Here is a 57671-nt window from a genome sequence, read left to right on the forward strand (position 1 = left end):
AGCCTTACGCGATCGCTGTACCGAAACGGGTACGCTCCTAATTTTCGACGAGATACAAACGGGTTTCGGTCGTACAGGTTCCTTCTGGGCGTTCGAGCAATTTGGTGTTGTACCCGACGTTCTGCTGTCGGCCAAAGGAATGGGCGGCGGTATGCCCATTGGAGCATTCATGGCTCCGCAACCGCTCATGGCCGTCTTCAAGAACAATCCTATTCTGGGGCACATCACCACGTTTGGTGGGCATCCCGTCAGTGCAGCGGCTTCACTGGCTACACTTCGGACCATTCAAGAAGAAAACCTGTGTGCATCCGTAGCGGCTAAAGCCGAACTCTTCAAAAAGTATCTGGTACATCCCCGAATCAAGGAAATCCGGAATCAGGGTTTGATGATGGCCGTAGAGTTTGCGGATTTCGGCGAATTGAAAGCCATTATCGATCACGGCATTGAAAACGGGGTAGTTACCGACTGGTTTTTGTTCTGCGACAACTCCATGCGAATCGCTCCTCCCTTGACGATTACGGAAGACGAAATTCGTCAGGCCTGTGATGTGATTCTGCGGGCAATAGAAGCCGTATAAGCCGATAGACAGGTAGATAAGCGAATGACCCGAAAGCTTGTAAACTTTCGGGTCATTCGCTTATCTACCAACAAAAAAGGTTTGAGCGATTAATTCTCAAACCTTTTTCAAACGAACTCAAACTTTATATTATAATTGAGCAGCCAGTTTCTGAGCCAGTACGGGTTTGGGTACTGCTCCAACTACTTTATCAACGAGTTCTCCGTTTTTGAAAATCATCAGCGTAGGGATGCTACGGATTCCGAATTTAGAGGGCGTCGTGCTGTTAGCATCTACGTCCATTTTCGCTACTACGGCTTTGCCTTCGTACTCGCCAGCTAATTCTTCTACTACGGGTCCGATCATTTTGCAAGGTCCGCACCATTCAGCCCAGAAATCTACTAAAACGGGTTTATCAGAGTTGATAAGTTGCTCAAAATTAGAGTCGGTCGCCTCAATTGTCTTGTGTGCCATTTCCTTAATATATTAAAAATGCTTAGATGATTCGAAGGTTAAAACGGATTCGCTTCGTGAAAGTTCAACCAATGCCTAGAAACTTGCTCCGCTTGTCGCTTTCGTACAGAGATAGAACAAGGGCATTTAAAAATTAATTCACTAGAAGAGAAGATATTCCTCCGGTTTGCTTCCACTCAAAAATCTTTTTTTCGCATTACTTTTCAAACCTTATTCGTCGGTGCTTTCTTCAAAAATAAGGTTGAGAAAGTCCAGATACGGCTTTAAGATCAAACAACTTTCTTCCACCTTCTGGGTAAAATTAGGAGATAGCACTTCCTGATCGGTAAAGGAATGCGAAAAAAATAACTGCGTCCGACGAAGTAGCTCAATTTCAGGGTGATCTTTTGGATAGCCTTTCGGAGCGGTTTTCAGAGAGGTTCCTTCAGGTTCGCCAAAATGAGTTTTAAAAGCGGGAGCTTCAATAATGCCTTTGATTTCCTGGGGATTGTAATCAATTTCCTGACGGAATTTGGCTAACTGCGAAGGCGTTGATTCCCACATGCCTCCACCCAAAAACGATTTGCCGGGGGCTATATGCAGGTAATAATCCATCTTGGACGATTTACGTCCACCTTCACCAAAGCTGGCCGCCAGCCAGGTTTTATAGGGTGATTTGTCGGGTGAAAAGCGGACATCCCGAGCAATGCGATAATTACAGTCCTGGACGCGGATGCCCGCCAGATTTTCGAACTGTCCAATGCGATAAATCAGATCCTGAACCGTTTCTTCAAAATTTGATTTAACTCCCTCCCACTCTTTTTTGTGGATTTGGAACCACTCACGCGTATTGTTTTGAGCTAACTCTTTTAAAAATTTCAGGGTCGAAGCCGGAATTTGGGGCATAATGACTGGATATTTTGAATGGCTTGGTTTGCTTAAAGTTTGATAACGTTTGAAAAGGGTTGGAGGTTCGTGGGGAGAGAAAGGTAAAAAAGGTATTTCAATAGCGATTTTCTCAGAATAAGTATTTGCCAGCTTCGTCCCGCAGACACCACTGATCGCTAGCCTTTGCACATCTCAGTGACTAGTTACTGCGAAAGTTTTGCTCCTTTAGGACTTTGTTGTTCACCTACACTGGGCTTGGTGCTTCAGATAAGGCTATCGGGTAGCCCGTAAGCCTTCCGGGCGGGACCTCTCCACGCCTAACCATTCCATGGGGGCCATCCTATGGTGGCTCCCTCGGTAATGCGGTTACTTTGAGCCAGAGGAAGTGAGTAGTGTTCGCGATAGAGACTAAAAGACCAGCCTTCTCAGCAGCACGACAACCACACCTGCTATCTCCCTAGCATAGTTCCTACCTAACATAAGCTTATCTAAATCCTCAAAAAACAAATCCAATTGACTAGCCCTCTACCCCTGGTCTTTCGAAAAAGAACAAACATCCCGGTACTTATTTTTGATTGCGGATCGTAGATTGCAGTTTTGCAGTAAAATTAGAAAGCTCTTTTTACGGGCAAACGTCACAATCAATCCTTTCATTTCTGATGGCTCGCATCCTTACGGGTATCCAAAGTTCCGGACTTCCTCACCTGGGAAATATTCTGGGTGCTATTCTCCCTTCGATTGAACTCTCGCAGGAACCGGCCAATGAATCTTTCTTTTTCATTGCCGATTTACACTCGCTGACTTCACTAAAAGACGGTGAAGCCCGTCGCCAATATACGTACGCCATCGCTGCCGCCTGGCTGGCCTGTGGCTTTGATACAGAAAAAAATGTCTTTTTCCGGCAATCACGAATCCCGGAACATACGGAACTAGCCTGGTATCTGGAGTGCTTCACGCCCTACCCGATGCTGGCCAATGCCCACTCATTTAAAGACAAATCGGAAAATCTCTCCGACGTAAACTCTGGGCTGTTCGTTTATCCGGTCTTGCAGGCCGCCGACATCGTCCTGTACGATGCCGAGCTGGTACCCGTGGGTAAAGACCAGCGACAACACCTGGAAATGTCGCGGGATATTGCCTCTTCGTTTAACCATCGCTACGGGGATATTCTAGTTTTACCCGAAGCCCGGATCAGCGAAAAAGTCATGACGATTCCGGGTACGGACGGTCGGAAGATGTCGAAGTCGTACAACAACTACATCAATATTTTCCTGCCCGAAAAAGAGCTTCGCAAGTCCGTCATGAGTATCGTAACAGATTCGACGCCGCTGGAAGAACCCAAGAAAACGGAAGGCGATACAACATTCACGTTGTATTCACTCTTGGCGACGCCCGAAGAAACCGAACAGATGCGGCAAAACTACGCCGGCGGCAATTACGGCTACGGTCACGCCAAACAGGCCTTGTACGAACTGATTCTGAAACGCTTTGCTACCGAGCGGGAGCGTTTCTCCTATTACATGCAAAATCCCGAAGAGCTGGAAAAAGCTCTAAGCATGGGAGAAGAAAAAGCCAAGGTTATTGCCCAGCAAACCATCAAGCGGGTTCGGGAAGTACTGGGTTTTTAAACCTTAGTACTTCTAGGCATCCCTTCTTCGTTCACTTCCCGAAGGCAACGCCGCTTTCGGGAAGTTTGTTTATCCGTTTGATCAACGCCCCTTATGCTTAACCAACTCGATACGGAATTATTTCTGGCCCTTAACGGAGCCCATGCCACCTGGCTCGATCACGCCATGTACTGGATTTCCGATCAGGAGTTCTGGTACCCCTTCTACGGGTTGATTTTAGCCTGGCTTTTCTGGCGTTTCAAAAAGAAAGCCATCGGCGTAGTACTCGCCTGCGTAGCGACCATTGCCTTAGGGGATCAGTTTACCAGCAGCGTACTCAAGCCCTGGGTGGCCCGGCTGCGGCCCTGTCACGAACCCTCCATCGAGCGAATGGTTCACGTCGTGTGGGAATGCGGTGGCCAGTACGGCTTTGCCTCCAGTCACGCCGCCAATACGTTTGGTTTTGTAATGGTCCTGACTATCCTGTTTGGCAAAGAACATCCCTGGATTAAATGGCTGTTTGTTTGGGCAGCTCTCGTCTCGTACAGCCGCATTTATGTGGGGGCCCACTACCCGCTCGACGTACTGACCGGAGCCGCCGTAGGCATACTTTTTGCTTTTCTGGTTACGTTGATTTACAAAAAACTCTCCGTTCAACGATGAAAATGCTACTAACAGGCCTTTTGTACTTTTCCGTTTTGCTCTCGGCATGGGCCGCCGATATTGAAGGGGTCTGGTTCAATGAAGAAAAAACCTCAAAAATTCAGATTTACAAGCAGGGTGACCAGTACTTTGGAAAGATCATCTGGATTAAGGAAGTACAGGCTAATCAACCCAAAAAGGATGTCAATAATCCCGACGAGAAACTACGAAATCGAACATTGATGGGCCTGGTTATTCTCTCTAATTTCAAATCTGATGGCGAAAAAGTCTGGTCGGGTGGAAAAATTTATGATCCCCGAAACGGAAAGACCTATTCCTGCAGAATCACTAAAGTTTCGGATCGCGAATTAGCCGTTCGCGGTTACATTGGTACACCCATGTTAGGCCGTACCACAACCTTCACAAAAGCCGAATAATTGGCTTTTCAGCTCCCCGACCGGTTGACTAAAAACAAGCTTTTTTTAAGTCAACCGGTTTTTTCGTTCGTTTTTTTTCTACCTTTGCGGCTCAATTTCCAAGGAGACCGATGGCTTCCAATCCGGTAAAAATTTTCTCAGGCAGTTCCAGTCAATATCTAGCCCAAAAAATTGCCCGTTTCTACGGCAAAGATTTGGGAACCGTCACCGTGCAACGTTTTGCCGACGGTGAAATGTCCCCGAGTTTCGACGAATCCATTCGGGGTTGCGATGTATTTCTCATCCAGAGCACGTTCACACCAGCCGAAAACCTGATGGAACTGTTGCTGATGATCGACGCGGCCCGCCGGGCTTCCGCTCACTACGTAACCGTAGTGATTCCGTACTTCGGCTATTCTCGCCAGGACCGGAAAGACAAGCCACGGGTTTCTATCGGTTCCAAGCTGGTGGCGAACCTGCTGACAGCGGCCGGAGCTGATCGTCTGATTACGATGGATTTACACGCGGGGCAAATTCAGGGATTCTTCGATTTTCCGGTGGATCATCTGGAAGGGGCGTCCATTTTCGTTCCGTACATCCGCTCGAAAAACCTGGATAATCTGGTGTTTGCTTCTCCTGACGTGGGAGGCGTAGCCCGGACCCGGAAGTTCGCCAGTTTCTTCCCCGGCTCGAACCTGGTAATCGTGGATAAGTTCCGGAAGAAAGCCAACGAAATTGCTTCCATGCAATTAATTGGCGACGTGACGGACGCCAACGTTATTTTAGTCGATGATTTAATTGATACGGGAGGTACTATTTGCAAGGCAGCTCAGCTGTTACTCGACAAAGGAGCCAAATCCGTACGGGCCATCTGTTCTCACCCGGTGATGAGCGGAAAAGCTCACGATAATATTTACAACTCCGTACTCGAAGAGCTGATCGTTTCGGATACCATTCCTCAGAAACAGGACAACCCCAAAGTAACGGTATTGTCAGTGGCCGAGCTATTTGCCAAAGCCATTGGACGCATTCGTGATCACGAATCAATTAGTTCCCTTTTTATTCATTACTAACGTAGTTTCGGGTTCGCCCGGAGCTTTTTATTACCAAACACAATGAAAAAACTCGAGATTGTAGGGTTTAAAAGAGCGAATCTCGGCAAGAAAGAATCGAAAGATCTTCGGGCCGAAGGACTTATTCCATCGGTATTGTACGGAGGTGGCGAGCAAATTCACTTCTCTGCTCCTACCATTCTGTTCCGTGATCTTTTGTACACTCCCGATGCGTACGAAGTAACGTTGAACATCGAAGGTGAAATTCGCAAAGCCATTCTTCAGGACACGCAATTCCACCCCGTTAACGATTCACTGCTGCACGCTGACTTCTTGGAAATCACGGACAAGCCTATCAAGGTAAACGTTCCCGTGAAATTCGTAGGTAACTCTCCCGGGGTTATCAAAGGGGGTAAACTGGTTCAGAAACTCCGTAAAATTACGCTGCGTGGTCAGGCAGAAAACATTCCTGATTTCGTAGAAGTAAGCATCGAAGGACTTGACTTGGGTAAATCCGTACGGGTTGCCGAAGTAAACGTTGAAAACGTTGAAATCCTGAACGCGAGAAGTCTTCCTATCGCTACGATCGACATCCCTCGTTCACTGCGTGGAAAATAGTCTTTTCAGACTTTCTGCTGAAAAAGCCCGGCTTCGGTCGGGCTTTTTTTATGGCTAAAATTTCAAAATCGGCATTCGCTCTAATCGTGCCAAATCCGTGTAACTTCACGTTTTCGTTTCTTCTCTTACAAACCTACCTTTTATGAAACACCTTCGTACCTTACTGGTATGGCTGTTACCTCTGTTGGCTCAGGCTCAGAACGCCGATTCTACCTGGTACCGCAACAACTACACCAAACTGGAGCAGTACATTCCAATGCGAGACGGGACTCGCCTCTTCACTTCTATTTACCTGCCGAAAGATCAGTCCGAGAAACATCCCATCCTCATGACCCGGACGCCCTACTCCTGTGCCCCCTACGGTGCGGATGTGTATCGGCCTTTTTACATCAACCACTACAAAGAGTACCTGAAAGAAGGATACATCATGGTCATTCAGGACGTACGGGGTCGCTGGATGAGCGAGGGCGTCTTTGAGGATGTCCGGCCTTTTAATCCCAGCAAAAAAGCTAAAACCGACGTCGACGAAGCCAGTGATACCTACGACACCATCGATTGGCTCGTCAAAAACTTACCCAACAACAACCAGAAAGTAGGCGTATTTGGTATTTCGTATCCCGGCTTTTACTCCACAATGGCCGCCCTCAGCAATCATCCGGCCCTCAAGGCAGCCAGCCCGCAGGCTCCGGTAACGGATTGGTTCTTAGGTGACGATTTTCACCACAACGGAGCCTTTATGCTCATGGATGCCTTCAACTTTTACGTCGCCCGGGGCTTCGGTTATCCGCACCCTAAACCCACTAGCGTCGGACCGAAAGGCATGACCCTACCTACGGCCGATAGCTACGACTTTTTCCTGCGAACGGGAGCCTTGCCGAATTTCACAAAGATGGCTGGCGACAGCGTACGCTTCTGGAATGAAATGATGCAACATCCCAATATGGATGGCTGGTGGAAAGCCCGGAACGTTCGCAATTTCGCGGACAAAGTCCCCGCGGGCATTGCGACACTGGTCGTCGGAGGCTTGTTCGACGCCGAAGATTGCTTTGGTGCCTGGACCACCTATCAGGCCATCGAGAAGAAAGCCAAAAATGATAATAAAATCATCATGGGTCCTTGGTTCCACGGTCAGTGGGCAGGTCGCGGCAGCGATGGTTCTTCCCTGGGGAACGTACAGTTTGGTAGTCCTACCAGTACGTATTACGCCGAAAAAGTGGAAGTACCCTTCTTTAATTACTACCTGAAAGGCAAAGGTTCGGTTGCCTCCTTCAAAGAAGCTACGATTTTCTTTACCGGAGAAAACCAATGGCAAACCTTCGATGTATGGCCTCCCAAGGGGATTACCGAAACACCGCTATACCTGCAGGCGAATGGCAAACTGAGTTTTAAACAGCCGAACGCTCCCGGTACCTTTACTGAATACGTAAGTGATCCGGCGAAACCCGTTCCCTACGCAGAAGGGGTGAAAAGCTCCCGCACGCGGGAATACATGACGGACGATCAGCGATTCGCTGCCATTCGCCCCGATGTTTTGGTATTCAAGACGGATGAACTCACCGAAGATGTTACGCTGGCGGGTACGCTCCTGGCTGACTTACAAGTTGCTCTGAGCAGTACAGATGCTGATTTCGTGGTAAAACTCATCGACGTATTTCCCGACGATTTCCAGTACACCAATAAAGATTCCTACATCATGAATGGCTACCAGATGCTGGTACGCGGTGAAGTGATGCGGGGTCGTTTCCGGAAGAGTTTCGAGAAACCGGAAGCCTTTGTACCCAACGAAGTAACGCAGGTGAAATACACGTTACCCGACGTGGCTCATACCTTCAAAAAGGGCCACCGGATCATGGTACAGATTCAAAGTAGCTGGTTCCCGCTGGTGGATCGCAATCCGCAGAAGTTTGTAGACATTTATCAGGCCAAGGATTCTGACTTTCAAAAGGCAAACATCAAAGTATTTCATAACAGTACGGCTGCCAGTCAAATCCTGCTGCCGATCCTGAAGAAATAGTTTCGCGTTAGCACCAAGAAAAAGCCGATGGTTGTAACAACCATCGGCTTTTTCTTGGTGCTTCTACCAGCCATCGTTCTGTCGCAAATTGGGATTCGCATCCAGTTGCGATTGCGGAATCGGATAAATTTCAAACTTGGTACTGTACGGAGCCAGTACGCTGTTGATGATCTGCCGGGGCGTGATGGCGTCCATTTCTTCCTTCAGCGTTCCCCAACGACGGATGTCGTAGACGGTGGTAAATTCTCCCGTTAGTTCCAGTCGTCGTTCCCGACGAACCGCTTGCCTCAGGGAAGACACATCACTGGCTCGTACTAAGGTCGCTTTGGCCCGGCTTCGTACACGGTTTAAGAGTGGCAAAGCCTGAGCGGGTTTTCCTGTTTCGACGTAGGCTTCCGCCAAACCAAGCAGTACGTCCGAGAACCGCAGTTCAATCAAATCCGAGCTGTAGCCTTGGGCGGGTGATCCTTCCGGGCGAGCGACCCGGGCCAGTTTTCCATACGCCACGCCACATTCAAAATTGCTTTGCAGGAAAATTTCACCCGTACGTTTCACCCGGTAATGCCAGGTTTGCGGGTCATAAATGATGCTGTCGCCCGGTTGAGCACCGCCATTCGCCACACCCCGAAATACGTAGCGATCGACCAGCGTAAAGTCCCGCCGAGTATCGGCTTTTTCGTAAAGTTTGTAGAAATCGTAGGTGTAGCCAAAACCCGTTTGCTCATCGCCATTCACTAATCCTCGCGGAAAAAGATTAAATGGAAAGATGTTCCCGTTCGGATTCGAGGAATTGATGAAATAACCGAAAGACAGAACCAGCTCCTTGTTGCGTTCATTCTCCAGTGAGAACACGTCCCGAAAATCATCCATGAGCCCGAAGTTGTACTTTGCTTCGTTTTCCGCTCCTACAACCTCCTGTAATTTCTCGGCAGCCCGCTGGTAGTATTCCGTTTTGTTCAGGGGTCGGCCCGCCATCTGCAAATAGACTTTACCCAACATGGCCTTGGCCGTACCCGCCGAAACGCGGCCCAGGTTTTCACCCGTCCACTGATCGGGCAGGTTGTTCTCTGCAAACGTCAGGTCCTCAACAATAGCGGCATAAATTTCTTCCGTCGTTGCCTTCGGAGCATAAATCAGGTCCCGGTCGTTGAGCGAAACAATCTGACGCAACAGTAAGGGAACGCTGCCGAAATCCCGTACCAGATTGAAGTACGCATAGCCGCGTAAGAAGCGGGCCTCAGCGATGTAGGGCGTTGCCAGCGTGTCGTTAGTTACCGCCCGACGGGCATTATCGATCACGATGTTAGCCCGATACACTACCTTGTACATACGGCTCCACACAGCATCAAAAGCACCAGCCGAAGGTAAATGTCCGTAGCGATAGTAAGGGTCGCCACCCGGGCCGAGAATACCGCCCGTGGTGTACCGTTGTCCGGCTTCACTCAGAATAAAGCGACTCCAGACGTCTGCATAGTTAGCCGAAGTCCAGATTTGGTACACGCCGAGTGTCGCCTTGCTGAGTCCATCTTCGTCACTAAACACTTGGTCTTCCGACAGGGACGAAAAGGGTTCTTCTTTCAGGTTATCCCGACAGGCCACCAGCCCGAAGGTCAGCAAGCTTAAAACAAAGATTATTGATTTCATAGGTTGGCTCATTAGAAATTACAGGACAATCCAATCGTGAAAGACTTCTGAGCCGGGTAGGCTCCATAATCAATGCCCTGCTGTAAGAGTGATTGGTTGAAGGAACTTACTTCGGGATCGAAACCCGTATACTTCGTCAGCGTGAACAAATTGGTACCCGTTACAAACAGGCGAGGGTTTTTGACCGGTCCGATTTTCGGAAAACCGTACGAAATCGTCAGCATCTTCAGCCGAACAAAACTGCCATCTTCCAGAATCGCCGAATTGATGTCGCTCGAACTGATGCCGCGTTGCGTACTCGGGTACCGGACGTTGTTATGGGGCCTATCGGCAGTCCAGCGATTGAAGTACCAGTCTTCGGTTTGGTTGAAGATGACTCCCTGATAATCCAGTAGACCATTATTCAGGTAAAAACGCGTCAGGTTCAATACATCATTTCCAACCGAACCCGTGAAGAAGGCGGTTACACTCAGGTTCTTCCAGGTGAAATCATTTGTCCAGCCGAAAATAAAATCCGGGTTGGACTTTCCGATTACCTGCCGATCGTTGGCGTCGATCTTACCATCATTATTCAAGTCCTGGTACTTCCACGTTCCCGGAATCTGATCACTGAGAATGGCGTAAGGATACTGGGGAGTACCTTCGTTCGTAAAGTCCGAGGGCTGAGCCAGTCCAATAACTCGTAACCCGTAAAACTGTCCCACCTGCTGTCCCGGTATCAGAATACCCGAAGTACCGCCCAACAGGTTTCCACTGATGTTGACGTAATCGGGCGTCTTGCGTTCCCCTAAATCCAGCAGTGTATTGATGTTTCGGGAGACGTTCAGCCGGGAAGACCATACCAGGTTTTTCTTCTGGATGATATTCGCCTGTACACTGACTTCCACGCCCCGGTTTTCCATCGAACCGTAATTGTCGAGGATAGTACTCACGCCCGACTGCGAGGGCAGCGTACGTGGCTGCAAAAGACCCAGCGTCCGCTTGTTGTAGAAATCAAAGCTAAATACAAAGCGGTCGTTGGCGGAGTTGAAATCTAAACCTGCATTAAGTTGCCGGGTGCGTTCCCAGGAAAGGTTGGGGTTACCGATCGTCGTGGAGTATAAGCTCGTTCCAATGGCTCCTTCCTGCCCATACTGATAGAAACCGCTGTAAAACTGCGTGAGCGAGGAATAAGGCCCGATGGCCTGACTTCCCGTTTCGCCGTAAGAAACCCGGAACTTGGCATTCGACACGAACTTCACGTTTTTCATGAAAGCCTCCTCATTTAGATTCCAGGCCAGAGCTACCGCCGGAAAGAGGCCGTATTTCTTGTTTTCGGCAAAAGGAGAAGCCCCATCCAACCGCAGAGAAGTATTCAGCACGTACTTGCTTTTGAAAGAATAATTGACCCGCACAAAAGCCGATTGCAGCGTTCGGGTTTCTTTGAATGAGCCGATACTCTGGTTCTGGGCACTTCCGATGTTATCCACGCCAAACGCCGGAATCGCGTAACCGCTGGAAATCGTATTGAGTTGTTCAAACGATTGGTTGTTGTACTCACCCCCCAGCGTTGTATTTAGATAGTGTTTCTCGGCGAAGTTTTTCTCATACAGGAAATACGCATTTACGTTATAGCTATAGGTGTTGGCCATACTACTGCTCCCGCTTCCTTTCGAAGCGTATCCTTCAGCGGTAGTCGGTGGCAGAAACACCTGCCGCCGGGTAAGGTTCTGGTTCGTTCCTAAGCTCACGACTAATTGTAAGCCTTTAACAATTTTAAACCAGTTTTCCAGGTTGATGACGGAGTAGTCGTTTTGAGAAACATCCGTCTTGGACGTTAACTCATTATAGGGATTGGCAAAGTAGTAGCCCGAATAGCCTGGAATGCCCGAGCTGTTAAAGCCCAGGTAATTCAGCTCAATGGTTGGGGGGGCTTTCAGACCGTCCAGCAGACCACCGGAATTAGGCCAGGCTCGTGCGGAAGTAATGGCTCGGTTAGACTTTTGCCGCACAAAGGACAACTGGCCCTTGAGCGTATACCAGTCATTAATGTCCGTATTGATGTTCGCCCGTAAGCTTGCCCGGTTATTATCAGAATTGATAATGGTACCACGTTCGAGCAGGTAGTTGCCGGAAATGTAATACGATGATTTAGGACTACCGCCGGAAACGCCTAGTGTAATATCCTGCCGGAAGCTGGGTTGCGTAATAGCTTTCACCCAGTCGGTATTCGTCAGCGGAGCATTCAGATCTTTGAAGGGTGCTTCCCGGTTTGTCAGAGCGTAGGATTCATTCATGATCTCCGCATACTGCCGACTGTTCATCATACGAATGGGATTGGAAATCTGTCCGAATGAGGTGCGATTCACCAACTCCACCCGTCCTTCGCCGCGTTTGCCCGTTTTCGTAGTGATCAGAATAACCCCGTTGGCTCCCCGGGAACCGTAGATGGCCGTAGCTGCAGCATCTTTTAGCACTTCCATGCTTTCGATGTCGTTTGGATTGATACCGTACAGCCCATTCTGGGAATAAGCTCCGGTGAAGTTGGCCGAAGCTTCGCGGTACGGCGGCATCGGAAAGCCGTCAACCACGTACAGCGGTTCGTTATTACCACTCAGCGAGTTATTCCCCCGAATCCGTACGACGGTTGCCGCTCCGGGTTCGCCGGAAGTTTCCGTCACCTGTACGCCCGTAACCCGTCCCTGTAAAGCCTGATCAACGGTATTGACAACGGCCGTTTTGATCTCCGTAGCAGCGACTCGGGAAGTAGCCGTAGCCAGGTCTCTTTTGCTTTGCGTACCATACCCTACGACAACGACTTCATTAAGGGCCTTGACATCCGGTACCAACCGTACGTTGAGTAAGGGACGCCGATTTACGGGTTGTTCCTGAGCTTTGTAGCCGGTAAAGCTAAAGACCAGAATGGCCTGATCGTTGGGCACTTTTAACTGGTACGAACCGTCGGTATTGGTAATCGTTTGGATTTTTGTGTTTTTAACTGTAATCCCTACGCCGGGCAGGCCGCCCGATTTCTCGTCCGTTACGCGACCTTTCACGAAGCGTCCACCAGGCAAGCTATCCGCCGCAACCTGGGCATTTGGCGGGGTTACGGGTAGTGAATCCGCCGCTAAGGGTTTCGCCGTATTGGCTGGCCTGGATGCATTAGCCGGTTTAGGAATTGTGTCTGTAGGTATGACTAAACTATCGGATTGTGCGACGCGGCGGGGTGTCTTGACCGAATCAGGACGGACGGGCCGAGCCCCTGGTTTCGGAAGTGTATCGGATGGAATCACTAAACTATCCTGTTGAATTATCCGGCGGGGTGTAGGCGTTGAGTCGGGTCGAACGCGTGGTTTGGGAATGGTGTCGGCTTTGGGTATGGGAATAACCAGCGTATCCGGCTTAGCCAGCGAATCCGGTTTCGTTTGCTGAGCCTGTACCTTACCAGTTAGACTGATACCAAGTAAAATGCTGGTACAAACGATGAAAGAACCGGCTTTTGACCGGACTTTTTCAAGGGGTTGAAGAGGTTCCATAGAACGAGTATCAGAGCAAATAGATGCACTACCATTTTTCTCAATACGTATCCTAAACACTCAGTAAATGTTCGATAGCGTTGGAAAGATTCGCAGGTAATATGTACTATGAATAGTCTTTTAAAGCTCAGGACTGGCGTGGGATTGAAGCCTGCGTAAAATCGAGTGAACTTGTTAAAAAAAATTATTCCACTTCGACAATAGCTGGATTTACGGGAATACTTACAGGAAAGAATGCTACAAAAAATTACTTATTATCATTTACATAATCTAGCTTAAAGAACGCTTAATCCTGTTATCTAAAATCAAATACTACTCTCTATTACTCAGTTAGTGAATCAGTTACTAGTCGTTAAACAAAAAATCATCTCTCTTTCACAATTCAATTCATTTACTTCATACGTCTTTTTCAACCTATTATCAAGCGGACCATAAGTCACAAAAAAAAGCAGCCTTTCGTGCTGCTTTTTCTTTATACGATTAGCTTAGATACGCCGTAAATTAGTTTAGAGGTTAAGTGTGACACCGTTACATTTATTACTTATTGACTCTAGTTTCTAAAACAGGTTTCGTTCTTTTATGGATTCGATTTAACGTACTTTTTTCAAAGCCATCGCCACGTGCTGCTGAACGCCACTTTGGTGATGAATAACTTTAGCCGCGTTATTACGTTCAAACCGATGTTCGCTAATAAAGTAATGTAAACCCACTAACAAACCCAAAGCTACTCCTACGGCTGCAATCATTCGTCCGGCCTGTGCGGGCTGTACAATGAGTAGATTCGCACGGAGCGTTTTTCGCTCCATCCACCCTAGAGCGATCAAGCTCAACAAAACAAAGGTTAACATAAGCATAGACGTAGGAGTTTTGGTGAAAAGGGTGTTCAACAAATGTAGGATAATCCGTTTACTAACCAAACGCCTACTCGAAATATTTATGATTATTACAACAAAGTTTTAAGTTTTTTTAATGAAACGTACGCTACTAGATTGGTGATGGAGCACATCTGGTTAGACTTTGGTACTTTTAAAGTATTGAATCATGTTCTGCTAACCTTAAATTTCTGATGAGGTCACGGTTTATTCTCTTCGCTCTGTTTTATCTATCGTACACGTTTGGCTTCACTCAAGTACCTAAACCTCTCCCACCCGGCGAGATTCTCCTGAACCTCAAACGCTTGAATGTACTGGGTTCGGCCATGTACATGGCAGCCCACCCCGATGATGAGAATACCGTCATGTTAGCCTGGCTCGCCAAAGAGCGACTGGTGCGTACGGCCTACCTGTCCTTGACCCGGGGCGACGGCGGTCAGAACTTGATTGGTGCGGAGCAAAGCGAACTGATGGGTCTGATTCGTACCTATGAATTATTAGCTGCCCGCTCCATTGACGGTCCCGAGCAGTACTTCACCCGAGCCAACGACTTTGGCTTTTCAAAAAATACAGAGGAGACGTTAGAGGTGTGGGGTAAAGATGCAGTCCTGGCCGACATCGTCTGGCGAATCCGAAATTTCCGTCCCGATGTACTAATCTGCCGTTTTCCACCGGATTCCCGGGCGGGACACGGAAACCACTCGGCCTCGGCGGCCCTGGCCGAAGAAGCTTTTCAGCTAGCGGGAGATGCCAGTAAATTTCCGGAGCAATTGAAGTACGTAAAACCCTGGCAACCCAAACGGATTGTCTGGAATACCTTTGCCTTTGGCGTAAACCCGGCCCAGCGTCCAGCAGAAGGCAGTTGGATTTCGGCCGAAATTGGCGGTTACAATCCTTTACTGGCAACCTCTTATTCTGAACTTGCGGCCGAAAGTCGTTCGCAGCATAAATCGCAGGGGTTTGGTGTAGCCAGAAGCCGGGGCGTAAAGATTGAGTACCTGGTGCACAAAGCAGGTGATAAAGCCACGAAAGACGTATTTGATGGCGTAGAAACCAGCTGGAACCGGGTCAAAGGAGGTGCGGCTGTACAGGCGGTGGTCAATAAAGCCATCGAACAGTTTCGCCCCGATCAACCCGCCGCCATCATTCCTCTGCTCGTACAAGCATATCGACTCGTCGATAAACTGGACGATGCATATTGGAAAGAACAGAAGAAAAAAGAACTCTCCCAGCTACTGGTCGCCTGTGCCGGACTCTGGTACGAAAGTAACCCCTCCGAGTACGCCGTGGCGGGTGGCGAACCCGTACAGCTGACGACTACGTTCATCAAACGCTCCGAGGCTCCGGTCACGCTTCAATCGATTCGCTGGACCAGCTTCAATAAGGATACGACGCTAAATATGTCGATCCCTACTAACGAATTACAACGCCTGGTTTTTCAGACTGCCATTCCGCAAAATCAAACTATTACCCAGCCCTACTGGCTCATGCAGCCGAAAATGGGCAAAGGCATGTATCGCGTGGATGATCAGGCTCTGAACGGTCTGCCCGAGAAGCCTTCCGACTTTCAGGCTCTTTTTTCCGTAACCATCGGTGGACTGCCGCTGACGCTGACAACCCCCGTTCATTATAAATACACGGATGCGGTTCGCGGCGAATTGTACCGTCCCTTTGAAGTACGCCCGAGCGTAACAGCTACGCCAGCTGAAAAAGTATTGGTCTTTGCGGACGGTCAGCCGAAAACGTATACCGTGACGCTGAAAGCGTCGCAGGCGGGTGCATCTGGGAATGTGAGCTTGGAATTACCCGCGGGATGGAAGTCGGAGCCAGCTCGGATTCCCTTTCAGTTCGCATCGAAATTCCAGGAACAAACCGTTTCGTTCCAGCTAATTCCACCGACTCAGGCTTCGGAGGCTAGCGTACAGGTGAAGGTACAAACGGGCAATCAGACCAGTAATCGTGGCCTGTACGAGATTGGGTACGAACATATTCCGGCTCTTACGGTATTCCCCGTGGCAGAAAGCAAGCTGGTGCGTCTGGAAATTAAAAACAAGGCTAAGCTGATTGGGTACATTCCCGGAGCCGGGGATGAAATTCCGGCGGCCCTGCGTCAGATGGGTTGTACGGTGGTGAATCTGGGGGAAAAAGAATTAACGGGTTCGCTGGCTGCTTACGACGCCATAGTCGTGGGTGTACGGGCGTACAACGTCAACGATCGGATGAGCTACTACCAGCCCTTTCTAATGGACTACGTGAAAAACGGGGGTACGATGGTGGTGCAGTATCAGGTCAATTCCGGCCTTCAGCCGCTGAGCAAAGGCATGGGCCCCTATCCCTTTCATTTGTCACGGGATCGGGTAACGGTGGAAGAAGCCCCCATGCGATTCCTGAAACCCGAACATCCCATTTTGAATACGCCTAACAAAATTACCAATCAGGATTTTAACGGCTGGATTCAGGAACGCGGCCTGTACTTCTCCGACGAATGGGATCCGCAGTACCAAACCATTTTCAGTAGTAACGATCCCAACGAAAAGCCGCTGGACGGCGGTATGCTGGCTACTGCTTACGGAAAAGGCTGGTACGTCTTTACGGGTTACGCGTTTTTCCGGCAATTGCCCGCGGGTGTACCGGGAGCCTATCGGCTCTTTGCCAACCTGATTTCGTTAGGAAAGTAAGGGGTAAGTTTAGATTTTAGTTTGAAGAAAAGGGTTGAATACGCTCTGCTAAAGAGCTCATTCAACCCTTTTACCTGTTACGAGCCATGTAATCACCTCACTCATTCGCCCTCTTCACTAAAACAACTTCTAAATCCTACTTCACTTTAACCATCTATTTCGTTTCGTATACCATCGTTAATACGGGAATTTCAGCGTGGTTCACTACTTTTTCGGCGATGCTGCCGTGAAACCAATAGCTTAATCCTTTGCGGCCGTGCGTATAGAGGGCAATCAAACCCGCCTTTATTTCGCGAGCGTATCGAACAATACCGGCTTCTTCGCTTACTGCGTCAATGATTGTGTATTCGTATTTTTCAATTCCCAACTCTTCCGCTAATTGAGCCATTTCTTCTTCTAAATCTTCGAATGTACGATCCAGAAAACCGGTATTAACCGTTAGAAAATGAAGATTAGCCTCCGCAACCCCGGGAAACGTTAGAAACTGACGGATGGATTCTACGTTTGTAAAATCCGTTGGGAACAGTACGGTCTGAAGATCAAGCGGGTCTCCATTTTTCACAATCAGGACTGGGCATCTCGCCTGCCGGACTACCCGTTCGGCGTTTGATCCCGTCGTTTGCTCCTTCCAGCCCGAAGCTCCTTCAGACGCCATCACGATCAGATCTACTGTACTGGAAGCAATGGTTTCACCAATGGTTCCTTTCTGCCGGTCGACCAAAGCCGATACTGGTACTTTATGATATTTAGGCTGATCCAGTAGACAGCGAAGCCGATTCTCTACCCCTTCGATCCGTTCTTCAAAAGCATCGTCAGTATCTTTCATAAACAAGCTGTCTTGTAAAACGGGCTCCGGGTATTTGAGTACCCCCAGTAACCGAACAGAAGCCTGCATCGGTTGAGCCAGCTCAACGGCTAAGTCTAGTGCTTTCAGAGACAGTGAGCTAAAATCAGTGGGAACGAGTATGCTTTTCATTGCTTTGCGTCTTAAATGGATACCCAAAACAACGACAGAATGATTTCTTTAAGAATGTCAGGCGTAAGGTGATCTGGTGATAAAAATCAGTTTTCTTGATTGGGTATTTCGCGTTGTATAGAAATCCCCGCATGGCATACGAGGCTATTCCAATTGAATCCCTTCGGGGTTAGGTGTTCGGTTGAAGAAGGTACTGCAAGTTTTTACATTGTACTTACCATTTTAAAGCTTCAATCTTGATCTCCCCTTTTCCATTTTCTTTGTAAAATAAGGTAACCTGAGCAGGACGCGTTGTCCGTAGCATCCGCTACGGATTTTCTAGTTGGTAGGCTGTGCCTGCCGGGCTGGTTGCAAATCGTATGGTATCTGGTGCAAGTTTCCTATAAAGCCGTTCAAAGGCAAAACCCATCCGCCCGCTTATAAACAAAAAAATACCCCGACTTACGAGTCGGGGTATTTTTTAAAACTATATCGGATAGAAAGCTTACGCTCCTACGCCACGACGGATGATATTCAGAGCACCACCTGCTTTGAACCACTCGATTTGAGCAGCATTGTAGGTATGGTTTACTGGGAATGCTTCCGTTGAACCATCGGCATGGTTAAGTACAATCGTCAGTTGTTTTTCGGGAGCAAACTCCGTCAATCCAACGATGTCGATCGTGTCGTCTTCGCGAATCTTGTCGTAATCTGAACCGTCAGCGAAGGTCAGAGCTAACATGCCTTGTTTCTTCAGGTTCGTTTCGTGGATACGGGCGAACGATTTCACCAGAATCGCACGAACACCCAGGTGACGAGGCTCCATAGCTGCGTGCTCACGAGAAGAACCTTCACCGTAGTTTTCATCCCCTACAACGATCGTTCCTACGCCTGCTGCTTTGTAACCGCGTTGTACGCCAGGTACCGTTCCATACTCGCCCGTCAGTTGGCTCTTCACTTCATTCGCTTTTTCGTTGAAGAAGTTGGTAGCACCGATGAGTAGGTTATTGGAAATGTTATCCAGGTGACCACGGTATTTCAACCAGGGACCTGCCATAGAAATGTGGTCCGTCGTACACTTACCTTTGGCTTTGATGAGCAGCTTCAGGCCCGTGATGTCCGTACCTTCCCAAGGCGTAAACGGTTCGAGCAGTTGCAAACGATCGGAGGTGGGTGATACAATCACTTCCACCGTTGACCCATCTTCCGCAGGAGCCTGGTAGCCTGCATCTTCCACGGCATAGCCACGGGGCGGCATTTCCAGACCTTGTGGCTCATCCAGTTTCACGGCCTGACCTTCTTCGTTGATCAGCGTGTCCGTCATCGGGTTAAACGTAAGGTCACCTGCGATGGCGAAAGCCGTTACGATTTCCGGAGAAGCTACGAACGCGTGCGTATTAGGGTTGCCGTCGTTACGAGCTTTGAAGTTCCGGTTGAAAGACGTGATGATGGAGTTCTTTTTGGTAGGATCGCTGGTGTGACGAGCCCACTGACCGATACAGGGACCGCAGGCATTCGCCATAACAACGGCACCCATCGTATCGAAAATGCTGATGTATCCGTCACGCTCGATGGTGTAACGAACCAGCTCTGAACCTGGCGTAATCGTGTATTCCGCTTTAGGTTTCAGTTTTTTATCAACTGCCTGTTGAGCTACGGAAGCTGCACGGGTAATATCTTCGTAGGAAGAGTTCGTACAAGATCCGATCAGACCTACTTCCAGTTCAGCGGGCCAGTTGTTTTCCTGTACCGCCTGAGCGAACTTCGAAAGCGGCCAAGCCAAATCCGGCGTGAAGGGACCGTTGATATGAGGTTCCAGCGTCGACAGATCCAGTTCGATGAGTTGATCGTAGTATTTCGCGGGATCAGCGTATACTTCGTCATCTGAACGCAGGTATTCGGCAACACCGTCAGCCAAATCAGCTACGTCGGCCCGGCTCGTACCTCGCAGGTATTCGGCCATGCGTACGTCGTAAGCAAAGATGGACGTCGTAGCTCCGATTTCAGCACCCATGTTACAAATGGTTGCCTTACCGGTTGCAGACATACTTTCAGCTCCTTCACCAAAGTATTCTACGATTGCACCCGTACCACCTTTTACCGTCAGCTGACCCGCTACCCACAGAATCACGTCTTTGGCAGAAGCCCAGCCGCTGAGTTTACCCGTCAGTTTTACACCAATCAGTTTAGGTTGTTTCAATTCCCAGGCCAGACCCGCCATAACGTCGCAGGCATCGGCACCACCTACCCCGATGGCGATCATGCCCAGACCACCCGCGTTAGGCGTGTGTGAATCTGTACCGATCATCATACCGCCGGGGAACGCGTAGTTTTCCAATACTACCTGGTGAATGATACCCGCTCCGGGTCTCCAGAAACCAACTCCGTATTTATTGGAAACCGAAGAAAGGAAATCAAATACTTCCTTCGATTGTTGTACTGCATTGTTAAGATCTTCGGTAGCTCCTACTTTAGCCTGAATCAAGTGGTCACAGTGTACCGTTGAAGGTACGGCTACCTGCGGACGACCCGCCTGCATGAATTGCAGCAGGGCCATCTGAGCCGTTGCATCTTGCATTGCCACGCGGTCGGGTGCAAAATCAACGTAATCTTTTCCCCGTGAATACGCTCTTTCCAGAGGATTTTCCCAAAGGTGAGAATATAGAATTTTCTCGGAGAGGGTCAGGGGTCGACCGAGTACTTGCCGAGCGGCGGCCACTCGTTCGGGCATCCGGGCGTACACGGTCTGAATCATCTCAATGTCAAAAGCCATCGTTGTATCTAATCGTTTAAATAAATGAAGGAACAGGTTTCGCCCTCAAAAATACAAAACATGCGGGGTCATATTTCGATAAAATCTGAAAATCCTGCTTAACTATTATACATAGCTACTGCATTTGACAGTCCCGCCGTTTCTATTGGCATGTAGTTTTATGTCATTTTAACAAGCAAATCTGCCAATAAGTTTAGGCTTGAAAGGCACGAATTGCAGTGGTTTCGGAATTTTGTCCTTTACTTTGGCAGACACTTCCCATACCCCTACTACCACTAACTATGGCTAAAAAGAACCTCGTCATTGTGGAGTCACCGGCGAAGGCAAAGACCATTGAAGGTTATTTAGGAGCTGATTTTCAGGTTAAATCCAGCTACGGACACGTCCGGGATTTACCCGATAAAGGCCTCGCTATTGACATCAAAAATGGGTTTTTACCAACGTACGAAGTTTCTCCCGAAAAGATAAAAGTGGTCAATGAACTGCGGCAACTGGCTAAATCTTCGCAAGAAGTTTGGCTAGCGACCGACGACGACCGCGAAGGAGAAGCCATTTCCTGGCACCTTAAAGAGACCCTCGGCTTACCTGATACGACTAAACGTATCGTTTTCCGGGAAATCACCAAAACGGCCATTCAAAAAGCCATTCAAAGTCCGCGTACCATCAATCAGGATCTGGTGAATGCCCAACAGGCTCGCCGGGTACTGGATCGTTTGATTGGCTTTGAACTTTCGCCCGTCTTGTGGGAAAAGGTAAAACGCGGTCTTTCGGCGGGTCGTGTACAGTCCGTTGCGGTGCGTTTGGTGGTTGAACGCGAACGTAGTATCGACCAGCACCAGAGTAAATCGAGCTTTAAGGTCGTTGCTCAATTTCTGCTCGATGGTAATAAGGTACTACAAGCCGAATTGCCGAAAAATTTCGAAACGGAAGCTCAGGCCCGGGCTTTTCTGGAAAAGTGTAAAGGAGCTACCTTCAGCATCCGGAATCTAGAGACTAAACCAGCCAAGAAGTCTCCCGCTCCGCCCTTTACTACCTCGACGCTTCAGCAGGAAGCCAGCCGCAAACTGGGCTTCTCTGTAGCTGCGACCATGCAATACGCTCAGAAGCTGTACGAAGCCGGTAAGATCAGCTACATGCGTACGGATTCAACCAACTTGAGCGAGGAAGCTTTAGCTAAATCGAAAGCTTCGATCATCGAGCAGTTTGGTGAGAAATACTCGCAGCAGCGTCGGTACAAAACCAAGAATGATTCGGCTCAGGAAGCTCACGAAGCCATTCGGCCTACGGACTTCTCCGTACCTTCAGCGGGCGAAACCCGTCAGGAACAGCGTTTGTATGAATTGATCTGGAAACGTGGTATCGCCTCACAGATGGCCGATGCCCAATTAGAGCGTACCACAGCAACTATTGGCATTTCTACTACTTCAGAAGAACTCATCGCCCAGGGTGAGGTCATTAAGTTTGATGGGTTCCTGAAAGTATACTTGGAATCCAAGGATGATGAAGACGAAGAAAGCAAAGGGATGCTGCCCCCGCTTTCCATCGGTCAGATTCTGAATCTGGACGTCCTGAAAGCAACCGAGCGGTTTAGTCGTCCCCCTGCCCGTTTTACGGAAGCCAGTCTGGTAAAGGAGCTGGAAGAACGCGGCATTGGTCGTCCTTCCACCTACGCCCCGACGATCTCAACGATCATCAAGCGGGAGTACGTCGTTAAGGAAGACCGGCCCGGTAAAGAGCGGAACTTCAAAGAGTTGACATTGAAAAATGATGAACTCACGGAGAAAACGGGTAAGGAAACCTATGGTACGGAAAAAGCAAAACTCTTTCCGACAACCATCGGCATGATCGTTAATGACTTTCTGGTAGATAATTTCGATAACGTCGTCGACTTCAAGTTCACGGCGGATATGGAAGAAGAGTTCGATAAAATTGCGGAAGGCCAGATCGAATGGCAACGCATGATCGACAACTTCTACAAGAATTTTCACCAGACCATTGAGCAAAGTTCCTCTGCCGAACGTAGTTCCGTGAAATCGGCCCGCGAGCTGGGTATCGATCCCAAAACCGGTCGCATGGTTTCAGTTCGCTTAGGGAAATACGGCCCGTTCGCTCAATTAGGTGATTCGAAAGAAGAACAGAAACCGCAGTACGCTCCCCTTCCCAAGGATAAATTACTGGAAAGCATTACGCTGGAAGAAGCGATTGAGCTTTTCAAACTGCCGCGTACCGTTGGTGAACTGGAAGGAAAAGAACTACTGGTAAACATCGGCAAGTTGGGCCCGTACATCAAGTTCGATGAAAAGTACTACAATCTCAGCGAAGGCGATGATCCGTATACGATTGATGAAGAACGAGCCATTCAAGTGATTCAGGAAAAACGGGCAGCCGAAGCTTCCGACGCTATTGGTGAGTTTGAAGGTCAACCCATTTCGAAGGGCAAAGGCCGTTTTGGTCCGTACGTGAAGCACGATGGTAAGTTCTATTCCCTACCCCGGGGCATGAATCTGGATACGATTACGCTGGCCGAAGCGATTCAGATTATCCAGAATAAACGAACCGCCGAAGCCAATAAAATTATTAAGGAGTTTCCGGAAAATACGACGGTGAAAGTGCTCAACGGTCAGTATGGGCCATACATTCAGATTGGCAAGCGGAACGTGAAAATTCCCAAGGGAACCGAGCCCGCTTCTCTGACGCTGGAACAATGCCTCGAGTTAGGAGGCGAAAGTCCAGCAGCCGCTACGGAAGAAAAGAAAACGACTCGTAAGAAAGCAGCACCTAAAAAGTAAGCTGCCTCTGCTTAACATGTAGCAAAACTGCCCGCTATAAGCAGGCAGTTTTGCTTTTCAATAGTAGTGATTAGGCTGCAAAATTCTGTAAAAGAGATTGACCATCGGGGGACGTTACAGTCCCCCTTTTCATTTCTATTCATTTACGCCACACCTGGTTCGATCATGATTTAAAATTTTACTACAGCAAGGTATTCGATAGATGTAGAGGCTTATATGGACGGTTAATTGACTAGAAAACCTATTTATATTTTGTTAAACCGTGCAAAGTGTATCAAAGCCACAGTAGGGATCTTTTTACGTAAGTTTGGAATAGGTTTTGATCATACATGGCAAAGAAAAACAAACAAGTCTACATTCCCTGGTTCGATACAATCAGTGACTTCTTCGATACGTTCAGGATTGGCAAGGCAGAAAATAACTTCTTTACTATTATGCGAATGGAAGACCAGGCTAAAGGCAAGTTATTGTTCATGCCGCTCTTTCGTGGTAACTTTTTCAGGCTGGTTATTTGTAAAACACCCGGGCTTCGGTTTCTATTACCTGACGAAACCTTTAGTACCTCCTCAAACTCTATATATTTCACGTATCCCGGTAAAATAGAAAGCTGGCAACGTGTGGAAACCATATACGGTTACCTGATTTGTTTTACGCCTGAATTTGCGGGAATAGACCCGCTAAAGCCCTTGTTTGAAAAAGACTTCCCCTTTTTCGTGAACGGGGCTAATTCAATTTTAAGATTGTCCCAGGCAGATATGGATGCCATCGGCCATACCGCTGAAGCACTGCTTGACGAAATGAAATCCAGTAATGCCGATCATTTTGAAATGATACAACACTTGTTAAAAGTGTTGCTTATTCAGGTTCGCCGCCTGTACTATAAAGATAAAGAGGCAAAGACAGATTTCCAGTTAAAGCAGGCTTCGCTTATGATTCGGTTCAGGAACGTGTTGAATGCCTATTCGATCGATGCACCAACCGCCAAAAAGGAACAGAGGCCAAGCGTAAGAAGCATTGCGGCTGAACTGCACCTCACCCCTAGCCATTTAAACTTCCTCATCAAAAAATATACAGGACACACCGCTTTATACCATATCAATGAAAAGATACTGCTGGAGGCAAAAAGCTTGCTGACGCATACCGATCTGCAGGTATCGGAAATAGCCGATCTGCTGCAATTCAATGAGGCAGCTTATTTCAACCGGTTTTTCAAAAAAATGACGGGTATGACCCCTACGGCTTACCGCGATGATGCCCTTCAACTCATGTGGCGGCCTCTCGACACCCGAAATCGATAAAAAGTCCAATCATTACCTGAATAGGTGTAAGCCGTGTTCTTGTCATCGTTCCGAAGTTTGGCCCATTCAACAAACAAAAGAATGGACGGACTAACTAAAACCAGCAGAACGACTGCACAGGTATCTATGTTGCCGGTATATATCGTATCACTGGCTACTTTCATCATATTTTTTCAAGGCTTCATGGTAGCACCGCTGCTGCCCATGCTTTCCAAACAGTTTACCACTACTGTCCGGCACGTCAGCTTTATTGAACCTGCCTATCTGCTCGGGTATGGACTGTTTACTTTGGTGTATGCACCGCTTAGCGACCGCTTCGGCAGGTTCCGGATTATTGCCTTTTGCCTCTTTGTGTTTTCCTTGCTTACCTTATTAACAGCCTTCGTCAATGGAATTAATCAGATGATCTTCCTAAGGCTGTTAACAGGCATCGGTGCTGCGGGTGTTGCCCCTACGACCATTAGTTGGATTAGTGATACCTATCCTTACGAAAAACGCGGACACGCCCTAGGGATTTTCTTCGGCAGTATGGCAGGGGGTACAGCCTTTGGATCCAGTGCCGGGGCATTGATTACTTCTTTTGTAAGCTGGCGATGGCTTTTTGTAGGGGTCGCAGCAATTGGCTTGGTTATTTTTATGCTGACATTGCGACAAAAAAACAACTTCGAGAAAAGGGAAGCTGTGGCCAAAACCAAGGATAGTATTTTGCGGTCTTTCCACACAATCTTATCGACTGAAAGGGCAAGGTATACCTATTTTTATGTATTGGTCAATGGAATGTTCCATAGCGGTGTCTTTGCCTGGTTAGGTTATTTCTTTTACAAGAATTATGGACTGAACGAACGTCAGATTGGTCTTGCCTTATTAGGTTACGGTATTCCTGGACTATTGTTTGGGCCATTGTTAGGAAGGCTGGCTGATCGTTATGGGAGAAATAAAATTATCCCCATCGGCCTGTTTCTTGGGGCAGTTTCTGTGTTGCTGTTAAGCCAGAATTTTAGCCTTGCCGCTTCCTGCCTTTTAGTAGCCCTGCTTTCTTTTGGGTTTGATTTATCTCATCCGTTATTTGCCGCTATTGTCACCACGTTTAGCTCTAAAAAAGGTGCGGCTACAGGACTTTTCGCTTTTTTCCTTTTTTCAGGCTACGGCCTCGGAAGTCTGGTATTGAGCCTGATCGTCGATATCGGTCTAGATAAAGCATTCAAACTATTTGGAGCTGGTATTCTCGTGGCGGCTGTTTTTTCCATAGCTGTTTTCAGGAAAGAAAAGTAGGAACAACATTCACACCTATGCTTCCTATAGTTTTTCACTCATTTACTAAGTTACTTCCTTTGAGTTATCGAATATTTTATGCTACTGTCATTGGCTTTCCATCTAACTCAGTTCGAAAAATCAACTTATTCATTTTTATTACTTGCAATTATTTGAATAAAAAGCGTGGGTTAATCCCCACCAGTTTTGATAATTCGCCACTACACATTTCACTCGGTTGTTAGGGGTTAGAGGCCGGACAGGTATCTCCTTAACTACAGGTTTAAAGTAGTTTAAAGTTTGAATGAGGCATGAAACACGTTTGGTCTTTTGTAATTTACTAGCTATCAAACTTTTCAAACCATAAAAGTGACAATTGGCAAGAGCTTACTAGCCGCTAGTCTTTTAAACCTTAAACCCGTTCAAACCAACGTAAACTCGCTTCACTTCCTATGAAAAAAATAGTTGTATTAAGCGGAGCTGGTATTTCCGCCGAAAGTGGCATTAAGACCTTTCGGGATTCGGATGGTCTTTGGGAAAACTATCGTATTGAAGACGTTGCCACACCAGAGGCCTGGCGAAGAGATCAGGCTCTGGTGCTTGACTTCTATAACCAACGCCGCAAACAGGCTCTGACTGCTGAACCCAATGCAGCTCATCACATTTTAGCCGAACTTGAAAAAGATTTCGAAGTTCAGATCATTACGCAAAACGTAGATAACCTGCACGAGCGGGCGGGCAGTACGCACGTCTTACATTTACACGGGGAGTTATTCAAAGCCCGCTCAACGAAAAATCCGGCCTTGATTTATGAGCTGGGGGACTGGGCTCTCAACGTAGGCGATCAGTGCGAACTGGGCAGCCAGTTGCGACCGCATATTGTGTGGTTTGGAGAGGAGGTTCCGGCCATTCAGGAAGCAATTCCGTACTGCGAGGAAGCGGATGTATTCATCGTGGTTGGCACCTCTTTGCAGGTGTATCCAGCGGCAGGTCTAGTTGATTTTGTTCGTCCGAATACGCCCGTTTACGTAGTCGATCCGAACCTACCCTCCGTTTCACGTCGGAAAAATGTAACGTATATTGCTGAAAAAGCCAGTCTGGGTTTACAAATGATTCAAAATCAATTGCAAGCTTAAAACACCCGAATGTCCGGAATCTGGGCCTTTTAACAATAATTAGTAGGCTTTCCCGGACTTTTCTTCCTATTTATGAGTTAATATAGGTGAAATTTCATTAACACGATTTGATATGCGTAAATGGTTCATTCCGGTAGCACTGCTTGCTGCCCATTTAGCAACCGCTCAGAATCAGGCTCCTGTTACGGAACCGGTAAAGACGAAAGCCCCAACCAACTGGTTTAATCTTGACTATTCGGCCGATAAAATCCGCGGCGTAAGTTCAGAGAAAGCCTACGAATTAGTCAAAAAACGTAAATCATCGCCCGTGATCGTCGGGGTGATCGATTCCGGAATTGATATTAACCATGAAGATCTGAAATCGAAAATCTGGACCAACCCCAAGGAAATTGCGGGTAACGGTAAGGACGACGACAACAACGGCTACGTGGATGACGTGCACGGCTGGAGCTTCCTCGGCAATAAAGACGGACAGAACGTTGATAAGGAAGGCCTGGAACTGACCCGGGAATACGGCAAGTACAAGAAACTTTTCGAAGGAAAAGCGGAAGCCGATATTCCTGCCGATCAGAAAGACGCCTTCACATACTATCAGGAATTAAAAATTGCCTACAACGAGAAAGCTCAGGAGTCGAAAATGATGCTTCCGTTGATTGAAAACCTGCTGAAGTCTTATACAGAAGCCGGTGCAACGTTGAAAGAATACCTGAAGAAGGATACCGTCACGGCGGAAGATGTAGCTAAAATCGATAAAACGACCGCCGATGGTAAGCTGAAGCGGGCGATTGCCGCCTACGAACGCGGTTTCCAAATGGGTTACAATGAGAAAGAGTTGCAGGAAGCTTACGATCATTATAAGACGGAAGCTGAAGTACAACTTAATCCGGATTACAACGCCCGTCAGACTATCATTGGTGATAATCCCGAAGATACCAAGGATCATAACTACGGCAACAACGACGTGATCGGCCCTGACGCTCGTCACGGTACGCACGTAGCGGGTATCATCGGTGCTGACCGGAATAATGACCTGGGCATGAAGGGTGTCGCTGATAATGTAAAAATCCTGGTAGTACGGGCAGTACCGGACGGCGATGAACGTGACAAAGACGTGGCCAATGCCATTCGTTACGCCGTTGACAACGGAGCTCAGATCATCAATATGTCGTTTGGGAAAGCGTATTCACCCCAGAAAGAAGCGGTTGATGAAGCCGTGAAATACGCGGAATCGAAGAATGTACTGCTGGTTCATGCCGCCGGTAACGAATCACAGAATACGGATGTAGAGCCTAACTTCCCGAACCGTAAACTCAAATCAGGTAGTGAGCCCAACAACTGGATTGAAGTTGGTGCGTTGAGCTGGGAACCCAACAAAGTGGCCAACTTCTCGAACTACGGTAAAAAAGGCGTCGATTTGTTCTCACCCGGCGTGGCTCTGTACTCCACCGTACCCGGTTCTAAATACGAAGAACTGGACGGTACGTCGATGGCCTCTCCGGTAGTTGCGGGTGTGGCGGCTCTGGTGAAATCTTATTTTCCCAAAATTACGGCCGCTCAGTTACGGCAATTGCTGATTGAATCAACTGTGAAGTTTCCGGAACAACAGGTTAATCAGCCCGGTGGCGAAGGTCAGGTTGCCTTTGGCGAACTTTCTAATTCAGGCGGTGAAGTAAACGCTTATAATGCCGTGAAACTGGCCCTAGAATGGGAAAAAGCGGGTAAGATTAAGTAATTTACAGTTTTTGGTTTACAGTTTTCAATTGACTGCGACAACCGGGAAGTTTGGAGGTCTTCTGATGAGGAAGGTATCTAGACTTCCCGGTTTTGTTTTTGTTGCTTACTTAACTCAAGCAAGACCCATTGCATTGGTACAGGTTAGGAAACCTGCACCAATGTTTTCCTTTTTAAGTAAGTATACCAACCCCGGAGGGATTTAATATACTTTGCCCCCTATGCAATGCGGGGAACCGACCCGCCCGGTAAGCACAGCCTACCAACTAAAAAATCCGTAGCAAATGCTACGGATGGCCCATCCCACTATATTCATTGGGTTTATCCTACCAAAATTGAAAACCGGCCTCACCCCCGCTTCAATCCTTCCCAAACCGTATTTACGGCCGTATTCAGCAACATAACATCCAGCGTCAAATCACCCGAAAGTTTCATTTTTACGACAGCAGTAATATTACCATAGACCATCCAGGCCATCAAGCGGGAGGAGATGTCTTTCAATTGTCCCGTGTGAATACCTTTTCGTAAAAACTCCCAGAGTGGCTGATAAAAGTTGAACATCTCCTCTTTGGAGAGCTTGTTCATAATGGGCGAATTGGCGTAATGCTCAATAAACAGAAACTGATCGGGATGGCTTACATAGTAGTCGTACAAACCCAGAAATACACTTCTGAACCGATCTCGGTACGGCTTAGTCGTATCATCACTTTCCTGAATCACCAGAGCAATTTTGTCCCGGTACAGCAGGAAAAGCTCATCAATCAGTTGCTCCTTGCTTTCGAAGTAATGATAAATCGTTCCGGCGGCTACGTTGGCGTGCTGAGCAACCATACTCATAGGTGTGGCATGGAACCCATTCTTTGAAATCAAATCCAGCGTAGCCTCCAGAATTGCTGTGCGTTTATCCAGGGGTCTGTCTGATTTTTTAGGGGTATCAAGCCGTTTCGCCATGCCTCGTAGCCTTTGTTAAATAGTCAATGGATTTGAGTTCGTACTCGTGATTTATTGTAGACGAGCCACAATGATACCCGTCTGATCCCGGTGCCGGTTCAAATACGCTGCCAACGGTTCCGCCGAAATCACCACTTTTTTCTGATCTGTTGAGGCGTGCAGCAAATACACCTTCCCCCCTTTTTGGTACGCAAATCCTTCGTGTGAAACATCCAGTCCAGCTTTGGCTGAGGTAATACCAATGATATCGCCTGTTCGTAGTTTTGACTCGATGGCAGAAAACTTATCCTTCGGAATGTAGTACTTCTGAATCTGATTCAAGGCCTGTTCGAGCGACTGTACTCGCTCGAAATTCTGCGAATCGGCCAGTTGAGCGTATAGATTCCGGTGCTTCGTCATGAAATCAATGGGTTTGTTGTAGGGCACGCCGCCCCACGCCTCTGCCATCAATCGAGCTTCACCGTATCCAACCAGTTGTTGTAAGAAGGATGAAAAGTAATGTTGCCGACTTCCATACCCCTGTACCTTCCCCTGATCGTAGCGATACCGGGCTAATTGGTGCTTGAAGTGATCCACAGTCAGCGTATCGGACTCAATAGTTTGGGTAAGAGCCAGTACGTTTTCCACAAACGTCGTACAATCCAGTTCTCGCAAGTTTATCACCAGCTGTTCATCGCCGGGTTGTTCGAGAGTACGGGCCACGTAAGGCGTATTGAGAAAACTCAGGGCTACGGTACCCGCCGTTTCTCCCGGCGTCTGACCCTTCGGAATTAGAAGCTTTTGCTGAATTAGCTCCAGGTCACCCATGACGAAGGCCAGCCATAAGCCAAGCCACATACTTACCTTTATCATTGACTGAATACGTAGAATCGTTTGTTAAGCCTTCTCTTCATCATCGACACGCAGGGTCATTAACCCCGCAATGATCAATAAAATTCCCCCAAAGACGATAACCTGAATCGGAGCCCAACCTACCAGCTTGATGAGATAGGATAAGCCCAGGCTCGCCAGAAACTGAGGGAATACAATAAAGAAGTTGAATACGCCCATAAAGTAACCCATTCGTTCAGCAGGTAGGCTACCGGATAATAAAGCGTAGGGTATGGTCAGAATACTCGTCCAGGCAATACCGACGCCCGTCATTGACAATAACAGCCACTGGTGATCTTGTATGAAATAGATCGAAATCAGTCCAACCCCTCCGATAACCAAACTTAGCAAATGGGTCATTCGCCGTCCGATTCGGGCGGCAATAGTTGGAACCAGTAAGGAGAAAAGAGCCGAGACGCCATTGTACACCGCAAATGCCGTCCCTACAAAATTTGCCCCTTCATTGTACCGTTCGGAATGCGTATCGCTGGTTCCGTAGATGTGTTCTGTTACGGCATTGGTCGTATAAATCCACATGCAAAACAGCCCAAACCAGGTGAAAAACTGTACAACGGCCAGTTGACGCATCACCTTAGGCATTTGAAACAAGCCCGAAAAGGTTTCCTTGAATTCATCGCCCAGCCGTCGATTTCGTCCTTCCTGACGAAAGGCTTCCAGATTTTCGGGTGGATATTCTTTCGTAGTGAGTACGGTATACGAGACGCAGGAAATAAAAGCGGCAGCTCCCAGGTAATACGACCATCGAACCGAGTTCGGAATTTCCCCCGGATCTGCCGTATTTGCTACGCCGAGGTACGTAAAAATAGCGGGCAGTGCCGACGCCACTACCGCTCCCACGCCAATGAAAAAGCTTTGCATGGCAAATCCGGACGTACGTTGTTCACTGGGCAGCAGGTCGCCCACAAAGGCCCGGAACGGTTCCATCGAAATGTTGATCGATGCATCCAGAATCCAGAGCATACTGCCCGCCATCCAGAGACTGGAGGAATTGGGCATGAAAATCAGAGCCAGCGTAGCAAATACGGCTCCAAAGAAAAAAAACGGTCGCCGCCGCCCCCACTTGGGGTGCCAGGTTCGGTCACTGAAGTAGCCAATGATGGGCTGTACCAACATGCCCGTCAGCGGAGCCGCAATCCATAACAAAGGGATTTCTTCGGCGTCTGCTCCGAGGGTGGAAAAAATGCGACTCGTATTGGCGTTTTGCAGAGCAAAGCCAAATTGAATGCCCATGAACCCGAAGCTCATGTTCCAGATTTGCCAGAACGATAACCGGGGTTTTGAGAAAACGGAAGCAGAAGCGGGGGAACCGGGCATTCGCGTAGGGAATGGATTACGTTTAGGGAGTGATTTCAAAAATCAACGCACTGTTGGCCGGAATTTGGACGGCAATTCCATCCGTAGCCTGGAAGCTTCCTTTTACTTTTTTGTTCAGGAAAATCTCCTTGTACGCATACGATGCCTGCGGTGAAAGGCCCGCCATATTCCAGAACAATTCGGGAATTCGTACCGAAGTTTGATACGTCTGCGTCCGACTGAAATTCGTTACGATCAGTAACAGCTGATTTTCGGTGTACCGCAGGTAACTATACAGTTTCGATTCGTCGTAGCCTGCGGATTGACCGCCCCCATTCACGTACTGTAAATCAAAGAAATTACCGTATTGAATGGCTTCCGACTTGCGGCAGAGTTTATTTACGGCTAAGTAGAAATCGTACAGCTTTTTCTCTTCGGGCGATAATAGTCCGCCGTCGAATTTCCCCTCATTCATCCATTTCTGCCACTGCGGCACCCGCCACCAGTCGAACAACGTAGTTCGGCCATCGTTCGTCTGGAACCCTTCGGCTTCGGCAGCGGGCTCGCCTACTTCCTGTCCGAAATAGTACATCACCGGACCGCGTCCCTGCGTGGCACTTACCACCCAGGCGGGAATGGCATACTCGGCTTTTCCGGCAAAAAACTCACTGGCAATCCGTTGCTCATCGTGATTTTCCAGGAAACGTAACATGTGTTTCTCAATATCACCAGACTCGTGTTGCCACACCCGCGTAATGCCCGAAGCATGTCCCCGATCTTCCATCAGCTCCCGCAGCGTATCGTACATTCCTACTTTGTCGTACAGGTAATCAAACTGACCTACGTGGATGTAGTTGTGGTACCGTAGCGGATTATAAATTTCAGCAATGAAAATAATGTCTCCTTTGGCTTTAATCTGGGGAATACACCAGGCCCAGAATTCCACCGGCACCATCTCAGCCATATCGCAGCGGAAGCCATCTACGCCTTTCGCCACCCAGTACAGCAGAATGTCCCGCATTTTTAGCCAAGTATCCGGAATGGGGTCGAAGTGACAGGAACGCCCATTCTGGTAATCAACGCCGTAATTAAGTTTACTCGTTTCGTACCAGTCATTGATACTGGGTTGAGCCTGAAACACGTCATTTCCCGTGGCTCGGGCCGGATATTCAAAGTACGGGTGCGGGGATTCGATGGGCAGGTGAACACCCTCCGGAATGGCAAACTCTTCGTTCGGCAGATAATAGAAATTATTGGCCGGAGAAAACGCCTGCGTATCCGCGTCCGTTTCGCCAAAATCAAGCACCCCGGCGGGTTTGGCATCAGAGTGATACTGACGAGCCACGTGATTCGGTACAAAATCAATAATCAGCTTTAGCTTCTGAGCGTGGACCCGTTTCACCATCGCTTCAAACTCTTCCATCCGCCGCGAAGGGTCCTGAGCCAGGAAGGGATTCACGTCGTAGTAGTCTTTGATGGCATACGGCGAGCCGGCCCGACCTTTTACCACCGCCGGATGATCTTTGGGAATACCAAGAGCCGAAAAATCTTCCATGGTGGCGTGTTCCAGCACACCCATCGTCCAGACGTGGGTCATACCGAAATTTTTCAAATTTTTCAGAGCGGTATCACTGACATCCCTAAACGTGCCGGTACCGTTTTCACTCAACGAGCCCCAGGGTTTTACTTGCGACTGTTTATTACCGAACAAACGAATGGTCAATTCATAAATGAGCAGCTTGTCGTTTTGCTTTTCTACAGACATGGTTGTTTTCTTGGGAAGTTATGGAATGACACTACCGCATTTTCACCGGAAGTGTTTCAAAAATCAGGGTTGTGAATCACACTTTCGAATTCTTTTCCCGACTATTTTTTCTTTACTGATGCCCTTAACTATCATTAAGTATCCAAATCAATCAATTTTATCGCAACAAATTAATATTTCCGTAAATTTTACGTTCGTTTGCTACTCACTTTAATTGTTCGCCCCATGTTTTTGCGGATCAGTCTTTTCTGTTTTCTGCTTCTTGAGACGCTACCCCTCTTTGCTCAAGGTCTTAAGATCCAACGCATTAACCCCACCAACTGGTACGTGGGTATGAAAAGGCAACAGGTACAGCTACTGGTATACGGGCCGAATATCAAAGGTGCGAAAGTAAAGGTCAATTACCCCAGCGTGTTTGTTGATCGGGTGCATCAGGTGGAAAGCCCGAATTATGTGTTTGTGGACCTGACCATCGGTGCGGATACTAAACCCGGCACGCTACAACTACAGTTTTCGAAAGTCTTTCCTTTAACGGAAAGACGAAATAACAGTACGATCGTCAACGGTGGCCGGGAAATGATCGTCACGATACCCTATGAACTGAAGGCTCGTACGGCCCGCCCCCAGACCGTCGATTCGCGGGACTTTGTTTATTTGCTGCTTCCCGACCGCTTTGCTAATGGCGATCCTTCCAATGACCGTTTCGCGGATATGGCCGATACGCAACTGGACCGAAACAATCCGTTTCTGCGACACGGTGGCGATCTGGCGGGCATCATGAAACACCTGGATTACTTTAAAGAACTGGGCGTAACGACGCTGTGGCTCAATCCCGTGATCGAAAACGATCAGCCTACCACGAATGAAGGGGGAGCCATGCGTTCGTCCTACCACGGCTACGGCTTTACAGACCACTACAGCGTTGATAAACGCCTGGGCGGAAACGAAGCTTACCTGAAACTCGTAGCAGCGGCTCACGCCAAGGGACTAAAAATCATGCAGGACGCGGTGTATAATCACGTAGGGAAAAATCACTGGCTGGTTCGAGATTTGCCCGCTAAAGACTGGTTGAACCAGTGGCCGCAGTATCAGAACACGACCTACAAAGACCAGCCCGTCGTAGACCCCTATGCTTCGGATTACGACCGCAAAGTGAGCCAGGATGGCTGGTTCGTTCCTTTCCTGCCCGATCTGAATCATAAAAATTCTTACGTAGCAAATTTTCTGATTCAGCATGCCCTCTGGTCGGTCGAGTATTTCGGCATTGATGCCTGGCGGGTAGATACGTATTTTTACAACGATCTGAACTTCATGAATACGCTTAACCAGCGGCTGCTGGAAGAGCATCCCAACCTGTATATCTGTGGTGAAAACTGGGTAAACAGTGTCACAAATCAGGCGTACTTCGTTAAGAATAAACTCAATGTTCCCTGGAAGAGCAACCTACCCGGAGCCATTGATTTTCAGATCTATAATGCTAGCAACGAAGCCCTAAATCAGAACATTAACCGCTGGTACGAAACGCTGGGGCAGGATCTCCTCTATGAAGATCCCTACCGCAATCTGATTTTTCTCGACAACCATGACCTGGATCGCTTTTATTCGGTGATTGGGGAAAATTTGGACAAGTACAAAATGGGCATAACTTTTTTGCTTACGACCCGCGGTATTCCCCAACTTTATTACGGAACGGAGCTTCTTATGAAGAATTTTAAAAATCCATCGGATGCTGAAGTTCGTAAGGATTTTCCGGGTGGTTTCGCCAATGACCCTACCAACAAGTTTACAGCCGCTGGCCGAACCGCTACCGAAAATGAAGCTTTTACCTATGTACGTACGCTGGCTAACTTCCGTAAAACCTCCACAGCCCTGCAAACAGGAAAATTGACGCAATTTTTGCCACTGGACGGAATCTATGCGTATTTTCGGCACGATACTAAGGGTACGGTAATGATACTCATGAACGCCAATACGACGAAAAAAACGATCGATACGGACCGCTTTCGTGAACGCATGAATGGCTTTTCTTCGGCCAAAAATGTACTGACGGGAGCCCGGATATCGAATGTACAGCAGATTCAGATTCCCGCTCGTTCCTCCCTTGTACTGGAGCTTCAATAACTGGAAACCAAAACTTTAGATTGCCTTGAAAGCTTGCCTGTTTGATCTTGACGGAGTAATTGTTGATACGGCTATTTATCATTTTAAAGCCTGGCGACGACTCGCCAATGAACTGGGTTTTGACTTCACGGAACACCAGAACGAACAGTTGAAGGGTGTTTCCCGCATGGAGTCGCTGGAATTGATTCTGCAATGGGGTGGTGTTACTTTATCCGATGAAGAAAAACAGCAATGGGCCGCTCGCAAAAACGAATGGTATCTAGCCTATGTCAATCAAATGACGCCGCAGGAAGTTCTGCCCGGCGTTCGTGACTTTCTTGATTCCTTACGAAAAGCGGGGATTGGCATTGCGTTGGGTTCTGCCAGTAAAAACGCCCGACTGATTCTGGAGCGAATTGATATGCTCGATGCCTTTGATGCCATCATCGATGGTACGCATACGACCAAAAGCAAACCTGATCCGGAAGTTTTCTTACTCGGAGCCCAGGCCTTACACCAAAATCCCGCCGATTGTGTCGTCTTTGAAGATGCCGTGGCGGGCATTGAAGCCGCCCACCGGGGAGGAATGAAAGCCGTCGGCGTCGGATCTCCTGAAGTACTCACGGAAGCGGACGTGGTAATTACGGCCTTTACCGAAACCAGTTTGACCAAGCTCAGCGACGAACTGCTGGGTTGGCAGTAAACCCCTTTTGAAAAGAACTTACGTACGCTCAGCCCTCTCTTGACTGGGCGTACTTCACATACCGATTAGTGACCCCTCCTACTGGAAACAACTAATCGCTGAACTTAAACTCGGATGAAAAATTATTTGAACCACGATGAATGGTGCATCATCGAAGAAGGCTTTCATGCGGATTGGAATGAAATCACCGAATCGATTATGTCCCTGGGTAATGGCCGGATGGGTCAGCGGGGCAATTTTGAAGAGGGCTACTCCGGCAAAACCCTACCGGGTAACTATGTAGCCGGAGTCTACTTTCCGGATAAAACCCGGGTTGGCTGGTGGAAAAACGGCTACCCCAATTACTTCGCGAAAGTCATAAATGCCGCCAACTGGATTGGTATCCAGATTGAGCTGGAGGACGAAAAACTGGATCTGGCGAACTGCCACGTGCACGAATTCCGTCGGACCCTGAATATGAAAGAAGGCTGGCTGAGCCGTTCGTTTGTGGCGATGCTGCCTTCCGGTAAACAGGTGGGCGTCACGGCGAAACGGTTTTGTTCGCTCACCCACGATGAAGGCGGGGTCATTCGCTACTGCATCAAACCCCTGAATTTTGATGGCAAACTCACCATCATGCCCTACATCGACGGAACGATTTCCAACCGCGACTCCAATTACGACCAGAAATTCTGGCAGGAGATTCACCGGGAAACGGGTTTTGCGGAAGGCTACCTCCACCTGACTACGGTGCCGAATGAGTACGGGGTACCTCAATTCCAAGTCGTTACGGGTCAGAAATTCGCTTTATACAAAGACGGAGCTTCGTTTCCGTTCCAAGCCTTGCCCGTCAAGCAGGAAGGTTTCGTTAGCAGTCGCATTCAGTTGGACGTCATTGCAGGCGAAGAAATCGCTCTGATTAAATACGCCTGCAACCTGAGTGACCAGAATCACGCCCGTGAGGACCTGCTCGCCCACGCCAAGACGTACCTGGCTACCATGGCCGAAAAAGGATACGAACAACTTTTGAGGGAACAAATCGAAGCCTGGGCCCAGAAATGGCAGCAGATGGATATTGTCATTGAAGGGGACGTCGCAGCTCAACAAGCCATTCGGTTCAATTTGTTTCAACTCAGTCAGACCTATACGGGAGAAGACGATCGCCTCAACATTGGTCCCAAAGGATTTACGGGAGAAAAATACGGCGGCGTGACCTATTGGGATACGGAAGCGTACTGCATTCCCTTCTATCTCTCCACGGCAGAACCCAAAGTAGCCCGTAACCTACTCATTTACCGTTGGAAACAACTGGGCAAAGCCATTGAAAACGCTGAAAAGCTGGGTTTCACGGGAGGAGCGGCCCTCTATCCGATGGTGACAATGAACGGGGAGGAATGCCATAACGAGTGGGAAATCACTTTCGAGGAAATCCACCGTAACGGAGCTATTGCCTACGCCATCTACGATTACATTCGGTATACGGGCGATACGGCTTACCTGGGTGAATACGGCTTTGAGGTACTCCTGGGCATTGCCCGTTTCTGGTCGCAGCGGATTACGTGGTCAGACGAGCGTCAACAATTTGTCATGCTCGGCGTAACCGGACCGAATGAGTACGAAAACAATGTGAACAATAACTGGTACACGAACTACATCGCTCGCTGGTGCCTGCAATACACGCTGGAGGTAGCCGATCAGTTGAAGAATACGGAGGCCGAGCGTTACGCCACTTTGAGTCAGCAACTGCAGCTCAACGAAGAAGCGGAGTTTGGTCGCTTCCAGGCCATTATCGACCAGCTTTACTTACCCGAATCGAAAGAATTAGGGGTTTTCCTACAACAGGATAGTTACCTGGATAAAGAACAAATTCTTGTAACCGACCTGCGTCCCGAAGATCGTCCGCTGAACCAGAAATGGTCCTGGGATCGAATTTTGCGGTCGCCTTTTATCAAGCAGGCGGACGTACTGCAGGGCTTATACTTCTTCGAGGATGAATTTGAGGAAGCGACGATTCGGCAGAACTATGATTACTACGAACCCCGTACGGTCCACGAATCTTCTCTGTCGCCCTGCGTACATGCCATTTTGGCGTCCCGACTGGGGATGGATGATAAAGCCTACGAAATGTATCTGCGAACGAGTCGTCTGGATTTGGATGACTACAACAACGATACCGAAGATGGGCTACACATCACCTCCATGGCAGGTACTTGGATGTCAGTAGTTAAAGGTTTTGGTGGCCTGCGGGTAAAAGACGGACAGCTCCACTTATCGCCCCGTTGCCCCCAGCAATGGCAGAGTTATTCGTTTATTATTCGTTTTCGGGACAATATCCTCGATGTACACGTCCGACCGGATGGCACAGAAATTGAGAACATAGCGGGTGATGAGCTTACCGTATGGGTTCACGGCGAAAATCGCAGTATTCCTGCGGCAATAGTCGAAGCCCCCGAAGAAGAGTAATTTTCTTTGCGTCCGTAAACGGTGGTTTTACTTTTTGTCAACCGAACGATACGATAACATGAGTACTTTAAATGCCATTGGTTTAGATACCGATAAATCCGCTGCATTAGCCCAGAAGCTGAACGAATTATTGGCTAATTATTCCATTTTTTACCAAAATACCCGCGGGTATCACTGGAATATCAAGGGCGAAAAATTCTTTGAATTACACGTAAAATTCGAAGAGCTGTACAACGATTTGTTGCTAAAAATTGACGAAGTAGCTGAGCGGATTTTAACGTTGGGGTATACACCGAACCACAATTATTCGGAATATGCCCGCCAGTCGCAAATTCTGGAAAGTGCCAAAGTTTCGAACGGTACTACGGCAGTAGAAGGCATTTTGAATTCGTTCAAGGTAATTATGCCACTGCAACGCGAAATCCTGGCGATAGCGGGTGAAATCAACGACGAAGGAACCAGTGCCCTAATGAGCGATTACATTCGTTCGCAGGAAAAAATGGTCTGGATGTACTCGGCCTTTTTGAATAACTAAGGACAGGTTGGTCTACTTACCTTGCGGAAAGCCGTTGTCAGACAACGGCTTTCCGTTTTTCTCAGGCAACCGGTTAATTTTACACGCATGCTAATAATCGATGCCGCTCTTCCTTTACCCGAGCCGCAGACGGAGTACGAAGCTCAGGCCCTGCATTTCTGCCAGCAGTGGCTTTCGGGTCAATCGCATTTCCAGCTGCAGACTTCCGGTTCGACGGGTACGCCCAAAATCATTACGCTAACTCGGGCTCAGATGCAGGCCTCTGCCCGCCTTACGGCTGAAACCTTTCAGTTGCAGCCCGGCGATCAGGCCCTTTGCTGTTTGAATATCAACTACATTGCGGGAGTAATGATGCTCGTTCGTACGCTGGAATGTGGATTACGCACTTTTGTTACAGAACCCAGCTCCGACCCGTTACCCAAAGATGTCTCGCTCGATTTCGCGGCGTTTGTACCCCTGCAACTGCAACATTTACTGGAACAAGCGAGTGAATCTTTACCGCAGCTCAATCAAATGAAGGCCATTATCATTGGTGGGGCGGCCGTTTCGCAGAGCTTACACGCAGCCTTACAGGTAATACAAGCTCCCGTATATGCTACGTATGGCATGACCGAGACAGTTTCGCACATTGCCGTTCGCCGCCTGAATGGTCCCGAGCAGTCGGATTACTTTCAGGCCTTACCGGGAGTAGCTTTAGGGCTTGACAAACGCGACTGCCTGCACATTACTGCCGCTGCTTCTAATTTCGAACGCATTCAGACCAATGATGTCGTAGAAATGCAGGACGGTGGACGTTTTCGTATGCTGGGTCGGGCGGATCATATCATTAATTCTGGAGGGATTAAAATTCAACTGGAAGAAGTGGAACGCTGGGTTGAACCGATCGTACAAGCCTATTATCCCGGAAAACGTTTCTTTGCCTGGGGTTTTCCCGATGAACGGCTAGGGCAGGCACTAACGCTCGTCATCGAAGCGGAGTCGCTCGCTCCCGAACTAAATCAGGAATTGCTCTGGCAACTTAAAAATCAGCTCCCCGCGTATAAGTCCCCACGGTCTCTACGTACGGTAAATGCTTTCCAGCATACACCCACGGAAAAAGTTGATAAACGAGCTACTGTACAGGGGCTACCCACTGAATAATTGTTAAGATCTGCCCGAAAACTGCCTCTAAACGCCGAAAACTAAAAACTATTCACTATTTTTCACGCACAGAATTGTGCTTATGGAAACTCTTCTACGATCCGTTGAGATCAATTATCAAACGGCAGAGCTTATCCCTGCTCCGTATTCACATAAATATTTCATCCGCAGTACGGTTAATCGGGCGGATGAATTACACGTGGTGTTTCGCATTGAATACACCGATCGGGACGATCTGACGGAAGAAGAAATTCTGGGCGAAGGATTCACGGGTAACGACGATTTCGAGTGGGAAGGTACACTCCTACCCGTTTGGACGGAAGAACTTCGGTCGCTGGTTGCTAAAACCGACTTTTACAAGACCAGTCGTCCGGCCCAGGAAGCTGAAAATCAGTTCTGGCTCAATATTGAATACAAGGATCAGGAACCCTTACTGGGCAAACCCCGGAACCGGGAGCCCTGGGAATACCTGTCGCAGGAACTCATTCAGGCCATCTACGAAACGGCCCGTTTGGAAGCTCCGCTGAAACTGATTTATCTGAAGAAACTGAAGGATAAGTCAGTACAACTGGAAATGAACGTGTTCTTCTCCAAACGTACGGTGAAGATGAATATGCAAGTGGGGAACATTGAAAAGTCGAATGAACTTCGCTGGGATACGTTGAATCCGGTGCTACGACTCATTTACGCGGGTGAGTTTCTAGCCGAAAAAGCTACGCCTAAGAAGCCCGATCATCCAGGTAACTTTATCAATGTTGGCGACGGCCTTTGGTACGAATTTGGCAAATCACTGGTTAATCCGAGCGGTAACAATCGGTTTCTGAACGACATCGAACGTACGCTGGACGAACTCTCGCAGTTGCCTACAGAATAAACAAAAAGCGGATGGTTGCCATCCGCTTTTTTATGTCTCAGGCTTTCGCCCGATCAAGTTCTTCTTTTAATTCTTCTACTAACGCTTTCATACGGTCAAGCGATACGGGCGGTTCGGGTAGCTTGGTACTATAAAAGCCGCGAACGGCCCAGACTTCTACAATGTCCTTCAGGGAAAGTTCGATCGTCTGAATACCTGGATTATCCGAACTTAGTAAAAGCGTACTTTTGATTTTCAGCTGATTATAGACCCGTCGGTACAGTAAACCCTGCATTCGGGATACGATCAGATAGTGCCGGGAGTCTTCAAGTGTATACCAATCCGTTACCTGTTCAGCAATCAGAATGGAACCGGGAATGGAAAAATCATCGCCTACTTCAAAAGCCCGGACAACACCCGCTTTCGTCTGCGGTCCCTGAAACGGCGGCAACTGCTGAATGTACTCCCCCTGCCGCGATTTCATGACGTATTCGCTCATCCGCCCCTGGTTGACCAGCCGAATACCCGAATCTACCGGAGTCGTTGGAACAGGTGTCTGAATCACGGGTGGAGCCGTAACCGTTGCCCGATTGAACGCTTCCGATGCTTTGGGTAATTCTACGGGCGTATCGGACAGAAAATCCAAGCGATTGAGTTTACGAAGCGTTACTCGCTGGGCGACCAGATTAACCTGCGATTTTTCCCGGAAATACGTATCCACCACTTTTTGAATGGGCTGCGGTGGACGGGGTGTTTCGGGACGGTAAACGGGAGGCGTCGCGGAGGCGGGACCTAAATTCAGGCTGGGCGTATCACGAATCCGGCGTAAATCAACCGTCAGCAACTGATCGAGCGTCACGCCAAACAATTGCGAAAGTTTGATGAGCGTCTCGCGGGGCGGGTTAGCTCTCGCTTCTTCGTACGCACCAATGTTTGGCCTTTTGGTACCCAGGCGACGAGCTAACTGCTCCTGTGTCAGATCGTTACGGTTCCGCAGATACCGAATATTCTCGCTAATGATGCTCATACCGCCTCCTAAATTGACAAAATTTTTAGCAAAACTATTTAAAATAGAAAGCGAGTCAAGTTTTTTGCTCCTTCGTTTCCTCAGATTAACCCCGTTTTTCCTCAAAAAAAACCAATACGCCTACGTAGCCCTGCTAAAAATTTCAAAGTTTGTGCTTAGCTTACACCCTTCATTTTTTCCCTAGATTCGTAGGAATGAATCGTTTTCTTTTCTGTGTATGGTGCTGTTTGACTGGATATCAGGCACTTGCTCAATTAGGTAACACCAGCCAGAACCCTGCCTCCATTCGCTGGTTTCAGTACCGGACTCCTCACTTCCAGATCATTTATCCGGAAGGTCTTGATTCAGTTAGTAATCGACTAGCAAATACCATGGAAACGGTTTATGAGCCCGTATCCAAGACCCTTGGTCGCAAACCCCGTCGTATTCCTCTGGTGCTGCAAACCCAAACCACGGTTTCCAATGGATTTGTGACCCTGACGCCCCGTCATACCGAGTTCTATATCACGCCTCCACAGGACGCGAATTTTCTGGGCAATAATCGCTGGCTTGACCTGCTGGCCGTGCACGAATACCGGCACGTCGTTCAGAATGAAAAAGCGATGACCGGTATTAGTAAGGGATTGTTCTATCTGTTTGGCTACAATGCTACTAATTTTCTAAAAACCGGCATCCCTGACTGGTTTGCGGAAGGAGACGCCGTGTGCACGGAAACGGCACTCTCCCCCGGCGGACGCGGGCGAATCCCGGAGTTTAATCTCCTGCTCCGTACCCAGTTACTAAGCCGAAATAAGCCGTTCAGCTACCCTAAAATCGTTGCGGGTTCGTACCGGGATAACCTTCCCGATTGGTATGTACTGGGCTATCACCTGACGAATTACGCCCGTAGAAAGCTGGGGCCTGAGGTCTGGAATACGGTTCTTGACCGGTACTACCGTTTCCCCTTCTACCCCTTTTCTTTTTCGGACAAACTGCGGAAGATTTCAGGCTTGCGGACGGAAGATTTGTATCAGGAAGCGGCGGCTGACTTTACCCGGCAATGGGCCGCTCAGCAAGCCGTAGCGTCATCCGCCCCGCAGGTTACTACCAAACCCGTTCGGGTGTATACGGATTACGAGTACCCACAACTATTGCCCGATGGGCGGATCGTTGCGTTGAAGTCGGGATTAGCGAATATTCCTGCTTTCGTACTGCTGGACGGGCAAAACGAAACGAAGCTGTACGAAACGGGTTTTCTACAAAATTCTGCCACCCTTTCGCTGGGCCAGTCTACGCTGGTTTGGGCGGAACAACACTTTGATCCCCGCTGGGGCATGCGGGATTATACCGTACTCAAGACACTCGACCTGCCTACGGGAACGATGCGGCAAGTCACCCGAAAAAGCCGCTATTTTGCTCCGACGATTTCGCCCGATGGGCGTACCATTCTCACGGTGTCCATTGATACGGAAGGAAAAAGTGAATTGGTGTTAGTGCAGGCTTCCGACGGTCAGGTTCTTCGGACTTTTCCGAATTCTCAACAGTCGTTGTACCAACAGCCCCGGTTTGCAGCGGATGGTCGCCGGGCCATTATGGTACGACAGGTAGGTTCTCAGAAAACGCTCACGATACTAAATCTGGAGACAGGGCAATCGCAGGATGTTTTTCCACTCCAGACGCAGAATCTTTCTCAGCCGCTGTTGTACGGTGACTGGGTACTTTACAACGCTCCGTACACGGGTACCGACCAGATTTACGCGTTTCATCGAACCAGCCAAAAACATTACGCTGTCACGCAACGGCCTTTTGGAGCGTACCACGCCGCTCTTTCACCCGATGGTCGTACCCTGGCTTTTCAGGATTTTACGGAACAGGGTTACCGGATTGCCCGACTGCCCTTTAACCCAGCGGAATGGACTGAACTTACGGAAATCCCGACTTCCCCTACCCGCTCGTTTGGTCCGCTGGTCCAGCAGGAAAACAATCCCGCGTTACTGGCTTCCGTACCCAATCAGTCGAACGTTCGCAAGCCTTATTCCAGGGCTCATTTATTTAACATTTACGGCTGGGGACCGGTGCTGACTTCCTCCGAGACGGACTTATCCGTGGGCATCCAATCGCAGAATTTGCTTTCTACGGCCTTCACTTCCGCCGGGTATACCTATAACGCCAACGAACGACAGGGCCGCTGGGAAGGCAACTTCAGCTTCTACGGTTGGTATCCGGTCATCGATGTGAGTGTAGCGAGTGCCGGACGTCAGACGGTCTTTTCACTCGACGAGCAACTGCCCATTGATAGTCTTCGAAAAGATTACTGGCGACAAAACGAATTTAACGTCGGCTTACGCCTGCCCCTGGTCTTGACCCATTCCAAGTATCGGGAAGGACTCTCGCTGGCTGTACAAGCCAATTTTATTCAGACCCAGGGTTACGATCTTCCCTTACGCAGCCGTACCGAGCCGGGCCGTCATAATTTATCGGCCACGACCGTTTCCCTAAGTTACTCCCGTCTGTTACGGCAAGCCAAGCGGGATGTGCAGCCTCGCTGGGGGCAAACGTTTAGTCTATACGCCCGCAATACGCCTTTCGGAGGTGTACTACAGGGTAACTTGCTGGCTTTACAAACGAGACTGTACTTTCCAGGATTTTTCCCGCATCATTCCATTCGTCTTTACGGCGGCGTACAGTTTCAGGGTTCTGGCGATTCGTACGTATTTGGCAGCCCGATGTTTTACCCTCGGGGATATGCATACGCCAGTGCTGCGAAACTAACGACGGGTACGCTTCAGTATCAGTTGCCGCTGGCCTACCCCGACTGGAGTTTGGGTCGCTTGCTGTACGTGCAGCGAATCAAACTGAATGCCTTCGCGGATTTGGGCTATGCCGTCACGGGTGAGCGAAGCCGTACTTACCAATCTACAGGTGTTGATGTTACGTTCGATTTCAACGTCCTGCGTTTACGGCAGGCTTTCGAACTGGGCTTCCGGAGCCTCTGGACCCGCGGCGGTACGTTTCAATCTCAATTTTTAGTTATTAATATTGGATTTTAAACCCTTACCATCCGTTTCATTCTTCTCTATTCCCGTATGAAAATCCGATCGCTCTACCTGTTTTCCGCTCTGCTGCTGAGTAGTACGCTGAACGCTCAGCCTTCGCAGGAAAAACCCGTACCCTTTGTGGCTCCGCCCAGCCCCGTTGAAACCAAAGGGCAAGTGACCATTCAGGGCAAAACTATTTCGTACACGGCCCGTACCGGCTACCTTACGTTGAAAGACGAAAGTGGTAAAGCCAAAGCTAACATTTTCTTCATCGCGTATACCCGGGATGGGGTGTCGGATCTGACGAAACGTCCCATTACGTATACCTTTAACGGTGGACCGGGTTCGGCTTCGCTCTGGTTGCACCTGGGATGCATTGGGCCCCGTCGGATTCCCATGACCGAAAAAGGAGAATCGCTGGCTCCGCCCTATGCCTTGGTCAACAATGAATACAGCTGGCTCGACAAAACGGATCTGGTCTTTATCGACCCCGTCAATACGGGTTACAGTCGGGCCGCAGCCGGTGAGAATGAGAAACAGTTTCTCGGGTACAATGAAGATATTCAATCAGTGGGTGAATTCATTCGTCTCTACACCACGCAATACGGACGCTGGGGATCGCCTAAATTTCTGGCGGGCGAAAGTTACGGTACTACGCGTGCGGCGGGTCTTTCGGGCTATTTGCAGGATCGTTACAACCTGTACATCAACGGAATATCGCTTATCTCATCCATCCTGAATTTCCAGACGGCCCGTTTTGACCGGGGCAATGATTTGCCCTTCGCCCTCTTTTTACCTACGTACACGGCGATTGCCTGGTATCACAAGAAACTGGCTCCGGAGTACCAGGCCGACCTCAAGAAAACGCTTCAGGCGGCCCGCGACTTTGCCGCAGGCGAGTACACTACGGCCCTAATGAAAGGTGATTTACTGACGGAAACCGAAGAAAAAGCGTTGGCTGAAAAATTGTCCAAGTTTACGGGCCTTTCCCAAACCTACCTGCGGCAAACGCGTTTACGCGTTGAAATTGGCCGTTTTGTGAAAGAATTACTCCGCTCGGAAGGTAAAACGGCGGGCCGGCTGGATGGCCGCATGACCGGTACGGATTTCGACGATGCGGGCGATGGCTACGAGTTTGATCCCAGCCTTGATGCCACCATTTCTGGACCGTACTCCACGGCTTTGAATCACTACGTTCGGCAGGAACTCAAGTACGAAAATGACCTGCCTTACCTGGCCTTGACGGGGCGTGTACAACCCTGGAATTATAACAATGTCCAAAATAGCTACCTCAATGTGAGTGAAACCTTACGGCAGGCCATGAGCAAGAACCCCTTTCTGAAAGTGTGGGTGGGTGCGGGTTATTACGATCTGGCGACGCCATTTTTTGCCGCCGAGTACACCTTTCACCACATGGGACTTAAGCCGGAACAGCGGAAAAACGTATCTTTTACCTACTACGAATCCGGGCACATGATGTACATCCATAAGCCGTCGCTGATCCAGTTGAAGAAAGATGCCGACACCTTTTACGATCAGGCCCTGAAATAACCCGATCTGTTTCATTGAACGTAGCCTTTGTATAACGTTGCCAGCCCAATTGGGTTGGCAACTTTCGTTTCATGGGCCTCCCATCGCTTGAATTCACATTTTTTAACAGCCAAAAAGACCCTTTTCATCGCAAAAGCGGCCTGTAGCTATTGGCAAATCCATTTCTATCGCACTAATTGCCCCCATCAAAGTAATTTTTGTACCCGTAAATTTTTAACACTTTAGCCATGAAACGTTATCTAGTTGCCTTCGCTCTGCTGTTGTTCAGCACCTACTCCTTTGCTCAATTCGGTTCCAATCGGAATCGTCGTAACGACCGCGAAGCCGTTACTTTTTTTTCAAACTCCAACTACCGGGGTCAATCCGTACAGCAATATTCCGGTGATTTCCGGACCATCAATTTTTCCATTGGTTCCATCCGCGTACCCAATGGCTACGTAGTTGAAGCGTTTTCGGAACCTAATTTCCGCGGACAATCGGTGAAGTTTAGTGGCAACGTAGCCCAATCCGGTAACCAGATTCGTTCGTTACGCATCGTGCAGGACCGGAACTATAACGGTCGCCCCGATTATTCCGATAACCGTCCGGGCCGTGGCCGTCCGGATTACAATGATCGTCCGGGCTATAACAACAACCGCCCCGGGTACAACGACAATGGTTCCGTCGTTTTCTTCGCGGATGACGACTATCAGGGAGGTTCGGTGACCTTGAATACGGGTCGTTATCGTTCATCAGCCCTGGGACAGATGAACAAAAAAGCTTCTTCGATTCAGGTTCCTGCGGGTTACACCATTCAGGTATTTGAAAACGATAGCTTCACGGGCAACTCCTACACCCTGACGAGTAGCAACAACCGTCTACGCAACATTGGCTGGAATGATCGTATTGGTTCAGTAATTATTACTCGCGGCCGTCGCTAGATTTTACCCGTTCACTATACAAAAAGAAAGGCAGCCTCTATGACTGCCTTTCTTTTTGTATAGTGAAATCGGTTACGCTCGGAAGAAACTTTTCGATTCTTACAGGCTAACTGTAGTTTCTAAAATTGGAAATAGATAAAGGGTTGTACTTCCGCCGACTGTACCTGGGTCATCAAGAGAATTACGGCCAACAGCCAGGCCAGTTTGCCCACGAGCGGCAGGCGAATAATCCAGTTTTCGGCCTGTAATTCCATAGAGCGTGGTAGAAAATGCAACGTATAACCCAACAGCATCACCAACAGAACGTTTTGATAGCCTTCGATAAACTGAACTATCAGCATGGGGTTAAACTCAGTAGCGATCTGGTGCAAGAGTTGCTGAGCAATTTCCATGGAATCAGCCCGGAAGAAAATCCAGCAAAAGCAGACAAAATGGAAGGTCAGCAGCTGAGATACCCAGCGGTACGTCGGGTACGCTCCGGGCGAAAAATACGAACGAATAACGCGGTGGAAAACTAAAGCTCCGCCGTGTAATACGCCCCACAGAATAAATCGCCAGGCGGCCCCGTGCCAGAGTCCACCCAAAACCATTGTCATGAAGAGGTTGAAATAGGTACGGAAAATGCCCTTACGGTTTCCGCCCATCGAAATGTACAGGTAGTCGCGTAACCAGCTGGACAATGAAATGTGCCAGCGACGCCAGAATTCAGTAATGTTGCGGGATTGATACGGTGAATCGAAGTTGACCGGATATTCGAAACCCAGCAGTAGAGCAATACCGATTGCCATATCGGAATACCCCGAAAAATCGCAGTAGATCTGCAACGCGTAGCCATAAACCCCAAAGAGATTTTCCAACCCCGAATACAGCGTAGGATTATCGAAAATCCGATCAACAAAGTTGACGCTGAGGTAATCGGAGATAACGACCTTTTTAAATAAACCACTACCAATCAGAAAGATAGCTCGCCCAAACTGCTCGGGCGTTACGATCGTAGGTCGGTAAAGCTGCGGAATAAAGTCCTTGGCCCGTACAATCGGACCGGCAACTAGCTGCGGAAAAAAGGAAACGAAAAAAGCGTAATCCAGAATACTCTTGACGGGTTTGATTTCACCCCGGTAAATGTCAATGGTATAGCTCAGCGACTGAAACGTATAAAACGAAACGCCCACCGGCAGGAAAATCGGCAGCGGATTATAGGGCTGGTGCGAAAACTCGGTCCAGGCCTGATAGAAAAAGTTGGTGTACTTGAAATACGCCAGCAAGCCCAGATTAAGTATCAGGTTGATAATCATCCAAAGCCGTTTGAATACCTTCTGATCGGCATCGTAAATAAACCAGCCGAGTACGTAATCCACCACGGTAGCCAGTACCAGCAATAGAAAATACCAGCCCGAAGATTTGTAATAGAAGTACAGCGAAAATAAGGTCACGAAAATGACCTTGGCCCGGTGGTGCGGTTGCAGCAGTACGTATATCGACGAGAACCCCAGAAACAACCACAAAAAAAGGCCACTGTTAAATAAAATTGGAGCCTCGGGTTGATACTGAAGCAGTTCCGTCAGTTTACTAAAGTCGATGGGTGGCATAATCGTTGAAGGCTTGCATTAAAGCCTGATACAGTAAATTTCCCTGCAATTCGTAGCCTTTGCGAGTGTAGTGCACCCCATCGCTCGTAATTAGATGATTTTTTCTCCAGAACGCGGCTGGTCCCGTAATGCCGTACAAATCCCAACTAGGCAGATGATGTTCGCTGGCGTAGTTCAGAATGGTCTGCCGTACTTCCGCCATTTTCGGATTGGCCTGCGTACGACGCTTGTACGAATCAGCGGGGGTGGTCAGTAAGATCGTCGCCTGCGGATTGGCTTTTTGCAGGTTTTGTACCAAAGCATCGATGTTGGTGTAAAACTCCGTCATGGTCAGGGCAGCACTATGGGCTTCGTTGGTACCCAGCGAAACCACAATAAGCTGCGGTTCGAGCCCTTTGGTCTGCTCCGCGAAATACCGGGCGTCGCGGTAATGCGAAAACTGAGCCCCGTTTACTCCTACAGAGTGATAGAGTACGCCAGGCTGGCCATTTTCCAGACTGAACCCAAACAAGGTCGTATGATTTTGTCCCGGTCTTGTTTGAACGGATTCCAGGGAAAATTCGTCGTTCAGTTCGTTGAGATCGACTAAAATCGGTGATTGCCCCTCTGCTCCACCAGAGGTTTGTACGGAAGCCATCACGGCTCCTGAAGCATCTAGGATATTAAAGTCATAACTGCTGGTATCCCGTAGACAGAAAACTTTAAGGCGATCAAACTGATACCCCAGGGCCGAGTCCGAGCGAATTTGTACGTTCATTCGTTTCCCGGGATAGGCATTCCGAATGGTTACACCTCCAATGCCGATTGGCAATTCGGCGTCGGGAAAAATGCAACGTCTGGCTTGCCAGATGGCCTCACTACTGGTCTGATAGGTATGAGGCTCGTTAGTACGGGCTACACGCAGGGGTACAATCAGTCCTCGGCCAGCATTTCCAAATTCGTACTGAAACTGCTTTCGAACGGTATTCGTCAGGAAATCAGCTTGTAGGTGAGAATCACCAATGTGCAAAATATTGACAACGCCCTGTTGCCGTGCCTTTAATTCCGTCAGAGCATCAAAAAACGGATTCAGGCTTTCGACCTGCTGGATCGCGTTGGTTTCGGAGGTCTCGATGCTGGGAGACAGTAGTTTGACGAGTGAGGTCTGAGCCTGAGCGTTGGGCAACAGTGCGAACAGCAGCAGGCTCAGTCGTAAGATTCTGATCATATTTTTTCTTTTCAAACAAGAGGGCTTTTGCCAACAAACGGGCAATCTTGCGACCACCGGCGTATTTCAGGTGCGTGTAATCTTTGTTCGCCAATCCCGCATTTACGTACTTGACCATTGAGCCTTCCCCGCCCATGGCTTCCCAGAGGTTCCAGAAGGTTACACCCGTTTTGCGGGACATTTCACGTTGGGCTTCAATCAGGTACGGAATACTGGGAAAGGAAACGTACGAATCCGCCTGTCGCATGCTTCGATCGGATACGCCAATGACCAAGATGCTCGCTTCGGGAAATCCTTTTTTGATTCGTTCAATGGCCGCCATCATTTTGGGAACGTACCAGCCCAGTTGCGTCGTATTCGGCTGAATGACATTTAAGCCATATTGCAAAATGACGAGTTTATAATGCTGTAAGCTGTTGAATTGCTGATACATGGATTCCGAAACCCCCAGCAAACCCCAGCCCGAATTACCCCGAATACTGAAATTATCGACGTAGACCCCATGATCTGCCTCGAAGCTTAGTCCGTACAGCGTTAAATTATTGCCGAACGAAAAACGAACTTGATTTCCCGCCGCCGTCAGAGCGTGCTCGGCCAGGGCAGAGCGAGCGACCAATGTATCCGCCTGCTCCGGCTCAGAACCCAGCGTATATCGTAAAGCACTGCTCTGTTTGGCTTGGTAAAAGACCCGAACGCGATCAAAGCGACTGGCCCCGTAAGGTCGCCCGGTACTGTAATTGACCAGATTATTACCTTCAGGAATGAAGCTGTAGCCAGATACTCCCAAAGCTGGACTTCCCTGTTGTTTTTGTAAGACCGAATACGTTTTGAAATTCCGGAATTGATGGCGAATGGTGGCCCGAAAATTAGCCACGGGCGACGTGAGAGGTACGTAACCCACGCCTCGTCCACCGAATAGTGCCTGTAGCGTATCCCGGAAATCCCCGCACAACATGTCTCCCTCAATAAAGGAATCGCCAAAAAAGGCAATCCGTACGGGCTTGGTCTGGGCTTCCTGACTTAGAGCCTGCATAATCTGCCGAAGACCCTGCCCCGTGCTGTCGTAATCTTCAATGCAGGTAATTCCGTTCGGACAGGGCAGATGCTTCTTCTGCACCGCCACGGACTCCTCAACCTTCGGTGCAGTCTTTGCCGAAGGTGTTTTTTTCGCAAAAGACAAAGGTGGCGAAGGCTTCGTATCTTCCTGAATAGACGAAAACAATCGAACTGGTTTCAGATTTATATCGCTCCAAACCCTTTCGGGTACATACGAAAAGGCCACTAAACCAGCCACCAGCAACAGGGTCAATATCGGAACCTGCCGCAACGAATTGGAGGCCATGAATAAATTAGGTACGGAGTTGAGTGAAGAATAAGTTTAACTGGTGGGCTTCCGGATTGCTTTGTACGGGTCAACCGGAAGCCCGCAAACGGAATATTACTTTTTATAAATGCTGCCTTTGGCTGCTAACAGCGTATTCTGCATCAGTGAAATAATGGTCATCTGGCCAACGCCACCGGGTACCGGCGTAATGAAGCTGGTTTTGGGAGCCACTTCATCAAATTTCACGTCTCCTTTGAGGGAGAAACCCGATTTTTTGCTGGCGTCTGGTACGCGTTCCAAGCCTACGTCCAATACGACGGCTCCTTCTTTTACCATATCCGCCGTAATAAATTCCGGACGACCCAAAGCTCCTACCAGAATATCCGCCTGACGGCAGATTTCCGCCAGATTTTTAGTTTTGGAGTGTGTGATCGTTACGGTACAGTTGCCCGGATAAGTGTTCCGTTGCATCAGAATGCTCATAGGTAAGCCTACAATCTGGCTGCGACCTACAACGACGCAATGTTTACCCGCTGTTTCGATGCCGTAATGTTCCAGCAGCATCAGGCAGCCCTGAGGCGTGGCTGAAATGTAAGCGGGCAGGCCTTTGGCCATGCGGCCGATATTGATGGGGTGAAAGCCGTCCACATCTTTCGCCGGATGGATCGTTTCCATCACGGCATCGGGGTTGATGTGAGCAGGCAGGGGTAGCTGGACAATCAGACCGTCCATGTCCGGATTTTCGTTGATTTCGCGGACTTTATCAAGCAGTTCGGCTTCCGTTACCGTTTCGTCAAAACGAACCAAAGTCGACTCAAAACCCAATTCTGCACAGGCTTTGACTTTGTGAGCGACGTAGGTTTCAGAAGCTCCATTGGTACCCACCAAAATAGCCACCAAATGGGGCGTTTTGCCGGATTGAGCTTTCAATTGTTGTACTTCTTCGGCGATCTGGGCCTTGAAATGAGAGGCAACAGCCTTGCCGTCAATCAATTGCATAATATTCTGCTCTAAATAGTAAAACGAAAATCAAACCCAAAGATACGGAATCCAGCGATTTCCTTGAGTTCCCTTTGCTCATTTACCCAAGAAATCTGGCTCGCTCCTCTTCAAGAAAAACCGCAAGCAATTACGGACAAATGGTTGACTATAGGGCAGTTACGACGTATATTTGGGAGGATTTATTACGCGTAACCCATGCAATTATCTTTCTTACCAGCCGACGAACGTCGTTTTTTTATTGACCTGTTTGCTCAAGTGGTTTTCGATTCCCGCCGGAATCGGCCCCGGCTGAAAACCATTACCAATCAGCGGGTTCCGGGCGATTTGTCCGTCCGTTGTCCGCTGCGTTTACTACGTCAGTTTCCGGAAGGAACCATTTATAAACTGGATGCCCGGCTGGTACAAACGCCGGGAAAACAGCCGTACCTCGTCGCCGTTAATCAACGAACCTTGCACCGGGCTCTTGAATTTTATGACCATAATCTAACCGTGCAGAACGGTGAATGTAAAGCTCCCCGCCCTGCCCGCCGGGTCGTGAAAGAACGATCTGCCTAACTTTTTAAGGCTTTTCAATTGATATTCTACGCACTATCGAAATTTTTACGCTTTCTATACGAGCTTCTTTGCCTGCTTCCTCTCGATTCCTGTCTCTCCTTTCCAATTTCCTGCCAAACAATCCGTATTTTTGGGCGTTTTTCTACTAAAAACCATCGGTACTATGCCGGAAAACACGGAAGCAGGGGCGTTCGAAAACCCCATTAACCCAGACAAGGTAGCCGAAAATCCCGGTCTCCTTCCCTACGCCCATAACGCGGGCAGTGCAGTCATTCGTCCCGAAGACGAAGGTAAAATCAAAGCTAAAGCTCTGACCGCTATGCGGCAGCAGACGGGCAAGCAGTACGATCAGCTTGCCGGGCAAATGAAAACCCTGCTGGATCAGGCCAAGGCCATTCAGAAGCGGGTGGAAGTTTCAGAACGGGTCTATACAGCGGCGATTAACTTTGAGCCCTTCATTGGTCAGACCATGTATCTGTACGAAAAAGCGGATGGCTCAGACCTCCTCTCGCTGGTGGCTCCGCACGAATGGGGACGTTCCTTTAAATATAACCGCTACGTAGCTCAGGTAACGATGCTGTACGATCACACCTGGGATGTACTGTTTTATAACGACGAAGGCGACGAAGAACGCGTTGAAATTTAGTCGCTGCGTAAAGACTTCATCTTGAAAATCACGAAGTAATGAGTAATAATCCGAAAACTGCTCCGATCCTTTCCTGGCAACTACCCTGGGAACCGATTAAAGAATACCGCGAAATCCGCTATTTGTACTACGAAGGAATCGCCATGATTTCGATCAACCGTCCAGAGGTACATAATGCCTTTACGCCCCTGACGGTCAACGAAATGATTGAAGCGATGGAACTGGCCCGTCAGGATACGCGGGTTGGCGTGATCATTCTGACGGGTGAAGGCGGTCGGGCATTCTGCTCGGGCGGTGATCAGTCGGTACGTGGTCACGGTGGCTACGTGGGCGAAGATTCCGTTCCCCGTCTGAACGTACTGGACTTACAGCGTCAGATTCGTTCAATTCCCAAACCCGTCATTGCAATGGTAGCCGGATGGGCTATCGGTGGTGGACACGTTCTGCACGTAATCTGTGACCTGAGTATTGCGGCGGAAAACGCCCGGTTTGGCCAGACGGGACCGAAAGTGGGAAGCTTCGACGGCGGTTTCGGTGCCAGCTACCTGGCCCGCATCGTGGGTCAGAAAAAAGCCCGCGAAATCTGGTACCTCTGCGATCAATACGACGCTCAGGATGCTCTGTCGATGGGTCTGGTTAATAAGGTGGTCGCCATCGAAAAACTGGAAGAAACAACGGTGGAATGGTGCCGTAAGATCTTGGCAAACAGCCCGATTGCTCTGCGGATGCTCAAGTCTTCGTTCAACGCCGACCTGGATGGACAGGCGGGTATTCAGGAGCTGGCCGGTAACGCTACTCTGCTGTACTACCTCAGCGACGAAGCCAAAGAAGGGCAACGTTCGTTCCTGGAAAAACGCAAACCCGATTTCCGGAAATTCCCGCAGTTTCCTTAATGTTGTTTAGAGTTTAGGGTTTTGCGTTGGGTGATTGATCAATCATTTTGTTCTGACATTACGTAGATAACTACTACTGGAACACTTGTGGATAGCATGAGAAAGCTTTATCTCCACTAACCATAACTCAAAACCCTAAACTCAAAACTACCCAACCCTACGCTTATGAACTATCTGAAATCCATTTTGCTGTTTACGGCTCTTGTGACTCTTTTGGGCAGTTGTCGGGATACCAGTGATCCACAGGACCGGGATGAGCTGAGTTATCTGCATCAAACCTGGAAACACTCCGATGAGGAAGATACCGAAGGCCGCCTGATTTATCGTAACGCCGATTACAAATTCCCGACTACCAAAGACCGTCAGACGTTTACTTTTACTGAGAATGACGTACAAGTTTCAGTCATTAAAAACAACAAGCTTACCCAGTACAAAGGCAGCTATACGGTAGTAATGAATGGTAATTCCGTGAAAGAACTGACCATTAACTATACGGAAGCGGGTCAGCGGATCCCTACGGTATTACGTTACGAAGTACTGATTCTCGCCAAGGATGCCCTCATTTTGAAGTCCCTGTAACGAGCCCTGGCCTTGCCGCTTGTACTGGTTTATTCCCCCAATTGTAGAATTCATGAATTTTTGGCTCGTCAAATCCGAACCTTTTAAATATTCCTGGAATGATTTCGTTAAAGAAAAGCGAGGCGTCTGGGATGGTGTACGAAACTTTCAGGCTCGTAATAACCTGAAGGCGATGGCAGTCGGAGATTTGGTGTTATTTTATCACTCAAACGAAGGAAAAGAAATTGTAGGCATTGCTAAAGTGGTACGTGAGGCGTATCCCGACCCCACGACGGAGGATGACCGCTGGGTAGTCGTGGATCTGGAGCCCGTCGAGAAGCTTCCCAAAAGCGTCACACTGGAAACGATAAAAGCCGATACCCGCCTACAAAACATTGCCCTGATCCGTCAGTCACGCTTATCGGTTTCCCCCGTCCGGCCCGAAGAATTTGATATCATCGTTGGATTAGGCCATGAACATGCGTAGCCCCCTTTTTGTCCTTGCCCTCGTATTGGGCTCTCTTACTCTATTCGCTCAGCAGAAGCGACTTGAAATTCCTATTCCTTCGTCTACCGCCAATATTTTCACGATCCCCGTGGGTCAGGAAGGCGTGATGCTGCTCACCCAGACGGGCCGAAACTCGTATCACATCGATCGCTTTGATACCAATCTGGATCGTAGCTGGTCAGTAGATGGCACCATTACGGATGGCCTGGAATACGTCACGTATTCGTATGACGGAAAAAATGTGTATCTACTTTTTAGCCGGAATAAGAGTAATGTGTACGAAATCATTAAAGTATACGTTGGTCCGGGTTTCACCGAAAAATTTGAAATTCATTCGGTGGATAAAATGGAAATTTCCCAGTTCAAAGCTTTCCACGATGGCATATACATTGCCGGGGTGGTTCGGGAACAACCCATTTTATCGTACACGAATCTGCAAACGCGTCAGAATCGTCTGCTGAATGCCTCCTTCAAAGGTCAGGCCGAAGTACAGACCATTGACGTAGATTCGGTAACCAACCGCGTGAACGTTACTTACGCCGTTCGGAAAAATCGGGAGTACTCGATTGTAGTAAAATCCTTCGACGATGCAGGAAAACAGCTTTCGGAAATTGTGGTAACCCCCGATGAAGATTACGCCCTGCTCGATGGCCGCCTGAGTCCGCTGGCCGATGGTACGAATCTGATGATCGGTACCTATGGTTTCCGGAATATGCAGTCGCAGACGAAGGGCCGGATGGTACAGGGAATTTACATCTGTAAGGTGACCGACAACGAAATCCTGCCCCTGAAGTACTACAGCTTCACGGATTTCAAAAACTTCTTTTCCTACCTGAGTCCCCGCGACCAGGAGCGTCGCGAGCGTCAGGTTCAACGCAAGAAGGAAAAAGGCAGCGATTTAAAACTGAACACACAGTTACTGTTGCACGATTTGATTCAGAAGGATGGTCAGTTGATTCTAGTCGCTGAAGCCTTCCAGGCTACCTTCCGTAATAATGGAAATCCTTGGGGTTACGGTGGTGGCCCCTGGGGCGGTCCGATGGGTGGTTTTTATCCCGGTTGGGGTTGGGGGATGTACAGCCTGAACCCCTTCTACTTCGGCAATCGTGGTTTCTATAATAACGGTTCCCAGATGTTTGATGGCTGGCAGTATACACACGCCGTAGTGGCAGGTATCAACCAGCAGGGAGCGTTAGTCTGGGACAACAGCTTTGAAATTGACAAGGTAAAAACCCTGTCCTTGAAGGAAAAAGTGAAAGTAAATCTCCAGAATGATCAGGTAACGCTGGTGTATAGTGACAAAGGCAGCCTCC

Annotated in this window: 44 protein-coding genes (2 of these 44 only partly in view); 28 read left to right on the top strand and 16 right to left on the bottom strand. The window is 48.7% G+C overall.

The window, feature by feature from the left end; translation table 11 throughout:
- Nucleotides 1-577, top strand: partial view of an aspartate aminotransferase family protein gene (locus C5O19_RS09845; protein WP_104711738.1) — the end only. Its footprint begins 626 nt before the window's first position; only the last 577 of its 1203 coding nucleotides appear in the window; its start codon lies off the left edge, out of view; the stop codon is at nt 575-577.
- A 129-nt stretch (nt 578-706) separates the two neighbouring features.
- Here the strand turns inward: C5O19_RS09845 and trxA are convergent, their stop codons facing one another.
- Both trxA and C5O19_RS09855 read right to left on the bottom strand, forming a co-directional pair.
- Nucleotides 707-1030 carry a thioredoxin gene (trxA, locus tag C5O19_RS09850; protein WP_102200028.1) on the bottom strand — a complete coding sequence of 108 codons (324 nt, stop codon included), beginning with the start codon at nt 1028-1030 and terminating at the stop codon, nt 707-709.
- Nucleotides 1031-1240: 210 nt separating this feature from the next.
- Nucleotides 1241-1915 (bottom strand): DUF2461 domain-containing protein, encoded by a 675-nt coding sequence (locus tag C5O19_RS09855; protein ID WP_207766398.1) that lies wholly within the window; start codon nt 1913-1915, stop codon nt 1241-1243.
- Between the two features lie 641 nt (nt 1916-2556).
- On the opposite strand from C5O19_RS09855, the gene trpS reads away from it, so the two are divergent.
- The 6 genes from trpS to C5O19_RS09885 all read left to right on the top strand — a co-directional run bounded on the left by trpS (nt 2557) and on the right by C5O19_RS09885 (nt 8246).
- Complete coding sequence (gene trpS / locus C5O19_RS09860) at nt 2557-3525, top strand: tryptophan--tRNA ligase (protein ID WP_102200027.1); 969 nt, start codon at nt 2557-2559, stop codon at nt 3523-3525.
- A gap of 93 nt (nt 3526-3618) precedes the next feature.
- Nucleotides 3619-4167 (top strand): phosphatase PAP2 family protein, encoded by a 549-nt coding sequence (locus tag C5O19_RS09865; RefSeq protein ID WP_104711740.1) that lies wholly within the window; start codon nt 3619-3621, stop codon nt 4165-4167.
- A complete protein-coding gene (locus tag C5O19_RS09870; RefSeq protein WP_243406366.1) occupies nt 4164-4583 on the top strand; it encodes a DUF2147 domain-containing protein in 420 nt (139 codons plus the stop codon). Before C5O19_RS09865 ends, C5O19_RS09870 begins: the two co-directional genes overlap by 4 nt.
- 110 nt (nt 4584-4693) lie before the next feature.
- Nucleotides 4694-5635 (top strand): ribose-phosphate pyrophosphokinase, encoded by a 942-nt coding sequence (locus C5O19_RS09875; RefSeq protein ID WP_094809042.1) that lies wholly within the window; start codon nt 4694-4696, stop codon nt 5633-5635.
- A gap of 42 nt (nt 5636-5677) precedes the next feature.
- Nucleotides 5678-6232: a 50S ribosomal protein L25/general stress protein Ctc gene (locus tag C5O19_RS09880; protein WP_104711742.1), complete on the top strand. Its 555-nt coding sequence runs from the start codon at nt 5678-5680 to the stop codon at nt 6230-6232.
- A 142-nt stretch (nt 6233-6374) separates the two neighbouring features.
- Nucleotides 6375-8246 carry a CocE/NonD family hydrolase gene (locus C5O19_RS09885; protein ID WP_104711744.1) on the top strand — a complete coding sequence of 624 codons (1872 nt, stop codon included), beginning with the start codon at nt 6375-6377 and terminating at the stop codon, nt 8244-8246.
- A gap of 63 nt (nt 8247-8309) precedes the next feature.
- Here the strand turns inward: C5O19_RS09885 and C5O19_RS09890 are convergent, their stop codons facing one another.
- The 3 genes from C5O19_RS09890 to C5O19_RS09900 all read right to left on the bottom strand — a co-directional run bounded on the left by C5O19_RS09890 (nt 8310) and on the right by C5O19_RS09900 (nt 14259).
- A complete protein-coding gene (locus C5O19_RS09890) occupies nt 8310-9890 on the bottom strand; it encodes a RagB/SusD family nutrient uptake outer membrane protein (RefSeq protein WP_104711746.1) in 1581 nt (526 codons plus the stop codon).
- A gap of 11 nt (nt 9891-9901) precedes the next feature.
- Nucleotides 9902-13405, bottom strand: a complete 3504-nt coding sequence (locus C5O19_RS09895) for a SusC/RagA family TonB-linked outer membrane protein (protein ID WP_104711748.1) — start codon at nt 13403-13405, stop codon at nt 9902-9904.
- 590 nt (nt 13406-13995) lie between these two features.
- Nucleotides 13996-14259, bottom strand: a complete 264-nt coding sequence (locus C5O19_RS09900) for a hypothetical protein (RefSeq protein WP_133163340.1) — start codon at nt 14257-14259, stop codon at nt 13996-13998.
- 212 nt (nt 14260-14471) lie between these two features.
- Here C5O19_RS09900 and C5O19_RS09905 point away from each other — a divergent pair, with 212 nt between their 5' ends.
- The gene (locus C5O19_RS09905) at nt 14472-16955 is read left to right on the top strand and encodes a PIG-L family deacetylase (RefSeq protein ID WP_104711751.1); all 2484 of its coding nucleotides are present in this window, start codon (nt 14472-14474) and stop codon (nt 16953-16955) included.
- A 154-nt stretch (nt 16956-17109) separates the two neighbouring features.
- On the opposite strand, the gene C5O19_RS09910 is transcribed toward C5O19_RS09905, so the two are convergent.
- Together C5O19_RS09910 and C5O19_RS09915 are read right to left on the bottom strand one after the other, a co-directional pair.
- Nucleotides 17110-17931 (bottom strand): universal stress protein, encoded by an 822-nt coding sequence (locus C5O19_RS09910; RefSeq protein WP_104711753.1) that lies wholly within the window; start codon nt 17929-17931, stop codon nt 17110-17112.
- A 484-nt stretch (nt 17932-18415) separates the two neighbouring features.
- The gene (locus tag C5O19_RS09915; protein ID WP_104711755.1) at nt 18416-20683 is read right to left on the bottom strand and encodes an aconitate hydratase; all 2268 of its coding nucleotides are present in this window, start codon (nt 20681-20683) and stop codon (nt 18416-18418) included.
- A gap of 281 nt (nt 20684-20964) precedes the next feature.
- Here C5O19_RS09915 and topA point away from each other — a divergent pair, with 281 nt between their 5' ends.
- The 5 genes from topA to C5O19_RS09940 all read left to right on the top strand — a co-directional run bounded on the left by topA (nt 20965) and on the right by C5O19_RS09940 (nt 28889).
- Nucleotides 20965-23472, top strand: coding sequence for a type I DNA topoisomerase (gene topA, locus C5O19_RS09920; RefSeq protein ID WP_104711757.1), 2508 nt, complete (start codon nt 20965-20967; stop codon nt 23470-23472).
- A 329-nt stretch (nt 23473-23801) separates the two neighbouring features.
- Nucleotides 23802-24770: a helix-turn-helix domain-containing protein gene (locus tag C5O19_RS09925; protein WP_104711758.1), complete on the top strand. Its 969-nt coding sequence runs from the start codon at nt 23802-23804 to the stop codon at nt 24768-24770.
- A gap of 81 nt (nt 24771-24851) precedes the next feature.
- Nucleotides 24852-26042, top strand: a complete 1191-nt coding sequence (locus C5O19_RS09930) for an MFS transporter (RefSeq protein WP_104711760.1) — start codon at nt 24852-24854, stop codon at nt 26040-26042.
- Nucleotides 26043-26473: 431 nt separating this feature from the next.
- On the top strand, nt 26474-27157 hold the full coding sequence (locus C5O19_RS09935) for an SIR2 family NAD-dependent protein deacylase (RefSeq protein ID WP_104711762.1): 684 nt from the start codon (nt 26474-26476) through the stop codon (nt 27155-27157).
- Between the two features lie 112 nt (nt 27158-27269).
- The gene (locus C5O19_RS09940; RefSeq protein ID WP_104711764.1) at nt 27270-28889 is read left to right on the top strand and encodes a S8 family peptidase; all 1620 of its coding nucleotides are present in this window, start codon (nt 27270-27272) and stop codon (nt 28887-28889) included.
- Nucleotides 28890-29236: 347 nt separating this feature from the next.
- Here C5O19_RS09940 and C5O19_RS09945 read toward each other — a convergent pair whose 3' ends face one another.
- Genes C5O19_RS09945 through C5O19_RS09960 form a run of 4 tightly spaced genes read right to left on the bottom strand, consistent with a single transcriptional unit; the run spans nt 29237 to nt 33788 of the window.
- Nucleotides 29237-29839 carry a TetR/AcrR family transcriptional regulator gene (locus C5O19_RS09945; RefSeq protein WP_094817042.1) on the bottom strand — a complete coding sequence of 201 codons (603 nt, stop codon included), beginning with the start codon at nt 29837-29839 and terminating at the stop codon, nt 29237-29239.
- A gap of 51 nt (nt 29840-29890) precedes the next feature.
- Nucleotides 29891-30676 carry an N-acetylmuramoyl-L-alanine amidase-like domain-containing protein gene (locus tag C5O19_RS09950; protein WP_165795993.1) on the bottom strand — a complete coding sequence of 262 codons (786 nt, stop codon included), beginning with the start codon at nt 30674-30676 and terminating at the stop codon, nt 29891-29893.
- Between the two features lie 39 nt (nt 30677-30715).
- Nucleotides 30716-32044 (bottom strand): MFS transporter, encoded by a 1329-nt coding sequence (locus tag C5O19_RS09955; RefSeq protein ID WP_207766399.1) that lies wholly within the window; start codon nt 32042-32044, stop codon nt 30716-30718.
- A 22-nt stretch (nt 32045-32066) separates the two neighbouring features.
- Nucleotides 32067-33788 carry an alpha-amylase family protein gene (locus C5O19_RS09960; RefSeq protein WP_104711768.1) on the bottom strand — a complete coding sequence of 574 codons (1722 nt, stop codon included), beginning with the start codon at nt 33786-33788 and terminating at the stop codon, nt 32067-32069.
- 198 nt (nt 33789-33986) lie between these two features.
- Here C5O19_RS09960 and C5O19_RS09965 point away from each other — a divergent pair, with 198 nt between their 5' ends.
- The 6 genes from C5O19_RS09965 to C5O19_RS09990 all read left to right on the top strand — a co-directional run bounded on the left by C5O19_RS09965 (nt 33987) and on the right by C5O19_RS09990 (nt 41582).
- Nucleotides 33987-35909 (top strand): glycoside hydrolase family 13 protein, encoded by a 1923-nt coding sequence (locus C5O19_RS09965; RefSeq protein WP_243406367.1) that lies wholly within the window; start codon nt 33987-33989, stop codon nt 35907-35909.
- A 19-nt stretch (nt 35910-35928) separates the two neighbouring features.
- The gene (pgmB, locus tag C5O19_RS09970) at nt 35929-36591 is read left to right on the top strand and encodes a beta-phosphoglucomutase (protein WP_104711773.1); all 663 of its coding nucleotides are present in this window, start codon (nt 35929-35931) and stop codon (nt 36589-36591) included.
- 114 nt (nt 36592-36705) lie between these two features.
- Complete coding sequence (locus C5O19_RS09975) at nt 36706-39033, top strand: glycoside hydrolase family 65 protein (protein ID WP_104711775.1); 2328 nt, start codon at nt 36706-36708, stop codon at nt 39031-39033.
- A 58-nt stretch (nt 39034-39091) separates the two neighbouring features.
- The gene (locus C5O19_RS09980) at nt 39092-39568 is read left to right on the top strand and encodes a Dps family protein (RefSeq protein ID WP_104711776.1); all 477 of its coding nucleotides are present in this window, start codon (nt 39092-39094) and stop codon (nt 39566-39568) included.
- A gap of 87 nt (nt 39569-39655) precedes the next feature.
- Entirely contained in the window at nt 39656-40708 is a 1053-nt protein-coding gene (locus C5O19_RS09985; RefSeq protein WP_104711778.1) for an AMP-binding protein, read from the top strand.
- Nucleotides 40709-40790: 82 nt separating this feature from the next.
- Entirely contained in the window at nt 40791-41582 is a 792-nt protein-coding gene (locus C5O19_RS09990; protein ID WP_104711780.1) for a hypothetical protein, read from the top strand.
- Nucleotides 41583-41619: 37 nt separating this feature from the next.
- On the opposite strand, the gene C5O19_RS09995 is transcribed toward C5O19_RS09990, so the two are convergent.
- Nucleotides 41620-42588, bottom strand: coding sequence for a helix-turn-helix transcriptional regulator (locus tag C5O19_RS09995; RefSeq protein ID WP_104711782.1), 969 nt, complete (start codon nt 42586-42588; stop codon nt 41620-41622).
- 194 nt (nt 42589-42782) lie between these two features.
- Between C5O19_RS09995 and C5O19_RS10000 the strand changes: the two genes are divergently transcribed.
- From C5O19_RS10000 to C5O19_RS10010, 3 genes are all read left to right on the top strand, one after another.
- On the top strand, nt 42783-45617 hold the full coding sequence (locus C5O19_RS10000; RefSeq protein WP_108724060.1) for a PD40 domain-containing protein: 2835 nt from the start codon (nt 42783-42785) through the stop codon (nt 45615-45617).
- 36 nt (nt 45618-45653) lie between these two features.
- Nucleotides 45654-47156, top strand: coding sequence for a S10 family peptidase (locus C5O19_RS10005; RefSeq protein ID WP_104711786.1), 1503 nt, complete (start codon nt 45654-45656; stop codon nt 47154-47156).
- Between the two features lie 227 nt (nt 47157-47383).
- On the top strand, nt 47384-48076 hold the full coding sequence (locus C5O19_RS10010) for a hypothetical protein (RefSeq protein WP_104711788.1): 693 nt from the start codon (nt 47384-47386) through the stop codon (nt 48074-48076).
- Between the two features lie 119 nt (nt 48077-48195).
- Here the strand turns inward: C5O19_RS10010 and C5O19_RS10015 are convergent, their stop codons facing one another.
- From C5O19_RS10015 to C5O19_RS10030, 4 genes are all read right to left on the bottom strand, one after another.
- Nucleotides 48196-49665 carry an MBOAT family O-acyltransferase gene (locus C5O19_RS10015; protein WP_104711790.1) on the bottom strand — a complete coding sequence of 490 codons (1470 nt, stop codon included), beginning with the start codon at nt 49663-49665 and terminating at the stop codon, nt 48196-48198.
- Nucleotides 49646-50422: a GDSL-type esterase/lipase family protein gene (locus C5O19_RS26260; RefSeq protein ID WP_262509725.1), complete on the bottom strand. Its 777-nt coding sequence runs from the start codon at nt 50420-50422 to the stop codon at nt 49646-49648. The genes C5O19_RS10015 and C5O19_RS26260 overlap by 20 nt, the downstream gene beginning before the upstream one ends.
- 298 nt (nt 50423-50720) lie before the next feature.
- On the bottom strand, nt 50721-52214 hold the full coding sequence (locus C5O19_RS10025) for a GDSL-type esterase/lipase family protein (protein WP_104711795.1): 1494 nt from the start codon (nt 52212-52214) through the stop codon (nt 50721-50723).
- 96 nt (nt 52215-52310) lie between these two features.
- Complete coding sequence (locus tag C5O19_RS10030; protein ID WP_104711797.1) at nt 52311-53195, bottom strand: bifunctional 5,10-methylenetetrahydrofolate dehydrogenase/5,10-methenyltetrahydrofolate cyclohydrolase; 885 nt, start codon at nt 53193-53195, stop codon at nt 52311-52313.
- A 198-nt stretch (nt 53196-53393) separates the two neighbouring features.
- Here C5O19_RS10030 and C5O19_RS10035 point away from each other — a divergent pair, with 198 nt between their 5' ends.
- The 6 genes from C5O19_RS10035 to C5O19_RS10060 all read left to right on the top strand — a co-directional run.
- Complete coding sequence (locus tag C5O19_RS10035) at nt 53394-53753, top strand: hypothetical protein (RefSeq protein WP_104711799.1); 360 nt, start codon at nt 53394-53396, stop codon at nt 53751-53753.
- A 163-nt stretch (nt 53754-53916) separates the two neighbouring features.
- Entirely contained in the window at nt 53917-54399 is a 483-nt protein-coding gene (locus C5O19_RS10040) for a DUF2452 domain-containing protein (protein ID WP_094817028.1), read from the top strand.
- Between the two features lie 38 nt (nt 54400-54437).
- A complete protein-coding gene (menB, locus tag C5O19_RS10045) occupies nt 54438-55292 on the top strand; it encodes a 1,4-dihydroxy-2-naphthoyl-CoA synthase (protein WP_104711801.1) in 855 nt (284 codons plus the stop codon).
- A 165-nt stretch (nt 55293-55457) separates the two neighbouring features.
- Nucleotides 55458-55871, top strand: coding sequence for a hypothetical protein (locus tag C5O19_RS10050; protein WP_104711803.1), 414 nt, complete (start codon nt 55458-55460; stop codon nt 55869-55871).
- Nucleotides 55872-55923: 52 nt separating this feature from the next.
- Complete coding sequence (locus C5O19_RS10055) at nt 55924-56337, top strand: EVE domain-containing protein (protein ID WP_104714037.1); 414 nt, start codon at nt 55924-55926, stop codon at nt 56335-56337.
- Nucleotides 56330-57671 carry the 5' portion of a hypothetical protein gene (locus C5O19_RS10060; protein WP_104711805.1) on the top strand. 212 nt of this gene lie beyond the right edge of the window, so the window shows 1342 of its 1554 coding nt (coding positions 1-1342); the start codon lies at nt 56330-56332; its stop codon lies off the right edge, out of view. Before C5O19_RS10055 ends, C5O19_RS10060 begins: the two co-directional genes overlap by 8 nt.

The organism is Siphonobacter curvatus, from assembly GCF_002943425.1.
GTDB classification, from domain to species: Bacteria; Bacteroidota; Bacteroidia; order Cytophagales; family Spirosomataceae; genus Siphonobacter; species Siphonobacter curvatus.

What these genes read in the sequence shown, in the direction of transcription:
- C5O19_RS09985 (WP_104711778.1), top strand. Translation starts at nt 39,656, where the DNA reads ATGCTAATAATCGATGCCGCTCTTCCTTTACCCGAGCCGCAGACGGAG.
- C5O19_RS09935 (WP_104711762.1), top strand. Translation starts at nt 26,474, where the DNA reads ATGAAAAAAATAGTTGTATTAAGCGGAGCTGGTATTTCCGCCGAAAGT.
- C5O19_RS09995 (WP_104711782.1), bottom strand. Translation starts at nt 42,588, where the DNA reads ATGAGCATCATTAGCGAGAATATTCGGTATCTGCGGAACCGTAACGAT.
- C5O19_RS10035 (WP_104711799.1), top strand. Translation starts at nt 53,394, where the DNA reads ATGCAATTATCTTTCTTACCAGCCGACGAACGTCGTTTTTTTATTGAC.
- C5O19_RS09875 (WP_094809042.1), top strand. Translation starts at nt 4,694, where the DNA reads ATGGCTTCCAATCCGGTAAAAATTTTCTCAGGCAGTTCCAGTCAATAT.
- C5O19_RS09865 (WP_104711740.1), top strand. Translation starts at nt 3,619, where the DNA reads ATGCTTAACCAACTCGATACGGAATTATTTCTGGCCCTTAACGGAGCC.
- trpS (WP_102200027.1), top strand. Translation starts at nt 2,557, where the DNA reads ATGGCTCGCATCCTTACGGGTATCCAAAGTTCCGGACTTCCTCACCTG.
- C5O19_RS10010 (WP_104711788.1), top strand. Translation starts at nt 47,384, where the DNA reads ATGAAACGTTATCTAGTTGCCTTCGCTCTGCTGTTGTTCAGCACCTAC.
- C5O19_RS09895 (WP_104711748.1), bottom strand. Translation starts at nt 13,405, where the DNA reads ATGGAACCTCTTCAACCCCTTGAAAAAGTCCGGTCAAAAGCCGGTTCT.
- topA (WP_104711757.1), top strand. Translation starts at nt 20,965, where the DNA reads ATGGCTAAAAAGAACCTCGTCATTGTGGAGTCACCGGCGAAGGCAAAG.
- C5O19_RS09975 (WP_104711775.1), top strand. Translation starts at nt 36,706, where the DNA reads ATGAAAAATTATTTGAACCACGATGAATGGTGCATCATCGAAGAAGGC.
- C5O19_RS10025 (WP_104711795.1), bottom strand. Translation starts at nt 52,214, where the DNA reads ATGGCCTCCAATTCGTTGCGGCAGGTTCCGATATTGACCCTGTTGCTG.
- C5O19_RS10030 (WP_104711797.1), bottom strand. Translation starts at nt 53,195, where the DNA reads ATGCAATTGATTGACGGCAAGGCTGTTGCCTCTCATTTCAAGGCCCAG.
- trxA (WP_102200028.1), bottom strand. Translation starts at nt 1,030, where the DNA reads ATGGCACACAAGACAATTGAGGCGACCGACTCTAATTTTGAGCAACTT.
- C5O19_RS10055 (WP_104714037.1), top strand. Translation starts at nt 55,924, where the DNA reads ATGAATTTTTGGCTCGTCAAATCCGAACCTTTTAAATATTCCTGGAAT.
- C5O19_RS09940 (WP_104711764.1), top strand. Translation starts at nt 27,270, where the DNA reads ATGCGTAAATGGTTCATTCCGGTAGCACTGCTTGCTGCCCATTTAGCA.
- C5O19_RS09945 (WP_094817042.1), bottom strand. Translation starts at nt 29,839, where the DNA reads ATGGCGAAACGGCTTGATACCCCTAAAAAATCAGACAGACCCCTGGAT.
- C5O19_RS09905 (WP_104711751.1), top strand. Translation starts at nt 14,472, where the DNA reads ATGAGGTCACGGTTTATTCTCTTCGCTCTGTTTTATCTATCGTACACG.
- C5O19_RS09870 (WP_243406366.1), top strand. Translation starts at nt 4,164, where the DNA reads ATGAAAATGCTACTAACAGGCCTTTTGTACTTTTCCGTTTTGCTCTCG.
- C5O19_RS09915 (WP_104711755.1), bottom strand. Translation starts at nt 20,683, where the DNA reads ATGGCTTTTGACATTGAGATGATTCAGACCGTGTACGCCCGGATGCCC.
- C5O19_RS09980 (WP_104711776.1), top strand. Translation starts at nt 39,092, where the DNA reads ATGAGTACTTTAAATGCCATTGGTTTAGATACCGATAAATCCGCTGCA.
- C5O19_RS09910 (WP_104711753.1), bottom strand. Translation starts at nt 17,931, where the DNA reads ATGAAAAGCATACTCGTTCCCACTGATTTTAGCTCACTGTCTCTGAAA.
- C5O19_RS09930 (WP_104711760.1), top strand. Translation starts at nt 24,852, where the DNA reads ATGGACGGACTAACTAAAACCAGCAGAACGACTGCACAGGTATCTATG.
- C5O19_RS10040 (WP_094817028.1), top strand. Translation starts at nt 53,917, where the DNA reads ATGCCGGAAAACACGGAAGCAGGGGCGTTCGAAAACCCCATTAACCCA.
- C5O19_RS10005 (WP_104711786.1), top strand. Translation starts at nt 45,654, where the DNA reads ATGAAAATCCGATCGCTCTACCTGTTTTCCGCTCTGCTGCTGAGTAGT.
- C5O19_RS09890 (WP_104711746.1), bottom strand. Translation starts at nt 9,890, where the DNA reads ATGAAATCAATAATCTTTGTTTTAAGCTTGCTGACCTTCGGGCTGGTG.
- C5O19_RS09960 (WP_104711768.1), bottom strand. Translation starts at nt 33,788, where the DNA reads ATGTCTGTAGAAAAGCAAAACGACAAGCTGCTCATTTATGAATTGACC.
- C5O19_RS09885 (WP_104711744.1), top strand. Translation starts at nt 6,375, where the DNA reads ATGAAACACCTTCGTACCTTACTGGTATGGCTGTTACCTCTGTTGGCT.
- C5O19_RS09900 (WP_133163340.1), bottom strand. Translation starts at nt 14,259, where the DNA reads ATGCTTATGTTAACCTTTGTTTTGTTGAGCTTGATCGCTCTAGGGTGG.
- C5O19_RS09955 (WP_207766399.1), bottom strand. Translation starts at nt 32,044, where the DNA reads ATGCCCGGTTCCCCCGCTTCTGCTTCCGTTTTCTCAAAACCCCGGTTA.
- C5O19_RS26260 (WP_262509725.1), bottom strand. Translation starts at nt 50,422, where the DNA reads ATGAACGTACAAATTCGCTCGGACTCGGCCCTGGGGTATCAGTTTGAT.
- C5O19_RS09990 (WP_104711780.1), top strand. Translation starts at nt 40,791, where the DNA reads ATGGAAACTCTTCTACGATCCGTTGAGATCAATTATCAAACGGCAGAG.
- C5O19_RS09950 (WP_165795993.1), bottom strand. Translation starts at nt 30,676, where the DNA reads ATGTGGCTTGGCTTATGGCTGGCCTTCGTCATGGGTGACCTGGAGCTA.
- C5O19_RS10050 (WP_104711803.1), top strand. Translation starts at nt 55,458, where the DNA reads ATGAACTATCTGAAATCCATTTTGCTGTTTACGGCTCTTGTGACTCTT.
- C5O19_RS10015 (WP_104711790.1), bottom strand. Translation starts at nt 49,665, where the DNA reads ATGCCACCCATCGACTTTAGTAAACTGACGGAACTGCTTCAGTATCAA.
- C5O19_RS09855 (WP_207766398.1), bottom strand. Translation starts at nt 1,915, where the DNA reads ATGCCCCAAATTCCGGCTTCGACCCTGAAATTTTTAAAAGAGTTAGCT.
- menB (WP_104711801.1), top strand. Translation starts at nt 54,438, where the DNA reads ATGAGTAATAATCCGAAAACTGCTCCGATCCTTTCCTGGCAACTACCC.
- C5O19_RS10000 (WP_108724060.1), top strand. Translation starts at nt 42,783, where the DNA reads ATGAATCGTTTTCTTTTCTGTGTATGGTGCTGTTTGACTGGATATCAG.
- C5O19_RS09925 (WP_104711758.1), top strand. Translation starts at nt 23,802, where the DNA reads ATGGCAAAGAAAAACAAACAAGTCTACATTCCCTGGTTCGATACAATC.
- C5O19_RS09880 (WP_104711742.1), top strand. Translation starts at nt 5,678, where the DNA reads ATGAAAAAACTCGAGATTGTAGGGTTTAAAAGAGCGAATCTCGGCAAG.